Origin of the sequence: Alcanivorax sp. 97CO-5, assembly GCF_000524665.1 — a bacterium.
Taxonomy (GTDB): Bacteria; Pseudomonadota; Gammaproteobacteria; order Pseudomonadales; family Alcanivoracaceae; genus Alcanivorax; species Alcanivorax borkumensis.
In genome coordinates this window covers 57,672-113,911 of the sequence record NZ_KI965879.1, presented here as the reverse complement: position 1 = coordinate 113,911, position 56,240 = coordinate 57,672, and the positions used below count along the sequence as shown (strand labels likewise).

Sequence of the window (56,240 nt, the reverse complement as noted above, 5' to 3'; positions counted from 1 at the left end):
AGGAAGTACGGTTCCCCTTATTAATTTGGGCGTCATTAAGTCATTACCAATAAAACTACCAAGCCAAATTTCAGAACAGCGCTCTATTGCAAGATTATTTTCAATAATCGACAAAAAAATCGAACTCAACAACCGCATCAACGCCGAGCTGGAAGCCATGGCCAAAACCCTGTACGACTACTGGTTTGTACAGTTCGACTTCCCCGACGACTCACCACAAGGCCAAGGCAAACCCTACAAAACCTCCGGCGGCAAAATGGTCTACAACCCAACCCTAAAGCGCGAAATACCGGAGGGGTGGAGCGACAAAACGCTATCTGAAATAGCGAACATCACGATGGGTCAATCCCCAGAGGGGAGTTCGTATAATGATGAAGGCGTTGGAACCATTTTTTATCAAGGTTCTACAGACTTTGGTTGGTTGTTCCCTACCACACGACAGTACACGACAGCGCCTAGCCGCATGGCAAAGAAAGGCGACATCCTGTTAAGTGTTCGAGCACCAGTAGGTGATATGAATATTGCTAATACCGACTGCTGTATTGGTCGAGGTTTAGCAGCATTAAATAGCAAAACTGGCTCTGACGGTTTTCTGTTTTATGTGATGAAGTATTTCAAACAGATTTTTGACCGTCGAAACTCCGAAGGTACAACCTTTGGCTCTATCACAAAAAACGATTTGCATTCGCTGACACTTGCTTATCCAACTTCGGATTTGCTCAAAAAGTATGATGAGATCGTTACGAATTACAACAAAATGATATTTGAGCGAAGCCTCGAAAATAGAGAGCTAATAGCTCTCCGCGACTGGCTCCTTCCTATGCTAATGAACGGCCAAGTCACTGTGAAATAATTTAAGGATGGCGATATGGACATTGAAATTAAAAACTGTAACAACATCACGATAGCCAAAGTGGCTATCGTGCCGAGTAAGTTGAATATTAAGTTTGCTCCGAATGGAACCGGTAAAAGTACAATTTCTAAAGCCATCCAATATGCTGTAACAGATGACGAAAAAGCGCTTGCTGATCTTTTACCCTTTAAGTTTCGCGGCGAAAATGTAGATGATATCCAACCCGATGTGCTTGGTATTGAAAATATCAAAAGTGTTCTCTGTTTTAACGAAGAGTACGTGAATAAGTTTACTTTTAAGCCTGAAGAGCTCGTTAGCAATAGTTTTGATATTTTTATACGTACAGATGCTTATCAAGAAAAAGAGCGAGATATAGAAACCTTTACCAGTTTAGTTAAGCAACAATTTGCTAATAACACAGAACTGGAAGCGCTTTTATCAAATTTAAATGAATTGTCACGGGCATTTAAAGTTACCGCCAGTGGTGGTTTGGCCAAAACATCAACCGGTGCAAAGGCGCTCTCTAGTTCAAATAAAATTGACCATATTCCTGATGGATTACAACCTTACCAACCCTTTATTCAAAGTTCAAATTGTGTAAATTGGATTGATTGGCAAGCTAAAGGGCATAAGGAATTTTCTGGCTTATCAGATTCTTGTCCTTTTTGTACAAGTGATGCGGCAAGCAAGAAAGATCAAATAGCAAATGTAAGCAAAGAATACGATAAAAATTTAATTAAAAATCTTGTGAGTGTTATTGATGTTATCAATAAGCTTGGTGAATATTTTTCAGATGCAGCAAGGAAAAATCTAGATGTTATTAAATCGTTAAAAAACGGGCTCGAAAAAGAGCATGAAACCTTTATAGTAACTGTTAAATCACAGATTGACGACTTGGTAGCCAAACTGGAAAAACTCAAAGGCTTAACAGGATTTGATTTTAATGAAGGAGAAAATGTTAAACAAAAATTGCAGGGTTATATAATCGACCTTCAGTTCTTCGATACTTTAAATTCGGTTAAAACCAATGAAACAATATCCACAATAAATTTATCAATTGAACAGCTACTTAAGCAAGCAGGCCCTTTGCAAGGAAAAATTAATCTTCAGCGCAAAGAAATGAAAGAATTAGTTGAAAAGCATCAAACTGATATTAATAATTTTCTTACATTTGCAGGTTATCGCTACCAGGTCGCAATTGTTGGTGAAGGCGAACAGGCGCAGTTAAAATTACGACATATCGATAATTCGACTCATCTTAGCGGTGGAGGTCAGCATTTAAGTTTTGGTGAACGCAATGCCTTTTCAATAGTACTTTTCATGTATGAATGCCTAGCTAAAAAACCTGATTTAGTAATACTTGATGATCCGATATCGTCTTTTGATAAAAATAAAAAATATGCAATTTTAGAGATGTTGTTTCGCCGAGATGCTAGCGATTGTTTAAAAAGCAAGACAGTATTGATGCTTACTCATGATGTTGAGCCTATTATTGATACTCTAAGGTCGGTACGTCGGAAGTTTAGTAACCAAGTTTTTGCGTCGTATTTATGCTTACGAAGCGGAGAAATTAAAGAGCAGTCTATTTCTAATGACGACATCAAAACCTTTGTTCAAATTTGTGAAAATGTATTTTCGTCTGAAAGTGACCCAATTATAAAATTGATATATTTGAGACGAAGATATGAAGTGCTGGGTGAGCTCGATAATGGGTATGAAGTTCTATCGAATGTGTTTAAAAAACGAGATGATCCAGAAGATTTTCGCATTCCTAGAAATGCAGAAGGGCTAAATACGCCGCTATCAAGAATTAATTTAAGTACTGGTATTAGTGATATACAACGCTTTATTTCTGAACTTCCAAGTGATTATCTATCCTTAGTTACTCTATTCAGTAATGACGAGAAAATAAAAGAGCTGTATCTACAAAGCAATAATGGCTATGAAAAACTACAACTGATTAGGATTTTGTTAAATATAGAGGAAGTTGAAAATTCGGTGATTAGAAAATTCATCAACGAAACTTATCATATTGAAAATGAGTTTATATTTCAGCTTGACCCAACACGCTTCGACCTTATTCCCGAGTACGTTGTGGATGAATGTGACAAAATTTTAGAAGAATTCAGCGAGGGGAGCTCGAATGGCTAAAGACCTAACCGCATCATCCCATGACCGCCAAAATATCCTTAACAACCGCTACGCCCTGCAACAAGCCGAGCAGCACTTAGGTTTGGGTGGTGTGATCTTTGAAGGTGAGACGGTATTCACCAAAGCTCAGGTGGTTGCCTTGTATGATGTAAGTGAGAGTACCATTGAGAAGTACCTTGTTAGCCATGCAGACGAGTTGAAAGTCAATGGTTACACCTTGCTTCGAGGGAAAAAGCTTAAAGAATTCAAAGAGTCACTCGATGGTACCGTAATCAATTACGGTACCAAAACTCGCTTTGATCCACACATCATTCTCCGGCCCACAAAGGTGGTGCAGCAGCGCTAGGTTGATCTGATGGCTGATCACGTTGCCGTTTCGTTTTCCGTTGTCTTTTCTCAAACCTCTAAGTAATAACCCTGTGCATGATTTTCCTATTTGCTCCGGCGAACTGGGCAGGCAAAAGGCGCGGTTTTGCTGTTTGGGGTGCAAGGTAGCGCGCTTTCCTGTTTTAGATAAAGGCGAAATGCACCAAAAGATGCAGGCGTTGGCGGGCGTGTTTGCTTGCAATGTTCTGGTTTGAATTGTGCCATCCACATATACAGGTAAAAAATCTGCCGGTAATAAATGCGCTGGTAACACAACCAAGCCGCCTTGCGCGTGGCCATCAACCTCAGGTAAAGGTAGCCAATACAGGTTTGGCCATTGCTCGGGGCTTTGCCATTTTTCTACGATCACTTGTGCGCCAATGCTGTTCAGCCATTGGTGAATCGGGCAGCCTAGGTGCGCTTGTTTAACGCGCGGTAACTGATAGGTTAGCCAGCGGGTTAAGCGTTCGGCCGCATTATCGCACTGGCTTAATGCTGGGTAGAGAGTAAACGCGCCATGCCCAACCAGTAAAGTGACCACCTGCTTTATCCATTCTCTATCCCAATCGTTAGCACTTGCCCATAACACGTCACTTATCACCTTGTTGGTTCGTCATGCCGTCTATTTTCAGTCGTCGGATGCAGACTCGGTGGTGAAATAGATGAAAGAAATGGCCATCAAACTAACCAGTCAAATCGGTTTTTTGTTATGACCTGTGCGCGGCAACTGATTGAAATATATCGTCCAATGCAGCTCTGTTTAGCGGCATTTGGCTAGTGCAAAAAAATCGAGACGCCAAACGATCGTTTGCATTCTGGGTTTAAAAAATCAAACGGTTTGTACTTTGATGCCGAGGTTGGTTTAGGGTGCAAAAAGTGCCAAACCTTGCTTTGTGCCAGTACCGGCAAGGCTTAGCAGCGTTGGATTTCAATCGAGAAGCCAAACAGTAAATGGGCTAATTTCCCTGTTTGGCGTTTCGATCCAAAAGCCAAACGGATAGTGGTTTTGGCGTATGGGGGTAAAGGCATGGGGAAGTGTGTTTGCGAACACGCGAATGATTGCTCTGCAAAACCAATCGACAAAAACGCCAACTTGGTTTATATTTTTAAAGTTATTTTAGTTTTTATAAACCAGAGGTCTGTATGATTGGAGAGCGCATAAAACGAGCCCGTGCAGCCGCTGGCCTGTCGATGCAGGCCTTGGGTGAGCAAGTTGGTATTAGTGCCAACATGGTTAAGAAATACGAGCACGACCAGAGCATGCCTTCGTCGGGAGTTTTACTTAAATTGGCGACGGCTTTGTCGGTTCGTACTGAATACTTCTTTCGCCCAGCACAGGTGACTTTGGGGGAGGTGGAGTATCGTAAAAAAGCCTCAGCTTCAGCTAAGTTGCTAAAGAAGATTGAGTCCGATGTGGTTGACCAAGCTGAGCGCTGGTTATCACTTAAAAATGTATGGCCAAACTTCCCGATAGCGAGTTTTAACTACCACCCCGACGTTCCTGTTGTAAGCACTTTAGACGCAGTAGAGCAGGTTGCTGCTAAAGTCCGTACTGATTGGCAGTTGGGTATGAATCCATTACCAGACTTAATCGACTTGCTTGAGTCTAAAGGTATTCTGGTGATTGTCAGTAACGTACCCCAAGCCGATAAATTTGATGGGTTACAAGCCAAAATATCAGGGCAGCCAATTGTTGTAGTGTCTTCTCATTGGCCTGGTTGCCGTCAGCGGTTTACATTGGCGCATGAACTTGGCCACCTTGTTTTACATGGCTTACTCGATGAATCCATTGACGAAGAGATGGCCTGCAACCGCTTTGCTTCTGCGTTTTTACTGCCCGAAGTAGGCCTTTTTCAGCATCTAGGAGAGCGACGTTCGAACGTAGACCCCAAAGAGCTGTATTTCCTGAAACATGAATATGGCCTAAGCATGGCGGCTTGTTTGTATCGCAGTGCCGACCTTGGTGTGATCACCGAAGAGAAAAAACGCCAAATATTTATACAGTTCTCAAAAAACGGTTGGCGTAAGCAGGAGCCAGGGAATCCTTATCCACAAGAACAGACATTATTGTTTGAGCAGTTGGTTTATCGTGCATTGGCAGAGGGAATTGTTAGTGAATCGAAAGCCGCTGAGCTGTTACAGATGTCAGTGATGGCATTGCATAAGCAGCGCCAAATGTTGGCTGAGGCTGTTTAAATGTATTTGTTGATCAGTGATGCCAATATTCTCATTGATCTCGAAGAAGGCCAATTGTTAGGCATCTTTTTCAATTTGCCTTACCAGTTCAAAGTTCCAGATGTGTTATTCCACGAGGAGTTAAGCGATCAACATGGCTATTTACTCGAGTTAGGCTTGTTATTGGGTGAGTTAAGCCCTGAGTCTATGATGTACTCATTTGAACTGAGGCAGAAGTATGCTGGCCCTAGCATGAACGATTGCTTTGCACTTGCGTTGGCGAAACAAGAACAGTGTCCATTGCTAACTGGGGATATGGCGCTTAGGAAGGCGGCTGAAAAAGAAGCGATATTAGTTCAAGGTACGCTATGGGTTGTCGAGCAGCTCGTCACCCATGGTGTATTGTCAGTTGAAGAAGCTCAAGCTGCCTACGATAAAATGGCAAAAGCTGGTCGTCGCTTACCTTGGGCGCTTGCAAAACAGCGTTTAACCCAATTATAAACTTTGCATAGCCCCGATTGCCCCATTCCTTGGGGCGGTTCACATCCCTCTTATTCACCCTCTAAAGCTCGGCATATCAAGTGTTGCCCCATTGTCCCAACTGCCCACGGTAAGTGAGCAAATGGGGGCTTGTTAGTTTCGCCTGATGGGCCTTTTCGGCATGCGACTGCGTTTGCCATCGAAAAAGGCCAATACTCTGAACCAATAGAGTGATTCTTCATAACCTAGGCTATACGTTGGGCGTGCAGGCGGGATGAGCCCCAGTTTGCGTCCTAGGCCGACAATCACGTAGAACGTGAGTTTTAGCGTCAGCCAAGGAGCGAGTACCACGAATACCATCAGGCAATGCCGAGTAAGTGCGTAGCCTATACCATAAGGCTGTTCGAGTAAGGCAATGCCAATACACCAACCAAGGCCTGCCAGCATGGCTATTGGAAAGGTAATGGGGGCGAGTCGCATCATCAGTTGCATGTTAACGCCCTCCTGTGTTGTGCTGTGAAGCGGGCTCAAAGTTCACCAGCGATTCGATCACATCAGCCACGGTTTGATGGGCAATACGGCGCTCTTCAAAGTAATCGTGGCGGTCGTAGATACCCTCAACGCCTTTTAGCTTATGGTTAAGACAGCGTTCGGCCACATTGCCTGCAATGCCCAAAGAGGCGGCAAGGCTGCGAAAGGTGCGGCGCAAATCGTGTACGGTGAAGTGTTCAAGTTTGCCCATTTTATTGGGAGGCTGCTTTTTGCGCCCAGGCTCGCGACCAAAGAGTTTAGAAATGGCACGGTTCAGTGTATCTGGCCCCATATGTGGACGATGGCTTGCTCGTCTGGCTGGGAAAACATAAGGCGAGCCACAAGCGCGGATTTGCAGCTCGTTAAACCAGGCAATGGCTTGGCGTGGTAAGGGAATGCTGATTGGCACGCCAGTTTTACTGCGTTCTTTGGGTAGATCCCATACGCCCGTGGTTAAGTCCATTTCACGCCACATGGCTTCACATAGTTCGCTTTTACGTACGCCCAACACCAAAAACAGACAGCAAGCGAGGTAGTTGTCGCGGCCAAAGCTATTGATATGGGTATGAAACACGCTAAAGGCGTAGTGAATTTCCTCTTTGCTGAGCATCCTGTCTTTACTGGACTCCACGCCACCGGCATCGTCCACGGTGAAGGCTGCGGCTGGGTTGTTCAGCGTTAAGTCGAGCTTTATCGCATGTCGAAACAGCTGCTTCATGTACATCAAGGTATCGTTGGCAATGGTAGGGCGGTTACTTTCTCGAATGCGCTCTAATACTTCGCGTACGTCACGTGCAGTCACCTCAGCAATACACTTAATGCCAATGACTGGGCTTATGTCTTTGGTGTAAACCCGATACGGAATCTTGGGATGCTTTAGTCGTCTACTCAGATCGGTTCGATACCAGTCATGGAACAGTTGATCCACGGTTTCAATGTCAGGTAACTCGATTTTCTGTTTTTCTAGAAGAGGATCTATGCCGTCACGTACTTCCTTTCGAAAGTATGCGGCGGCAATTCTGGCGTCTGCCAACGACATTAAAGGAAATTGCCCCAAGGTTGCTTCTCGTCTTCCTTTGGCTGTGGTGTAGCGGATCATCCAGTAAGGCGAGCCTTGTTTGCGGACGCAAAAGTATAGACCTTCACCATCTGAATATTTTTTGGGGTCGGCTTTGCTGTATGCAATAACCTGTTTTGCTGTGAGTTTTCCCATGTTTACTCCATAGTTGCTGAAATAATGGAGGGGGCAATAATGGCTGCCCACCACCGATTTGCTTATTGAATCAGCAGCTAACCTGTTGTGGTGGCGAGTTAAATGCGAAAATTGGGTAACTTACTGCCCACCAATTTGCTCACCGCAAAACGCTTATTGAGCCAAAATGAGGGGGCTGCCCACCATTCTGCTCACCACTAAACAGGTAGTTGGTAACGGACATCTGCAAACCGATTTGGACGGGAAAAATAAAAAAGCCCTGTATTTACAAGCAAATAACAGGGCTTCTAAGACATTCTTGGACGGGTAACTTTCTACCCAGGAACCTATTCGATGTTTTGGATCTGCTCCCTCATCTGCTCAATCAGCACCTTTAGCTCCACCGCTGCCGCTGTGGTTTCGCTGTCTACGGATTTGCTGCCCAGGGTGTTAGCTTCGCGGTTGAGTTCCTGCATGAGGAAGTCGAGCCGACGGCCGATATGGCCGCCTTTTTTGAGGATGCGGCGCACTTCGGTAACGTGGGTTAGCAGGCGATCGAGTTCTTCATCAACGTCCATCTTTTGCGCTAGAAGAACCAGCTCCTGTTCCAGGCGATCCGGGTCCGGGGAGTCAATGACGTCCTGGATGCGGCTGCGTAGGCGTTCACGTTGGGCTTCCTTGATGCGCGGGATGGCGGCTTTGACGATTTCTACTTGGACAATGATGCCGTCGAGCCGTTCTTCAATCAGTTTGCCTAGCTGTTCGCCTTCTCGGCTGCGGGTGTCGATCAGGGATTGCAGGGCTTCATCAAGCAAGGTTAGGGATTCGCGCTGCAGTAGCGCCACATCCAGCTGCCGGGTGCTGAGAACGCCGGGGTGACGGAGAATTTCCATGGGGTTGACCTGGCCGGAATGTTGGACCAAGTCTCCGACTCGGCGAGAGATGTCCGACAGCTGCTTCACTAGAGGCTCATTGAGTTCTAGGGCGGCATCGCTCTCATCTTGTTGGTAGCGTAGAGTAATTTCTACTTTGCCCCGGCCGAGCCTTTTACGGCAGCGTTCACGTACTGCGTTTTCCAGTGAGCGAAGGGCGTCGGGCAGGCGGGGGCTGACTTCAAGGTAACGATGGTTCACGGCTTTGATTTCCCAGACAAGGCCGTAGCCCTCAAGCGGGCGGTCGGCGCGAGCAAAAGCAGTCATGCTGCAAATCATGGTGAACCTCGTTGTTGTCAGTGGGGTGGAGCTCTGCGGTGTTTGCCTGCACGCTCCTGCAGTAATGGTCCCCTAGTCTAATGGAGACGGGTTTGGGTGCAAGGAAGGCATTGGCGTCGGTGTTTGCTACAATGGCGGCCCTTTCGTTTTTACTATTTCAGGAGATTCCATGCGCCCATCCGGCCGAGCCCCCGATCAATTGCGTGAGCTGAGCTTTACCCGCAACTACACCGTTCATGCCGAGGGCAGCGTATTGGTGGCGTTTGGGAACACTAAGGTGCTGTGCACAGCGTCCGTGGAAGATGGTGTGCCACGTTTCCTCAAGGGCAAGGGCCAAGGCTGGCTCACCGCCGAGTACAGTATGTTGCCGCGTTCTACCCACACCCGCTCTGGCCGCGAGGCGACCCGCGGGAAACAGGGAGGGCGTACCCTGGAAATCCAACGACTGATCGGCCGTTCCTTGCGTGCTGCGGTGGACATGAAGGCGCTGGGTGAGCGCACGATTTACCTAGATTGCGACGTACTGCAGGCCGATGGTGGCACGCGCACGGCATCCATTTCCGGGGCCTGTGTGGCGCTGGTTGATGCGTTTACTTACCTGCTGGAAACCAAGAAGATCAAAAACGACCCGCTGACCGGGTTAGTGGGTGCGGTGTCTGTGGGTATGTACAAGGATACCCCTGTGCTAGATCTAGATTACGCGGAAGACTCTAATGCAGGCACTGACATGAACGTGGTGATGACTCAGCAAGGCGGTTTTATCGAGATCCAGGGTTCAGCAGAAGGCGCGCCATTTACCCGCGAGCAATCTGACAATTTGTTGGAGCTGGCTGAAAATGGTATCGGTGAGATCATTAAAGCGCAGCAGGTCGCACTCGGCTGGTAAAAGCAAAACAAAGGTGCGTTTTGCACCGTGCGCGGCACGGTGCTTCACCGTTGAGAGCAAGTTACGTAGCACACAGGCTTGATTATGAAGAACTATAAAAAGCACTTTTTGCGCTTCGCGGAAGAGCGTAAGGCTTTGAAATTCGGTGAGTTTACGTTGAAATCCGGCCGTAATAGCCCGTATTTCTTTAATGCGGGAACCTTCAATAGCGGTGAAGCGCTTGCCCGGTTGGGACGTTATTATGCGGATGCGATCATGGCATCCGGGCTGGAATTCGATATGTTATTCGGGCCGGCCTATAAAGGTATTCCTCTAGTAGCGGCGGTATCCGTGGCGCTGGCCGAACACCATGGGCGGGATTACCCTTGGGCGTTTAACCGCAAGGAAGCCAAGGACCATGGCGAAGGCGGCTGGCTGGTGGGTGCGCCATTGCAGGGCCGAGTACTGGTGATAGATGATGTGATCACGGCCGGGACTGCGATTCGTGAAGTGGCGACGATGTTCGAGAAGACCGACGCGAGCATGGCGGGGGTGATGGTCGCACTGGATCGGCAGGAGTGCGGTAAAGAGCCCTCTGAGGCGGGCAAGGGCCTGTCTGCGATTCAGGAAGTTGAGCAAGCATTGGGAGTGCCAGTGGGGTCTATCGTTACCATGAGTGATATTGTCGCCTGGCTGGAACAGCAACCGGATAGCGAAGCCGTGGTGGAGCCTATGCGTGAATACCGGGAGCGCTATGGAGTGCAATAATAATGAGAATCGTCGTCCTGTTGATGGCGTTCATTTTGGTTTCGCCATTACTGCCTTCGTCAGTTTGGGCGCGTTCCGGGCAGCGCGCGAATGAGCGGATGCCGGATGGCGCCTACTTTCGACATGAAACCACGGATGGTGTGGTGCACTTGAACCGAACCCTGACGATGGATGCTATCCGCAACGGTTATCAGTTGTTGGATCAATATGGTCGGGTGCTGGAGGACGTGGAGGGCGTGGAGCTCAATGACGCCCAAGCCAAGGCCCAGCGGATGAAGCAGGCTCGCCAGGCACGGGAAGATCGCGATATGTTGCGATTATATGCCGGCCCGGAAGATGCGGAGCGGGCGCGGGACCGTAGGGTCGAAGCGCTGGAGCTCAGTATTAGTTACGAAGAGAATAATCTGGCTCAGTTACAGGCGAAGCTGGATGATGAGATTGCCACGGCGGCACGCAATGAGCGGGCGGGTAGAGAGGTGCCGGAGGTGGTTAAAGAAGCGATTGATCGGTTGCAACGGCAGATCATCACCGCGGAAAAAAAACTACGTGAGTTCGATCAAGAAATAGATCAAGCCAATCAACAATACGCGCCAATTATTGAGCGTCTTGAGGTTATTGAGAAAGGCCAGAATTAGGGCGGATAATGGTCGCCCTGATTCTGGTTTAGTGCGGAATGAAGCGGAGAAAGCTTGAAGAAAATAGCCACCACGGTGGCGAACGCCTTTAATTCCTTTTACCGAAACAAGGTGGGTTGCAATAGCGCCCATTGGGCCGGCCAGTCCTGGCCTGGCTTAATTTTGAAGCCAGAACGAACGAATTGCGCAATGCGTCCTTCGGCCACGGCCAGCAGTAGGTTGGCTGTGACGGTTGGGGTGGCTTGGGTGCGTAAACCTTCCTTCAGCTCTGCATCACGCAGTACTTTTTTTACTTGGCTTTCCACTCGGTCGTAGAATTGTTGGATGCGCAGGTGCAGGCGTGCGTTTTCACCAGTCAGGGCGTCGCCGGTGAGTAGCCGAGTAATACCGGGGTTGCGCTCGGTGAACGCCAGCAGCAAGGTGAGTATTTGTTCCACCTGATCGCTGGCCTGACCGTCTTCCACGATACGGTTAATACGCGAAAAAATGGCTTCTTCGATAAAGCTGATCAGCCCCTCGAACATCTTTGCCTTGCTGGGAAAATGTCGGTATAGCGCCGCCTCGGAGACACCTACTTCCCGCGCCAGCCCGGCGGTGGTAATGCGTCCTCCTGGTGCGGCTTCAAGCATGTGGGCGAGCGACTGCAGGATCTGCTCTTTCCGAGACGGTTTTTTATCGGTCATGAAATGTCGTTCCCGTTTTTAGCTGCAAGCGGCAAGCTGCAGCGCGAGTGTGGCAAGAGATATATCATATGCTATGCCCGCGCCCAACATTCCCGGGTTTATTGCTGCAATATTCTTATAAATTGGTTATAGCAAAGTCACCGGCAATCCCTCTTGCCGGCGACTTAAGTTGAAGCTGAAAACTTTAAAATTTTATTGTTCAACTAGTCTTTGCTAATTAGGGTGCCGATGCCCTTGTCTGTGAGAATTTCTAGCAGAACGGCGTGAGACACCCGGCCATCGATGATGTGGGCAGTGTGCACGCCGTTTTGCACTGCTTCTAGGGCGCAGCCTATCTTGGGCAGCATGCCGCCGTAGATGGTGCCGTCCTTGATCAGGCTGTTGACCCTTTCGGTGGTGAGCCCGGTGAGGATCTGGCCTTGTTTGTCTTTCAGGCCGGGGACGTTGGTGAGCAGAATGAGTTTTTCTGCACGCAGCACTTCAGCTACTTTGCCGGCCACAAGGTCGGCGTTGATATTGTAACTGGCGCCGTTGTCGTCTACGCCGATGGGTGCGATTACAGGGATAAAATCGCTGCCGGCGAGCAGGTCGATGATGCGAGTGTCGATACCCTGCACTTCGCCAACGTGGCCGATGTCGATGATCTCTGAGGCCTGTAATGCAGGGCTATCCGCATCGCTTGCCTTGAGAACCATCTTGCGAGCTTTAATCAGCCGACCGTCTTTGCCAGTGAGGCCGATGGCCTGACCGCCGTTATGCTGGATCAGGTTAACGATGTCTTTGTTGACCAGCCCTCCGAGCACCATCTGTACCACGTCCATGGTTTCCCGGTCGGTGACACGCATACCCTGAACAAATTTGGATTCTTTGCCAAGACGTTCCAGTAACTCGCCTATCTGGGGGCCCCCGCCGTGCACAATCACCGGGTGGATGCCCACTTGTTTCATCATTACTACGTCACGGGCGAAGCTGTTTTTTAGCTCCTCGTTTTCCATGGCATTGCCGCCATATTTGATGACTACCGTGGTGCCGGCAAAACGCTGAATGTAGGGTAGCGCCTCAATCAGAATTCGGGCGGTGTCATGGGCACTATTGGCGTCCATTGGGTCTCCTTGGGTATTCGCTTTAGCGGAGGTATTTAACGTTCAAAATGCAGGGCCAACGCTTTGCATTGCAGGGGCTTTGTCCGCGTTCCCTCTTAGGATAAAGCGTGGAGCAAAAGAGTATCCGATTTGCGCGGTGCCATCTCCACGTTTGACCTTTCAGTTCGGTGATTCTAACTCAAAACGGCAATTTTAGGCTTTTATCGATTGCATGCAGTTGTTTGCGGAACTGTTCTTTTACTCGTTCCAGTGCCTCTTCGTCGCGCCCTTCGAAGCGGGCCACCAGTGACGGGGTGGTGTTGGACGCGCGCACCAGCCCCCAGCCATCAGGAAAGTCCACCCGTAGCCCGTCGATGGTGGTGGGGCGGCCGCCGGTGAATTGGTCGGCATGGGCCTCGAGGGCGTCGATCAGTGCAAATTTGTTGTCGTCGGTGGCATCGATATACAACGCTGGGGTGGTGGCGCCGGTTTGAAATTGGTCGAATACTTGGCCGGCGGTGTCATCTTGCAATGAAAGGATTTCCAGCAGGCGAGCTCCCGCATAGGCGCCGTCATCGCAGCCGAACCAGCGGTCGGCGAAGAAGATGTGGCCGCTGATTTCACCCGCCAAGGCGGTACCACTTTCTTTCATTTTGGCCTTGATTAGCGAGTGCCCTGTTTTGTGCATCAATGGACGGCCTCCGTTCTTGCGGATAATGGCAGGCAGGGCGCGGCTGCATTTTACGTCGAAAAGGATGTCGGCGCCGGGGCTGCGGGCGAGCAGGTCTTTGGCGAACAGCATTAGCAGGCGATCGGGCCAGATGATTTCGCCGGTGTTGGTAACCACTGCGACGCGGTCGCCGTCGCCATCGAAGGCTAGGCCCAGGTCCAGTTCCTGTTCCTGTACTACGCGGATCAGGTCGGTGAGGTTATCCGGGTTACCGGTGTCTGGGGCGTGGTTGGGGAAGTTTCCGTCGATCTCTGTATACAGTGGCGCAACTTCACATCCTAACTGGCTGAACAGGCGTGGCGCCAGTTCGCCAGTGGCACCGTTGCCGCAGTCGATGGCAATTTTTAGGGGGCGGGCCAGCACGATGTCGCTGGCAATGTCGTTGAGATAGCGATCGGTGATGTCGCGTTCTTCTTCGTGGCCGCGGCCTTCGCTAAAGGCATTGTTTTTGATGCGCTGGCTAAGGGCTAGGATGCGTTCGCCGTAAAGAGTGTCGCCGTTCATGACGATTTTTAGGCCGTTATGCTGGGGCGGGTTGTGGCTGCCGGTGAGCATGATGCCGGTCTGAGTTTCTAGTACTTCGGTGGCATAGTAGAGAACCGGAGTGGGGACTAGGCCCAGGTTAACCACGTCGCGGCCGGATTCTAGCAGGCCTTTGATTAATGAGCGGCTGAGTTCCGGGCTGGAAAGGCGGCCATCGCGGGCCACCAGCACTGTTTGCTGGCCCAGTTCGCCGGCTTCGCTGCCGATGGCGCGTCCTAGCAGGTAGGTGCCTTGAGCGGTTAGGGTGTCGCCGGCTATGCCGCGGATGTCGTAAGCGCGAAAAATGCTGTCGGGTACAGCTTGGTCATCGTCATCTATTAGTAGAATGCTATCGTCGTCATTTTCCTCCACTAGCAAGGCGTCGGTTTTGGCTGCGGCATGGGGACGAGTGGCGCCTGCGCGCTCGCGTAATTTTTGGGCCAGCCGGGCGGAGGCTTCGTTAGCGCCTTTTAAAACTGGAAAATGGAAATGGTCGCGGGCGGTGACACCCGGTTGGTGTATGAGTTCGTCGCTGTAGCGGATTAGCTCGGCGACGTCTTGTCGCAGGGCTCGGTTCAGCAGGCGGTTGACCAGCAGGGTGGTTAGGAGGATGGCAGCTGCACCCAGGGAGACGCCAAGGATGGCGACAATCAGGCTATTATCGCTGGGCGCGCGTAGCGCTAGGCTGACTTCAACCGGGCCTTGCGTGACCTGAGCGGTGCCGCCGCTGGCGCGTTGCTTGTTGTTGAGCAGAGGGGTGCCAGCGTATTTCACGGCGAGTGCACCACCGTTTGGGATAGACGCGCGCAGGGCGGTAGCCAGCGGAACTAAGGACTGGGTGAGCAGTAGGCTGCCAGATTCGTTGTGGGTGGCGCGAGCGATCACTAGCCGGGGTATGTCGCCGGCAATGACGACGGGCTCGGGCTTTTGGCCCAAGCTGGCCTTCTTGAGTAGCTCTTGGGCCGTGTAGCTGAGCCGGGACATATCTGAATCACGGTGGGAAATTAACTGGACTGAGGCTTCGGGGAACCATTGCTGCTGATGCATGTTGAAGCTGGACAGGTCATTGTCTGCCAGAGCGCGGTTTGCGTCGCGGCGGTTACTGAGAATGTCCAGTTGCTTACGTGATATCTCGATCGTGCTATGGACTTGATTGGCCAAAGAGCGAGCCAACAATTGAGCCTGAGTATGCTGTTGTTCGGGTTGTAATTGCTTTATTTGATAGACGTAAAGGCAGCCGGTGGCCGCAATTACCCCGATAATGCCCGCTGTAACCAAGGGCAGCAGTTGCTTCATGACGTTGGTGGATTCATCTTGCTTGTTGTTCTTTTTTGTCCCCATATCCCCTCCGCTTACCCGGCGCTACCACTGTGTTATTGCGGTTTAGGTTGTGGTGCGAGCGATGCTGCGTTGTTGTGCCGCATGGTTTGTTGCTTTTGTGTTGTATTAATGGCGGCCGCTATGGCCGAAGCCGCCGTCGCCGCGTTTGCTGGCGCTGAAGCTTTCTACTTGTTTTAGTTCTACCTGCATTACCGGCACAATCACTAGCTGAGCGACGCGCTCACCGGGCTCCAGCGTGAAGGGCTGCTGCCCACGGTTCCAGCAGGACACCATCAGTTCGCCCTGATAATCAGAATCGATGAGTCCTACCAAGTTGCCTAGCACGATGCCGTGTTTATGGCCGAGACCTGAGCGCGGCAAGATCATGCCCGCATAGCCCGGATCATCGATAAAAATGGACATGCCGGTAGGCAGCAGCTCGGTGTCTCCTGGTTGCAGGGTTAGCGGCTCCTTGACCATGGCGCGCAGGTCTAGCCCGGCGGAGCCGTCGGTCGCGTAATGAGGCAGAGGAATGCTGTCGCCAAGGCGGGTATCGAGTACCCGATATTGCAGTCTCATGGTGTTTCCTTCGGTCAGGCTACATGCTCACGGGATAAAATCGGGCGTGTTACATGCTGCGTGGAGCGTGTCAGCGTTAGTCTTTGTAGCGTATCGCAATCAGTTCGATCAGTTGCTTGGCAATTTGGGCTTTGGAGGCCAGCGGCAATACCTTGTGGCCGCTGGGCCAAATTACCGTGAGGGCGTTGTTGTCGCTGTTGAAGCCCACATTGGTACCGGAGACATCATTGGTGGCGATCATGTCGAGCTTCTTGTTCACCAGTTTGCCTTGGGCGTAGGCCATCACGTCTTGGGTTTCTGCTGCGAAGCCTACGGTAAAGGGGCGTTTGGCGTGTTCAGCTACGGAGGCCACGATGTCTGGGTTTTTTACCAATGTAAGGTGAATTTCTTCGGTGGACTTCTTGATCTTGTGGTCGGCGGTCACGGTCGGGCGGTAGTCCGCTACGGCGGCGGTGGCGATAAAGACATCGCAGCCATTTTCCACCACGTCCATGCAGGTTTCATACATATCCACTGCGCGGATCACATCCACGCGCTCCACCCGTGAAGGGGTGGGCAGATACACCGGCCCGGCAATCAGGGTGACCTTGGCCCCAGCTTCGGCCGCGGCTTCGGCCAGCGCAAAGCCCATTTTCCCGGAGCTTTTGTTGGTGATGTAGCGCACCGGATCGATGGACTCCCGGGTGGGACCGGCGGTGATCACCACATGCTTGCCGGTGAGTAGCTGGTTATCAAACACTTCCGCCGCCTGCTGAATGATTTCCAGCGGCTCGAGCATGCGCCCGGCGCCGACTTCGCCACAGGCCTGGCTGCCGCTGCCGGGCCCGAAAATGGTGATGCCCTTTTCCTGCAGGATCAGCTGGTTCTTTTGGGTGCCGATGTCCGCCCACATTTGCTGGTTCATGGCCGGGGCAATGGCGATAGGGGCGCCGGTGGCCAGGCACAGGGTGGTTAATAGATCGTTGCCATGGCCATGGGCCAAACGGGCCATGAAGTTGGCGGACGCGGGCGCAATCAGTACCAGATCTGCCCAGCGAGCCAGTTCTATGTGGCCCATGGCGGCTTCGGCCGTTGGATCCAGCAGTGTGGTGTGTACGGGATGCCCTGATAGCGCCTGCATGGTCAGTGGAGTAATGAATTCACAGGCTCCCTGGGTCATGACCACCCGCACTTGTGCGCCGACATCCTGCAGTCGGCGTACCAAATCGGCGGCTTTATAGGCCGCGATGCCACCGGTGACGCCCAGCAGGACGCGTTTGTTCATCAGACGTTGCATGCAAAAACCCTTGTTTGGATGACGGCAGATATGGCGAATCTCCACTGCCGCTGCAGCCGCTAAACTGCTATCAAGTCAGGCTACATAGAGTAGCACTCTATAAGAGGCGCGGCACGCGGGGCGCAACAGGCTACACATAAAACAAAGATGGTTTTGGGGGAGGTGAGCTTTGAGACGAATATATAAGTCATTCAGCGTGTGGCAGGCGGGGATGAAGAGGGTGATGGCTGCGTACAGGTTGCCGCGTGGAGCATTGTTATGGCTATAACAGATTGGCCGGAGGATGAGCGGCCGCGGGAAAAGTTATTGGCGAGAGGGGCGCAGGCGCTTAGTGATGCGGAGTTGTTGGCGATCTTTTTGCGTACTGGGCAGCAGGGGCTAACGGCGGTGGATTTGGCCCGTCGGCAGTTAGTGAGTAGTGGCGGTTTGCGGGCTATGTTGGATCTGAGCCCGGAACGAATGGCGCACTTGCCTGGGATGGGGGTAGCCCGACGGGCATTGTTGCTGGCGGCACTGGAATTAGGTCGCCGCTATTTGGCAGAGCCTCTAGAGCGGGGGTTGCCTTTGGATAATCCGGACAAAGCGGGACAGTTGCTCACTGCCCAGTTGCGCGGGTTGCCGTTTGAGGTTTTCGCGTGCTTGTTTCTTGATAACAAGCATCGGCTGATTGCTTTCGAGAAACTGTTTCAGGGCACTATTGATGCCGCTGCGGTCTACCCTCGGGAAGTGGTGCGCCGAGCCATGGAGCACAATGCTGCGGCGGTGATCCTGGCGCATAATCATCCTTCCGGTGTGGCGGAGCCTAGCCAGTCGGACCACGCTATTACTCGCCGCTTGGTGGAGGCGCTGGGGCTGGTGGAAGTGCGAGTACTGGATCATTTGGTGATTGGTGATGGCGGTTGGGTGTCGTTGGCGTCTCGCGGAGCAGTGTAAGCACGTGTGTGCCGGCATGGTATGCCTGACGAAACATGCGGAACTAAGCAAATGAGCGTGTTAGCCTCTCACAATGTCGCCTGTTGAGCATGTTTTAGCCGTACAAGAAGAGATCTTGGTGGCGCTTAGCTTGCGCCGTTTGGCCTCCAATGGTCGTTTAAATTCAAATTTAGCTTGAAACTTGAGCGGTGGGTTGGTATAAAACGCGCCTTTTCCGGGGCTCTACCGTCCCCCGCAAGAAGTTTTACGGAGCAAGACAATGTCCAAAGTTTGCCAGGTGACCGGTAAGCGCCCTGTAACGGGCAATCGCGTTTCTCACTCGAACATCAAGACCAAGCGTCGTTTCGAGCCGAATCTGCACCACCATCGTTTCTGGGTTGAATCCGAGAAGCGTTTTGTGCGTCTGCGGGTAAGCTCTAAAGGTATGCGCATCATCGACAAGAAAGGTATCGATTCAGTACTCGCCGATATCCGTTCTCGCGGCGATCGCGTTTAAGGCTAACAGAAGGAGTTAACCCATGGCCGGTCCTATTCGTGAAAAAATCCGCCTGGTGTCCTCTGCTGGCACTGGTCATTTTTATACCACCACCAAGAACAAGCGTCTTCATCCTGAAAAGATGGAAACCAAGAAGTATGATCCGGTCGTGCGTAAGCATGTGGCCTACAAGGAAGCTAAAATCAAATAATCGATTTTAGCTTGCCTGCCTGGTAGCGGACATAAAAAAACCCGGGATTCTCTCCCGGGTTTTTTTATGCTTGGAGAAAAGTGCGCGCTTTATCTTCACGTTAAATATAAAAAAATATGCGTTAGGGTGCCCGTCTATCGTCTTTCCTGCCCGAACAGTGGTTTGCGCCGCGTCACAAAATAGGGCTGGTGCTAGCTTTACATGAGCGGGATGTTTTGCAACAAAAGGCTACATGCTCGCGGTTGTGGGGTGCATCACAGTTGCATAGAGTCGGCAGCATACGTCTATATTGATGCATAAAAGTTCACGTTAATTTCACACAACAATAGTCTACGTAGTTAGATGTATGGAGAACACTATGGATATGTTGAAAACCCTTTCTCAGGCTTTGTTTGTTCGCCTTTTCACTCAGCTCCCCGGCCGGGCACGCAATCAGCGTGGGGCCAGTGCGTTGGAATATATTATGCTCGCCGCTGTACTGGTGATTGCATTGGCCGCGATCTTTGTCGCATTCTCGGGTGAGGTTGATGGTGTGTTCGACGGCATTGTCAAGTGCCTCAACGATTCTAGCTTATGCGCCCCCGAGTAGATTTGAAAGAAGCCATTAAAGGGGTTGTGGCGCTGGAGTTTCTGCTAGTGTCTCCGCTTGTGATCGGTCTGGTTTACGCTGCGGCGACCTACGGCGTTCTGTTTTCTTGGCAAATGAGAATGCAGGTGTCTGTCGACAGAGCCGCGGCGGCAGCCACCACGCTGGACCGTAACACCACTAGTGTTCCTGGGGTTATGGCCGCCAGTTTGGCCAATGGCGCGTTGGCTAATAATGTGCCTACCTTTATGGGCTCGGTGCCCGCTGACGCTTGTGTGACAGTGGGTGCTGAGGTCGTGTGTGATTTGAGTATTGCTCTAACGGATGTGGGCTGCAGTGAGGCGTCAGGTGTCGCGACTGGGCCTGATCAGCTGGGCATCTTCGGTGGTTTTCCGCCTTTGCCAGACTGTTTGAGCGTAACATCTAGGGTAACTATTTGATTGCACTGCCGTTTGGTGGGGCGAGACTATTGGCGTCAGCGCTTGTGTTCAGGTGGTTGCTGGCAAGTAAAACCTAAGGAGGGGACATGGGGGCTCGTTGGCTTTATATGCTACCTGCGTTAATGCTGAGTGTGGTGGCAGTGATTTTAGCCCTAGTGGGTCTGGCTCGAGATCCTTCGCCGGCAAAACCGGAAAGGGCAGGAGCGGATGAGGCGCTTGCGCAACAGCGTGCCGCGGATAAACCTAAATATACTTACTGGGTTGCAACACGAGAGCTAAACATAGGTTCGATTGTTGCGGATGATGATTTTCAAAAAATTGATGTTTCTGCGCCATTGTCGTCTGCTCTGCAAGCTGACGCTCAAGTGGTGGGGCAGCGTTTATTTCAGCATGTTCGCAACGGCGAAATTCTCACTCAGGTTCACCTAGAAGCCGGTAATCGTCTGGCGCAGTCTGTTCCTGCTCAGTTCCGAGCATTTGCCATCGATATTGATAATGCCTCGGCTGTTGGCGGGCTGTTGGAGCCTGGTGATTTGGTGGATGTGTTGGTGCATTTTCGCAAGGGGCAAGATGAACAACCCACGAGCATGATTTTGCTTAAGGCTATTGAAGTATTGGCGGTAAAAGGCCAGCTTCAGGATGCCGATAAGACGGATGAAGAGAAGGAAAAGAGTCGTTCAAGAAACGCGACTGCTGTCTTGGCGATACCCCGCGAAGCCTTGCCTAAATTGTTGTTAGCTGACAGCAATGGCGAGCTGCGCTTGGCTATGGCTGGAGAGGATATAGGAAGCGAACAAAATGAGAGTGCTGGCGGTGGAGCTGTCGGTCTCAGTGGAAAAGAGCAGAAGGAATTGATGCTTACTACTAAGCTGGATTCTTTGTTCCCTGAGAAAAAACCGGTAAGACGGAGTGTGGCCCCCCCTCGCGGAAATAAAGTGGAAGTCTATGAAGGATCGACTTCAAGGAGTACTTATGTACGTTGAGGTGATACAGAAAAAGGTGTCGGAACGATGCAATGGAAAGTCTCGAGTTGCCGGTACGGTTCTGTCTAGACGCTCTTTGTTTGCAATGCTGTTGTCGCATCTATCAGTTGTTGGGATCGCCCTGTCTGCGCTTTTTTCCGTGCCAGTGGGTGCGGACTCCTTTGAAAAGGTGATGCGCATGGGGGCGGGGGATCAGCATGTGGTTGCTTTTGCTGATCGTGTAACAAAGGTTGCCACCTCCAGCCCTGATGCTGTCGCTGTGGCTGTCAGTGCTCCTGCTGAGCTATTGCTGACTGCTCAGCAGGAAGGATCGTCGGTGCTTACTGTTTGGTTAGACGGTATGGATGAGCCATTAAGGAGTACGGTGGTTGTTGCCGCGACGGCAGGAAAAAGATTGCCGTTTGGAACCCAAGTGCAAACGGATATTCGGATTATGGAAGTTAGCCGGAGCAAGCTTAATAGCTTTGGTTTTGAATATTCTAATATTTTTGATGGGGGCAATACTCAAGTGGGCGTTGCCTCACCGGGAGGCGGAGGCGCCTCCGATAGTTTCAACTTATTTCGTCTTGGCAAGAATTCAACAACGATTATTAATGCGCTAGAAAGTGGAGGGTTTGCTTATACCCTGGCGAAGCCTTCTCTGACCGCGCTCAGTGGTCAAACGGCTACTTTTCTTTCTGGTGGCGAGTTTCCTGTTCCTACTCGCAGTGATAATAACGGCGTGCAGGTTGAGTTTAAGAGTTTTGGTATTGGTTTGGCATTGACGCCAACTGTTATCAGTGGCGACCAAATTATTCTCAAAGTAGCGCCAGAGGTGAGTGAGCTAGATTTCTCCGCCGGGGTGGAAAGTGCTGGGACGTCTATTCCTGGGCTTAGGGTTCGCCGCTCCGAAACAACCGTTTCGTTGGCGCCGGGGGAGACCTTCATTATTAGTGGTCTGGTAAGTCAAAACACGGTGAATAATAGCAATAGAATTCCTGGTTTGGGCAATTTGCCTGTGCTAGGTGCCTTTTTTCGCTCGGGTCAACTGTCACGAGAAGACAAGGAAATGGTGATGGTGGTGACGCCTCATCTTGTGTCACCGGGATCGTCGACTGAGGCCGGTCCATTGCCCGGTGCTGGCTACCACAATAGCAGTACAGGTTGGTTGGACATGATGACTGAAACTCGCAATGGATCTCGGCCAGTTCGTCATGGCTTGAGCTGGTAGGGGGCGACTACGATGACTGAAGAAAGCCTGTTAGCAGTAGTTGAGGACGAGGGTGCTTACGCTTGGTTGGATGATGCTCTTCAAGGAAGCGGACGTATCGAGCGTGTAAGTCGCTCTGATCTGAGTCGTGTTCTGCGTTTACTTGAGGCCACGAATTCTACAGTGGCCTTGGTGGAAGTTTCTGATGTAGATAGCAGTCAATCTATGGCTGTGATTACCGCGCTCAGTAATGCTCGACCATGGATTACGGTGATGGCGTTGTGCCGTTATGCAGATCAAGAAACGCTGCTGCAATGTATGCGAGCAGGGGCCCGTGATTGTGTGATTGTTGGTTGTGAAGCGGTGGAATTACGTGACCGCTTGCGGCGTCATCAGCTTGTGCGACCGGGGCACGTAGGAGATGAGCTGACATCTCGTACCAAAAATTTAATTCTGGTGGCCGGTGTTTCTCCACGAGTTGACACTACGTTTCTGACACAGAATATAGCGGCCACGATGGCTAGCTGTAGCTCACAGCAGACGACGCTCGCGATAGATGTGGTCAGTAATAGTGAGCAAATCTTTCATCTTGAAAATCGCGGCACCTATGATTTGACGCAATTACTGGCAAGTCCAGACACTGTGGATCACACCCTTATAGAAACCGCGCTGGAGGAATACCGCCCTGGGTTGCGGTTGTTGGCCGGTGGGACGGGTGTTGATTTTCTTGGAGATCAGGGTGTTGATTTATTTATTGCCTTGTCCCGATTAATGGGGATGTTTGATCGAATCATCCTTAATGTTGGCTGTGAACAACACTCCTCATGGATCAAAACGATAGGTGTCCATGTCAGTGATTTGATTGTCGCTGCGCATCCTGAAGTGGGGCAGCTAAAGGCGGTACGTGAGCATATAGCTAACTGGAGGCCTCATCTGCCTAAAGATAGCGAGGTTCACTTTGTTATAGATGGGTACGAATCTGCTATACCTCCAAGTTTGGATGACGTGAATGGAAGTACGGGCGTAGAAGTCGCAGCCGCCTTTCCTATGGACTGGAAGCATCGTCTGGAATCAATCAATTTAGGTGTGCCTATTCGCGAGAGTGCTCCACGCAGTGCTTATAATCGAAAAATGAATGGATTAGTTAGTGATCTGATGGGTGGGCGGAATCCAAATATTAAAAGTGTTCAAGGCGGTTGGGTCGCGAAATTGATGCATGGAAATAAGGCGTAATTTGCCGTCGGCGTTTGTTGCGGTGAGCCTTTTTTCAGCGGCAAGGCTGCAGGGAATAAAAGCAATAAACCAGGAAGGCAATCGTGGCAGGAAGAATTGACGAGGAATACCAACAACTAAAAGCCAGCGTGCACCAACGTGTGGTAGAGAGGTTGGACGAGGATGGCATTGAGGTCGCCCGAAATAATAAAAAGCGGGTGGAAGAGGCGATCAATCGTGCCGTTCAGCAACACATCGTTGAGCGTCGTATACCTTTGTCAAATCAAGATGTGGCGCAGCTGATCCGAGACATGATTGATGAAGTCACAGGCTTTGGTCCTTTAGAGCCTCTGCTCCGTGATAATCGAATCAATGATATTCTGGTGAATGGCCCGAAAAATGTTTTTATTGAGGTTGCGGGTGTATTGCAAAGAGCGCAGGCCCGCTTTGTTGATGACGATCATGTAGTGCGTGTGATTCGTCGTATTTTGGCACCATTGGGACGTCGGCTTGATGAAGCTAGTCCCATGGTTGATGCGCGGCTACCCGATGGCTCGCGAGTTAATGCCATCATTCCCCCTTTGGCTCTTGATGGGTCTTCCATTTCCATTCGGAAATTCAACAAACACCATCTTACAGCTGAGGAGCTCATCCGCAGCGGGTCCATGACGCAAGAGTGTCTAAATACTCTAATTACTGCAGTGCAGAACAGAAGAAATATTTTAGTGAGTGGGGGGACGGGGACAGGTAAAACCACAATTTTGAATTTGATTAGCCATTATATTCCTCAAAATGAGCGGATATTGACGATTGAGGACTCTGCAGAACTTATGCTTGGGCACCCGCATGTGGTGCGCTTGGAGACTCGCCCGGCCAATACCGAAGGAAAAGGTAAAGTGACTGCGCGTGAGCTGGTAGTGAATGCGCTGCGCATGCGTCCTGATCGAATTGTTCTTGGTGAGGTGCGGTCTGGGGAAATTATTGAACTGCTACAAGCCATGAACACTGGCCATGAAGGGTCGATGAGTACCATTCACGCAAATGGTTCCAGGGAAGCCTTGGTGCGGGTAGAAACTCTATTGGCGGTAAGCGGCTATGATGCAAGTGAGAAGGCTATTGCGCGACTTATTGGTTCCGCTTTAGACATGATTATCCAGTTAAAAAGGTTGCCTGATGGACGCAGGGAGATTAGTGAAATTGTCTCTCTTCAGCCAACTGAAGAAGATCCCTATCAGATGGAGTGTTTATATCGCTCTCCAAGTAGTAAGGAGTCTTGATTATGGATGGCGAGCATCTGCTATCGGCAGCAAAGATCTTGGCAATATTCGCTGTTTTTTTGTTGTTTATTCAGTGGGTATGGATTGTCATCCGAAACCGACAGAAAGAAAAAAGAGCGGTGCAGGCACGAATTTATAGCCAGTCTTTGGATGTCAGTAGTGCTGCAATCGAGTCCCGCTTGGGGTCTGGAAGCTTTGACCGCCTGCAGTTAAAAGCGGGTTTGCGATTGAGCAACTCGGCAATAGTTGTTGGGTTGTTATTATTTTTAGCACTGCTAGCAATAATTCAAGCGTTTATCGGGCTAATGTTTGTGATCCTCTTGTTGGTGAGTGCAATATTGTTTGCCGTTTTTTATTGGAATTATCGGTATCAAAAAAGACGACGTTTGATCTTTGAATCTACTCCTGAAGTTATTGATGATGTTATTCGTGGCATTGATGCGGGGCGCTCTTTGGAGCAGGCGTTAGTTAACGCGTTAAACGATGCGCCCAAAGTTTTCTTTCCGTTGCTTTTCCGTTTGCGAAGTGCTGTTGAGTCCGGGCGTGACTATACTGGACTTATCGATGATTTCTCAAAATTATACAGCATCCCTCCTTTAACTTTTGTGGCTGTGGCGTTGAGAACGTCAAGTCACTACGGTAGTGCGGTGCGTCCTGTTCTAAAAAAAGTGTCTCGCTCACTAAGATCGCAACAGGAAATGCGTAGAGAGTTTCTCGCGGCCACCGCAGAAACTCGTTTTACCGCAATGGCGTTTGCTGTGTTGCCTCTAGTGATCGGCGCTTCGTTGATCGGCCTAAATGAAAGTTTCCGCGATGTGTTGCTTGATACTGAGTCTGGGCAAAAAATGCTAATGACGTCGATTGGGCTGATTGTGGTCGGTACGATTATTGTATTTCGTATGGTGCAGGGAGTTGGCCGTGGTTAATTTCATGTTAGCACTGCTGTGCGCTCTGCTGGCCCTTTGGTTAGTGTTTAAGGCTGGGCGCTGGGAACGCCGCAGGAAGGTGATGGGGCGACTCCACAATCATGGAGGGGATGAAACTGAAAGCCAAGATCTGGTGGCCCTGGGCCTGTCTTCACGGCTGATTTCGTCGGCGTTGATGCGTGAGGATTATAACGAAGTTTACGAGGCGTTGAAGCTAACAGGTAAGGAGCCGGAAAAGATACCGACTCTATACCTTGCTTTTTGTTGGGTCTTGCCCATCGCGCTTGCCCTTTTGGGAATTCTTTTAAAGGGGCCGTTTATAGCGCTTTTTCTAGGTGTTGTCGGATTTATTGGTAGTCGTCGTTATTTTCGATCTGTCGCTAAAGTAGCGTGCCATCGCCAGAACCAGGAGGCGATTGAGTTTGCTCAGCTATTGTCGATGTTGCTGGAGGCGGGTTTGTCGATTGAGCGAGCCTTTCGTGTGGCGGCTGTTCAGTCTCGGCCCATGATTCCCGGCTTGGTCCACCGGTTAGACCGTTTTAATAGGTTGATGGAGAGTGGGGCGGAGCGTGGAGTTGCTCTTGATGAGATTGGAGAGGGAAAGCAGATTCCTGTTCTGCATAGCCTTACCCGGCTATTAAAACAAGGGGGAGCATTGGGTGGAGCTATTAGTGAAAGTATTGAGCAGTTGATACTCGAGGCTCAAGATGTTGAGAAGAGCCGTATTAAAGAAGAGGTGAATCGTGTTGGCGCTAAAATGACAGTGGCAATGATGATTTTCATGATGCCGGCGTTATTTATCATTGTTGGTGGTCCGGCAGGCGTGAACATTGTACAAGCGATAACCCGCTAAGTGGTCAAGCAGGAGCATTTAATGAAAAGGATGAACCCGGGTATGGCAATGGTGCTAGCCTTAATTTTGGGCGGATGTGCAAGCCAAGACCAGCAGCTCGTGATATCAGATTTTGAAAGTTTTAGTCCGAATGTCCATTGCGATAAGGCAAGTGATCCGGAAGGAATGGTCGACTTGGAAATGGTTGACTCTCTGATGAGTAAAAGTCGCCCTTACGCTGCTTTGGCTCAGCTACAAAAAGCGCCACAGGAAAACCAGGAATATTGGAGTCGTTACGGTCGGTTGTTGGCGGAAACCGGTGATCTTTCTCGTGCGAAAACGGTCTTTACTGTATTGCGAGATGAGTGCAAGAGTGGTGAGGCATATCACGGGCTGGGTATTGTCGCCATGAAACAGGGGGACTTATCTGAAGCAATGGATCTGTTCCGTTATTCGGTGAATGCGCTGCCCGCTTCTGGAAAAGTACGCAATGATTATGGCTATGCGCTATTGGTATCCGGTGATTATGAGAAAGCTCAGTATCATCTGCGCACGGCTTTGGAGTTGCAGAATGGGCAAGGCGTGGCGCGCCAAAACTTAGCTATCGCTTACATTCTTGGTGGAAATGAGCGCGGTATAGCGATGCTTAAAGAGCAGTACGGGTTTAAGCGAAGTGAGTTAGAGCGTGCGGAACGTTTAGCGAGTGGTTTCGGAGTGGAGTTATGAACAAAACACTTTTATTTTTCGTTACGGTATTTATGAGCGCCTTTTCTTATGCTGACGCTGAGCAATACGATTACGGTTTATCTTCGCCGGGATTGCTTTCTCAGCATGAGACAACAACAGAGAGGCTGTTGAAGCAGCAAAGATTAGCGCCAGTTACACCTGAAAGTGAGTTGTCAGCGCAATTATATGTAGATAGTCAGATAAGGATTGGTGAAACGTTTAAAACAGCTATCCCGGATAGTTTGCAAGAAAGAGCGGACTCTCTTAGTGAAGGTGATTAGAAAGTAATTGGCTGGTCTGTTCGTCTTTCATAGATTAAGCCATAACCTGTATAACCGATGGCGGTATACGTTGTCATAGTATGAGGTGTGCCATGCATAATTATATGCGTAATAAAAAACAGCATGGATCCGCATTGGTTTGGTTTGTGAGCCTGACTTTTATATTTTTAATGGTCGCGTTGGTTGTTGATGGCAGTAACCTTTATAACGAAAAGCGTCGGTTGCAAGCCGCAGCTAATGCCGTTGCGTCTGAACTTGCAGCTAGTGGTCAAACTTGTTTTGGTTCGGAGCTAGCTTCGGATGCGACAGATCTTTCCAATAATGCAGAAACGATTTTAGCTAGGGACTATTCTGGTAGGGACTTTGTTGTTACCAGTGCTCAGGTTGTAACAGTAGATGGAGTTGATGGGCGCTATCAGGTTAGCCCCGTTGTTTTTGATGCCAGGGAAAGTAATGGTGTGGCGGTTTCTCTTTCTTCTCCTGTGCGTGGGCTCTTGGCTATTTTTCTGGAGGGTGATCTTTCAGCACATAGCGTTGCACGCAAAGAAGTGATAGCGACGATCAGCACAGTCAATCAGACTGCTGTATTGGCGCAGGATAATACTGTTTTAGGTGCGGTTTTGGGGGGCGTGCTGGGTATTGGTCCAATTGATCCTACAGATTTAACCAGCCTGGCAGGGACTACGGCATCGATTGGTGAGCTGCTTCAGGCATTGGGCGTTGATGACGTGGCTGATTTGGTTTCACCGGTGTTGAGTGCAGAAGATTTAGCGCAAGCTTTACAGGTTGTAGGAGCGGTAACAGAGCCAACCATTGATATACTTGATGCAGCAATCCAAGCAGGTGGGTTGGACGGTATTCCATTAAGTGATGTGTTGGGGATTGTTAAAGGTACAACCGTTCCGGAAGATAGCGAATTCCCACTTTATGACACGGTGACGTCGCTTGTACTTAAAGTGGCTGAGCTTGCCTTCTCGCTCCCCCCAATCACTCTCGATATACCAGGCCTTCCAGGCGAAGAGGTGACTCTTGAGTTGGTAGTCAATCAGGCACCAACGGTACTTATCGGTGCTGCCCGATGGGATCCAGTTGAAGGCGACTGGCTTTCCAAGGCGTATGGTGCCGATATTGAACTAACATTGACGGTGAATCTAGATTTGGGTTCTTTGCTTGGATTATCGCTAGGCTCGCTTACTGTGCCCTTGGCAATATCAACAGGGCAAGGTGAGGTGGATTTGATTGCTGCACAATGTGCTTCAGGAAATAGCCAGCAGGTAACGTTTACCACAAATGCCTCAGTGAGTGGGGTGGGCCTTGATGGTGAGATCGATGCCTCGCTTGTGGGAGGCTTGATAGGAGTAAATGCTCAAGTAGCTGCCAGCCTGTTTTCGTCAGATAATGGACAGCTTCGTTTCGATGTTACTCTTCTTGAGAGCGATGAGCCGCGAACCGTGGTTCATGGTTATAATAGTGGGCAGTCGGTTACTAATGTTGGGCGTATTCGGTTAACCCTCGAGAACCTTGAGGTAAGTATTGATGAGTTGGAGCTATTAGAGCTTTTAGGTTTGAATGGCCTTGTTGAAGGTTTGATTAATAGTGTTGTCTCCCCCATTCTGAGTAGTCTGTCTGTCAGCATATTAACGCCGCTTTTATCATCGTTGGGTGTTCAGCTTGGTACGCTGACAGTGAGTGTTGATGATGCACGGCAAGGTGCGATGTCACTGATTGAATGCAGCCAGGCATTATGTGCTTCGGGCCAGTAGTGTAGTGGCCTATTAAATCTGGGCACCTCCGAAGGTGGTAAAGTTACCACCTTCGGAGGTGTCAGATGACTAGAAAGCGACGCTCCTTTACTCCTGAATTCAAGCAAGAAGTGGCCAGCTTGGTGCTGGATCAAGGCTATACTGTTTCCCAAACCAGTACATCGCTTGGTGTAGTCAAGAGCGTGTTGCGGCGCGGGGTCAAACCGCTTGAGGCTGAGCGTCAGGGCGTTACCCCCCAAAAAAAGCCGTGCTGTTACCGGGAGCAGCGCCGGATGCAAGAGCTTGACGCTCGGTGTGAGCGTCTGTAACGGGAGAAGTGTCTCCTAAAAAAGGCTAGTGCGCTCTTGATGTCGGACGGCTGGAATCGTACTGCCTGATAGGGCCAGCTGGGTGAGCAAGGCCCTGTGAATTGGTTCGTTCAACATTTAATGTGCATCGTTCCTGTTGCTTCTGATCACCTTAAGCAGATCTGTCTCATTGATGCAGAGCGCGTGGACCTACAAGTCAAAGTGAACCGCTTGTTCAACCAGAGCCGCAGTTCGGCGCGAAGCCATACGGTACAAGGACTCCTCAATGAGCAGGGGGGAGAAGTTGACCGCAGTCTTATCGTGCACTCGGGGTAGTCTGTAGCAGCTCTGCCAATGCTTAAAAGCAGGCGACAGCTGCGCGACTCGATATACCAAATTATCAGGATCGAGAATTTGCGGTGCAGGAGCCGAACCAGTTGTGGTGCGGAGACATCGCCCACATCTGGACGGGGAAGGCCGGAGTTACCTGGCCGTCGTCCTGGATTTTTAATCCCGGCGGGTTGTGGGCTGGGCCATCTCCAGCCACCCGATGCAGACATGCTTGTGAAGGCTCTGGATCATGCTTGGGAGCAGCGAGGGCAACCTGATAAAGTCATGTTCCTCTCGGATTAGGGCGGCCAGTATCCAGTACGCCAGCCGTCTGTTCCGGCAACGTCTATGGCGCAATCGAATGTGGCAAAGCATGAGCAGGCAGGGTAACTACTGGGATAATGTTCCTATGGAAAGGCTGTTCCGTAGCCTGAAGTCAGAGTGGCGGCCGACGATGGGTTATCAGTAATTTTATGAGGCAAAGAAAGATATCGGCGATTGCCTGATGGGTTGCTACAGTCCCCGTAAGCCTCAGCGTTACAATGGTGGGGTCGCGCCTGTGCTGGCCGAGGGAAAGCCTAAATCACTGTCCGGTATTTGTTGACCACTGCATTAGCAGCACAAAGTCACAATGGATCTTCCGCAAGTTATAAGCTCTACCGGTCGACTCTTTCGCTCCATAATGGAGTTTTTAGACGACCGTGCTGAATTAGATATCGAAGGCAATATTCCAATACAAACGAAATAGACCTTTAAATTTCTATCAGAGGAGTATGAATTTTCTATTCGTACTGCTATTAAAGAGGCCGATGAAGTCGAGGAAGCAAATTTAATCGATTGCTCCTCTGATTCTGATGCAGACCCAGTGCGCCTAGATTGGTCGGACTGTGGTTGCTTTACGTTAGTCGTCACCGATGATTCTAGCACGGGATATCGTTGCACATTCTGTTAAAACGAGGAAAGCAACGAATTGCCGGGTACCTGTGATATCTGTGGAGTTCATAGAGCGCAGGAAGAGCTGGTGGATTATTGGCCGCTCGATGATGGTGGCGTTGAAGCTCGCTGTTATTACTGCTCAAGCAGTTATCATGCCGACAAAGATGATTGAAAATGCCGAGCAAATCAATCATCTTCGCGCCTACGGCGCCTGGCGCAGCAAGGCTGCACCGGTTATTACGGCGTTAGCCAAAATTGGAGATAGTTTAAGTGAATGTGGAACTGAGCGTTGTCGGCTCCATAGCGTCAGTTATTGCGCTAATAGCCATGGGGATCGGTGGAGTTATACAACTATTTCGTAAGTACCGTATTTATCGGTCGGAAAGGGATAAAAGAGCTGATAAATTCCGTGATTTTCTGGTCAGAGTTGTCGATGAATCCACTACTGCTAACGAAAGGTCTGATGTATCTGCTCTTATTCAGCATACACTTTCAATTTGTCGTAATAAGATCATCCAGCAGTATTGCGAACTCATAACTTCTCTGGTTATTGGCGGGTTTGGGTTCCTCATAGCGTCTAGCATGCATGCTGGCATTATCGCTTGGGTGTTTTTGTTGCTACGTATACTCTTCAGTACGGTTGATCTTTGGTTCATTTCAACGATGAGAAAAGATGTTGAGCATTCAGAGTGGCAAATAGGTGAGGCATGGGCTGGCTATTTTGAGAAAGCGCATTCTCGTAAGAGCTCCCTGAGCAATGGCTAACAAATGGGAAGTGGTGATCCGACGTTATCATTTATGTGCCTCTCTAATTCGACAAAGAGAGCGCCATACCGATTTTGAGGGAAGCCCGCTCACAATCAGTGGCCTGCGGGTGCTCTTTGCGCGCCGGCCTCATTGTTACTGATAAATTCACATGCCGATGAAAGGAGTCGTAGGTGTTTGAAGTTAAAGCAACTCAGCATGTTTTGGCGGTCAATAATGTTGATGAAAGTGAACGATATTTTTTAGATAAGCTTGGTTTTTCTGTTCGCTTTCGAGTAGACGGCTGGTCGTTCCTGAGCCTTGGCAGTTTTCATATTATGTTGGGGCATTGCCCGGATGAGATTTCTGCTGAAGCGACCAATGAACATTCTTACTTTGCGTATGTGAATTGCGTGGGCATTGATGATCTTTATGGTGATTATCGGAAGCGCGGTGTTGATATTTTTCAGACTATTTCTAATAAACCTTGGGGGTTGCGTGAGTTTGGCGTAGTTACTCCAGACGGGCACAGAATTATGTTTGGCGAAGACATCGGACAATCGTTCGCTAGGGGCCTTTGAAAGCCCCTTTGCGTGCTCAGCCTAATCGGGAGCGTGCAGTTTTTACTCATAACAGGCGGCTCTGGTTCCGGCGATATCGAAAGCGATAAGGCTGAATCGTTTTCTCACTTCCGATTGATAGACTACCGTGTCGAAACCGGGGCCTCGTGGGTTTGTTTCAGCTAGGGCGTTAATACGATTATGGTTCTATGTATTTCTTCTACTTAACTTACTTCATTCAACAATAAATAAACTCCATGACCTCCTCATTTCACTGCTTGTATTCTTTCCGTCGCTGCCCTTACGCCATGCGCGCTCGTCTAGGACTCTTGTTTGCTGAGATGCGGGTGGAGTTGCGTGAGGTGGAACTAAAGAATAAGCCAGCCCAGATGTTAACAATTAGCCCTAAAGGAACGGTGCCAGTCTTGCAGCTTTTCGACGGGACTGTAATTGAAGAGAGCCGAGATATAATGATATGGGCACTTGAGAAAAATGATCCGCAAGGGTTGCTGTATACAAAGGGAGCGGGTCAGATTGATGCTCTCATTGAGCAAAATGATAGCGAATTCAAATATTGGCTTGATCGCTATAAATACGCGGATCGTTACCCAGAGAAGACCCAGACAGAGTATCGACAATGCGGTGAAGCCTTTTTGCAGGTCTTGGAAGGGTTGTTGATTAAACACCCGTTCTTGCTGGGGGATAATGTGACCCTTGCGGATGTCGGTATTATGCCGTTTGTCCGCCAATTCGCGCATGTAGATCGCGATGTTTTTTACAGCCTGCCTTACCCTAACCTGCAGGTGTGGCTGAAGCACTGGTTGCAGCATCCATTTTTCTTGCAAGCCATGGTCAAATATAAGCCATGGTGCGAGGGGGATGAATTGGTGCTTTTTCCTTCTTACGGTTAGGTTTTCCAACGGCAAGAACATTCGCATTAGTCTGCTAGGGGCACAGGGAGTCAGCGTGATTCTTTGTGCGTATATTCCAGTGTGGCCTCACCTAATACTTCGCACGCTTGAAGAATTTTAGCTTCAATGCTGACTTTATCTCCTTCCTGCATCTCTATCGTAATGCCTCCGCTGGTTTGGTCGTTGCCACGAATGTAGAGCTGTCCTGTTTCGCTGTCGAGGCGTGAGACACCGTTTTTGTTTTGTTTTGCCCGTAGCAGATAGGTCAGTGTGTTGTAGTAGCCGCTGCAGGTCACCTTGAGATTGAAACTATGGTTGGCGCCGATGGCGCTGTGAAGAATGTCGAGTTTGCAGTCCTGCTCATAGGCCTGAGCCGTTGAGATTAGTGCGAAAAAGGTGAATAGGATCAGAAGTGGTTGGCGCATGGTTGCAAGTGTCATAGGGCGTGGTAGTGGATTCGGAAAATCGAAAGCCTACCGCAAAATGGTGCGTACATATAGTAAGCGCGTGTAACCACATCTGCTGGAAGCAGGGTAAAGATGTCTATAGGGTAGAAGTCACCATGCCTCTCCACACAAGCAACAGGGCTGAAATATGGTAAACAAAGGAATGATGCGCAACTCGACGATTTTGGTGCCAGTGTTTTTGCCGGCGGTGATCGTTTCCTTATTGCTGATTATCGGCACCATCAGTGATCCGGAGCTGGCTGGGGAGGTGTTTTCTTCTGCCCAGGCATGGATCACTGAAACGTTCGGCTGGTTTTATATGCTGGTGGTGGCGCTATTCTTTCTTTTTATTGTCGGTATCAGCATGACATCGTGGGGCAATATTAAGCTGGGGCCGGATCATTGCGAGGCGGAATATTCGTTTCCAGAATGGTTCGCCATGCTGTTCTCGGCGGGGTACGGCATCGCTCTATTGTTCTTTGGGGTCGCTGAACCAGTATTACATTATTCTGAGCCGCCTGTAGCCGACCCGCAGACGGTGGAAGCTGCTAAGCAGGCCATGCAGATTGCATTTTTCCACTGGGGCTTCCATATCTGGGCCATTTACGGCTTGGTTGGCCTAGTGATGGCCTACTTTGCGTTTCGTCATGGGTTGCCCTTATCCATGCGTTCGGCGTTCTATCCTCTTATAGGCGAAAAAATCTATGGGCCTATTGGCCATGCTATCGATGTGTTCGCTATTTTGGGCACCATGTTTGGCATCGCGACTACGCTGGGTTTATCTGCCGCGCAGATAAACGCAGGCCTGAATTATCTGTGGGACGTGCCGGTGGGCAATATGGTGCAGATCAGTGCTATCGCCATTGTCACCGCGATGGCCACGGTATCGGTGGTGGCGGGGATGGACAAGGGGGTGAAGCGCCTGTCGATTCTGAACATGATGCTGGCGGTGCTGCTGATGCTGTTTGTGTTTGTGGTCGGCCCCACGGTGCATATTTTGGAAAGCTTTGTGCAGAACACGGGTAGCTACCTGAGCAATATTGTGGAGCGCACCTTTAATCTACAGGCTTACACCCACAGTGACTGGATCGGTAACTGGACCCTGTTTATCTTCAGCTGGACTATTGCTTGGGCTCCGTTTGTGGGGCTGTTTATTGCCAAGATCAGCCGAGGTCGTACCATCCGCCAATTTGTGGTTGGGGTGATGCTGGTGCCGAGTATTTTTACCTTTCTGTGGTTTTCAGTGTTTGGTGATACCGCGCTTAACCTGATTATGGAGCAGGGTTATACCGAGCTGGTAACCCAGGTGCAGGCAGACAAGGCGGTGGCTTTGTTCCAGCTGTTTGATCACCTTCCCTTGTCTAGCGTGGTGTCGTTCCTGGCGGTATTGTTGATTGTTACCTTCTTTGTGACCTCGTCGGATTCCGGCTCCCTGGTGGTGGATTCCCTCGCGTCTGGTGGGGTGCTGGAAACCCCTGCTTGGCAGCGGATTTTCTGGGCTGTTCTGGAAGGAGTCATCGCATCGGTGTTGTTATTGGCAGGAGGCTTAAGCGCACTGCAAACCATGACTATGGTGAGCGCCTTGCCGTTTGCGATCATTATCCTGCTGGCGGCAGTGGGCATGTGGCGGGCGCTGGTGATTGAAGGGCACCGGGAAACCAGCTTGCAGGCGCATATGGCTCATAGCCGCCACATGACTGGCAGCCAATGGCGCCATCGCCTCACGGCGATGATTCGTTACCCTACTCGGCAAGAGGTGGAAACCTTCATCCGTGATACTGCCATGGGCAGTATGACAAAGGTCGTTGATGAGCTGCGTAAGGTTGGCTGGGATGCGTCGGTGGATTTCGATGAGCAATTTATCCGCGCCGAGTTGGTGGTCAATCGCGATGAGCACGTGGGTTTTATCTATGACATCCGTTTGATCACCACACCGGTGCCGGAATATGCCTACAGCAGCCGTGAGGCCAGGGTAAACGATGCCCATGAGTATTGCCGCGCTGAGGTGTTCTTGCGTCGAGGTGGCCGTTCTTATGATGTATTCGGCTACGATGAGGTGGATATCATTCGCGATATGCTCGACCAGTTCGAAAACTATTTGCACTTCTTGAATGTGGCGCCGGGTAAGCTGCCCTGGGAAATGGCGGAGCATGATGACCTGCTGCGCGATCAGTCTGGCGGCGACAGCGAAGGCAAAAAAGGGGAAGACGGGGGGAGTGTGAAGCCAGCGTAATGGCTCGCTAACGGGAGTAGAACTACCGCTTGGGCGCCCCACATTTTGGGGCGTCTTTCGTTTTGGCGGTGGAACTTAGATTTAGCCGTAACCCATTTCCTGGGGGTCGCCTTGAACAGGAGAGCCGGAGGCATCAGCGTTTCGGTGCGATTTTCTCCAAGCTCATTAGGGTATCCAGATAGTTCACAAAGTGCTCTAGATACGCGGGCGACAGCTCGCGCAGCGTTTCAATGGCGCGGGTGACCATCCGGTGAGAGTTAAGTGGGCCTGCGTCGCTGGGCGTTTGGGTAATGGCATCGTCGATGCGTTGGCGAGCCTGCTGGGCCTGACGCTGGCTGCGCAGTTGACGCAGGGCGTTCAGCTCCCGTTGTTTGGGTGGTAGCGGTGGAGCACTGGCGCCATTATCCGCCAGTACCTGTTTTTCCTGTTGTTTTAATAGACCCGCCAGAGTGTTGTTTTCCTCCGGGCTGTCATCTGTGGTCATCAGGCTGTAAGCCCGATGCAGCGGAGCAAACGGTGAGGGCCCAGCGGGTTGCGACGCTCGGCGCAAGCGGGGGCGGAACTGAGCGGGGTCGTCGCCGGCTTCGCCAGCAGCGTCCAGCGTTGCTTTGGCTTGGCTGAACGCGCTTTGGTATTCGCTGAGTTGGTTGTCCAGCTTGCTCAGTGTGCCAGCGGGAGGGGCCGGCAATGTGGCCAGCCGTTGGGTAAGGCTGGCCAGAAAACGGAACCGTACCGGGTCAAAGTGTTCTCCTCCTTGCTCTTGCAGGGCCTCCAGGCGCTCTGTCAGAGCCTCCAGAGTTGCTGAGGGGGAGGGCGAGGGAGAGTCCGCGTCAGGGCGCATCGGATTTCTCACTTTGTCGGGGCACGGTGGTCAGCTCCACCCGGCGGTTACGGGCACGGCTGTCCGCATCGTCATTGGGGGCCACCGGTTGGTTATCGCCAAAGGCGGCGGCAAACACCTGATCGGCGGGCATGCCCTGCTCAATCAAGGTACGGGTGACGGTGAGTGCTCGCTGGGCTGACAACCCCCAGTTATCCGCATAGCGGCCGTTGCCCCGGTTGATGGGTAGGGCGTCGGTGAAGCCGCTAACCATGAGCATATCGTCGTGTTGGCTGAGGAACACCTGTAGCGGTTTTACCAGATCCCTGAGCAGGGCTTTGCCTTCCGGTTGCAGCCGGTCGGAGTTGAGCTGGAACAGCACGCTGCCGCTGATGCCGATACGGCCATTGTTGAACGTCACCCGGCCGCTGGCCAACGGGTCGGCCAGCGCTTCTTCCAATGCCATGCGCCGTTGTTCTTCGGCGAGGCGTTTGGCTTTTTCCTGCTCTAGGGATTGGCTCAGCTCCAGCTGGATGCCGATCACCCACACCAGCAGCAACACCAGAATGCCCACCAGGGCGGCCATGAGATCCGAGAAGATGGCCCAGACCGGCGAGGCCTGGGCATCGCTGTCGTGTAATTCGTCCATCAATTAACCCCGGAAACCGAGCGCTGGCCATTGTGCGCAGGGGCATCGCCATGGCGTAGGTTGGCCAGGGCATCAATGACTTCTTTCTGTGAGGCCATGCTGAGCTCAATCACCTCGCGGGCTTGCTCCACGTAGTAGCCCAGTTGCTCGTCGGCCCGGGCAGAGGATTTCTCCAGTGAGCTTTCCACCTGCTGAAGATTGTCCAGTAGGGTGTCGTTGGCGCGGCTGAACACTTGCACGGCCGTGGCAAAGGCGTCGCTGAGGCTGGCCACTTCGGCGGCGCTACCGGCGACGTCGCCGGCGACCTGATTAAGTTGGCTGGCCTGGTCGCTGACCTGTTGCGAGAAGGTGTCGCTCACCTGACTCAGCGTCTCGCTGGAGGTGCGAATCAAGGTGTCGATAGCGTCACGCTGGGCGCCGGCGGCATCCTGCTGGGCACTGAGCAAGGTATCCAGCTCGGCCATGATGCGGCGACGTTCTTCCAACAGTTCGTTGTCCCGCTCGCTGCTGTGGGTCATTTCTTCGCGCAGGCGGGAAATCACTTCCGCGGCCGCTTTCGGTGTTTCCGAGGCGGTTTCGATCAAGCGCATCATTGGTTCTTCTAGAGCAGTGCCCAGGCGACCTAGATGCTCGCTGACGGTGGCCTCAAGCTTGGCTAGGCGCTCGCTGGCGGCGTCACCGCGAGCGGCTTCTTGATCGCGCAACACACTGAGTTGCTCACCCAGCTGGTTGATCAGGCTGTCCATGCCCGTTTGCTGGCCGCTGAGCAGGCCGGCAGCGCTGTCACGGAATTCGCTGTTGTGCTCGTGCAGAGCGTTACGAATATCGTTAACCAAGGTGGCCACGGTGCGTTGCTGCTCGCTGAGGCCGGTTTGCCACTGTTGAGCGGCCTGTTCGGTGCTGGCCTGGAACTGGCCGGCGATGGCTGAAAACTGCTTTTCACTGTGTTCGGCCACGGCCTGTTGAGTGTCGCGTACTTGTTGGAGAAGTTCTGCGCCGCTGGCCCGGTGAGCCTCCAGCCCGGCGTTCCAGTCTTGCAGTGCCTGACGGGTGGCAGTCTGGAATTCTCCGGTGATGGTGGCGAGTTGTTGCTCACTGGCATTGCCCAATTGTTGTTGGGTGTCACGGACCTGCTGCAGTAGGGAATTGCTGTTGTGTTGGAACTGATCGTGGTGAGCCGCCAGCGAGGTGCTGATGTCACTCACCAGCCGGGCACTGGTTTGCTGATGCTCGGCCAGCCCGGCGCGCCAGTGTTCGGCAGCTTGCTCGGTGGTGTCACGGAAACGTTCGGTAAGGGCGCCGAGCTGTTGTTCGGTGATTGCGTTGAGCTTTTCGTGGGTGCCTTGAGCCTGCTTGCTGAGGCTGGCGAGGGATTGCGCCATGATTGATTGAGCGCTCTCGGCGGCCAGGCGGCTGCTGTCGGTTAGGGTGTCACGTAAAGAATCAGCAACGGAACGCGCCAACCCTTGGTATTGCTCTTGGAGTCCATTGTGGAAGGCCTGCTGGTTGCCGGTGAGCTGTTCGCCCATTTGTTCCATGCGCCCGGTGAGGGTGTGCAGGGCGGTGACCAGTTCCGGGAACACCTGGGACTGGCTTTGCAGGGCCGCGTAGGCCGTTTCGCGTTGGTGGTTTAGAGAAAAGCGATACAGCTGGCCGTCCACTGCATCGTCTAGCTGACGGGAGGCGTCCATGCGGTCGCGGCGACACAGGGTCGCGGTGAGGCCAAGCATGGCGGAGGCAGCAACCCCGGCGATGGAGGTACCAAAGGCCAGACTTAGGCCGGCAATAGGTGCGGACAACGCGCTGCGAATGGCGCTCAGCTCACTGCTGCCATCCAAGGCGGTGGCGGCGCCTTTGAGGGTGACGATCATGCCCACGAAGGTGCCCAGCAAGCCGAGCATTACCAGTAAACCGGTGAGGTATGGGGTCAGTACCGGCCCGGGCAGGGTGGCCGGATGGCCGTCAACACGGCGTTGCACGGCGTGGCGCAGGGTGTTGGGTAGTTCGCTGAGCCAGCGAGTCAGCGTTTCGCGGTCGTCGTTAGGGTGGGGTAATTGTTGTAGTCGCAGGTTTAACTTGGTGGTATCGCGGCGGTAGCGCAGTAATTCGACAAACCCGAGCCCGTAGACGGCGGCGATCAGCAGGGTAACGGTGAAGGCCACCGGGTTACCCAGGAAGGTGGTGCCGATCCAGATAACGGCCACGGCGCCGAGGACAAACGGGAGAGCAAATAGAAAACGTCTCATGGGGTGGTGCTTTCCTTATCATCAATGTCGGTGAGCCGGGTGTCGGCGTCGGTGGTGGCACCTGCCGCCGCGTCCAGTAACCCCAGAATGGGCTCCTGGCGGGCGTCCAGCTCAGCGAGTAACAGCATTTGAATTTCTTGGCAAAACTGGGATAGCCAGCCGTTGGCGGCCATCCACTCTTGTGGGTGTGTGTGTTGACCTTGTTGCCACAGGACGCGGTAGCGCTTTTCCAGAAACGCGGGCATGGCACTGAAACAGCGGCGCACATATGTAGAGAGGCCGTGTTCGAACACCGCATCCAGCTCCGCCAGTCGGGCCAGCTCTGCACTATGGGCACAGAGGTGGCGCCGGGCGCGCAAGCGCAGGTTGGTTAGTGCGGCAATCATCTGCCGCTGGTGAGCTTGGTGGAAACGCTCATAGGGGCCAAAGGTGGGCCGCTTGCCCGCCGGTATGTCTTTGTTCAACGGTGGCAGGCTGATCACCGAGGCGGCCTGTTTGCCGGCGAAACTGTGGCTCAGGTTCTCCAGCAGGGTGTTGCGGGTTTTTAGTAGATCAGCCTGCAGAGTCTCTGAAATATCGGACTGAGCTGTAAACGGTCCTTTTGGACGGTGCTGGGTGGCGGTATCCAGGGCAATCGTGTCGGACAGGTCAAACAGCCGGCCTAGCCGCTCAGCGAAACACGCATGGGAGGACGAGGCTGCTTTTGGGTCCAGGCTAGCAAGCAGCTGTACCAGCCGGCTGCCGGCGGGGCCGGTATGCGCGGGTGTTTGCGTCCTGTACATACTGTTGTCCATGGCGGCGGTGAACGAAACGGGCCTACCCGGCGACCGCAGCCATAGGCTGTGAGTGCCGCCCAGTGTCGTGCGGATAGGCCAGCCGTCCATTCTAATAGGGAAAGGCCGGCGATGATAATGCGCTGGTCGGTTGAGCGTTGGGTAACGGCGACCATAACCATTTAGTGGCGGAGGAGGCGTGCATTGTTGGCCAGATTTTCTGGCGGTAAGAACCGTGGCTGGTGGCAGCCTTGACCCTGCTCGGCAAATGGGCTCACTCTGAAACGGGCTTTGCTTGGAGCCCCCGATTGAAAAGGAGTTTTGATTATGGAAACCGGTAAACAAATGATTGCTGATATTAAAAGTAAGCTGGACGAGTTGGAGAGCGAGCTGGATCAATTGGAGAAGCAAGGTGAAGCAGATCGTAGCACGGAGGCGGAGCGACACCAGCTGGCACTAGAGGATGTGTTGACTGAATTGCAACAGCGTATTGATGAATACCGTGAGTTGACCGGGGCAGGTAGCGTAGATGGCAAGGCTAATTGGCAACAGCTCGATAATGATTTGAAAGAATTGGATGATGATCTTTACGGCGCGAACTGATTTGTTGCGGTAATCGCCCTCGCTATGCTCGGCGAGGACGATAGCCGGCATGCCGGCGGTGGCTAAACCAGCTGCCCCAACCCCAGCACCGCGACAAAGCCGATACTGTAGGCCACCAACAGGTAGCCGAAGTAACGCAGGTAGCTGCCGAAGGTGAGCACTTCGATCTTGCTCATGGCGATCACCCCGGCGGCGGAGCCAATGACCAGTAGCGACCCGCCCACACCGACCGAATAGGTTAGTGACAGCCATTGGGATAAGTTCATTTCTATCCCGGAATTGAGCAGCGCGGCGGTCAGCGGCACGTTATCGAATAGTGCCGAGGCCAAGCCCACCAGGAAATTAGCGGCCACGGGTGGCATAACATCATAAAGCGCGGGGAAGTAGGCCAGCATACCCAGCTCCTTGAGCATACCTACCAACAGCAATACGCCCAGGAAAAACAGCAGGGTGTCGAATTCAATCTTGCGGATATATTCCAGAATTGGCTCGTCCTTGTTTAGGAACTGCACCACCATGAACATCAACGATAGACCGAACAGGAAGCACAGCACCGGCGGAATTCCGAATGCTACGTTGGCGGCGATGGTGCCGACAATGGTGCCGAAGAACAGCAGCGCGATAACCTTGTCTCCGCGTTCGATGACGTTGTTTTGTTTCTTGATGTGCACTTCTTCACTGAGCCCTAATGAGAGCATTAATGCTAGTGCAGCAACTGCTCCGGCGGCGGGCAGGCTAAGCAATAGAAGGTCCGGAATTTCCACTTTGCCTGCCAGGAAAATCATCAGTGTAGTGACATCGCCGGTAATCAGCGCGGTGCCCCCAGCGTTAACCGAAAATATCACCAGCACCACGTAGCGCATTAGTTTTTTGACCGGCAGGTTCAGGTTCATCAACACGGCGATACACACCAGGGTGGCGGTGATGTTGTCGGCCATGGAAGAGAACAGGAAGGCAAACACGCCGGTGAGCAACATGAGTTTGCGCTCGCTAATGCGCTCGGGTAGCAGTTTGTTGACCAGGCTGTCGATAATGCCCTTGCCGGATAGATAAGCCACGAAGGTCATGGCGGCCATCAGAAACAACCACAGGGTGGCAATATCCAGCAGGTTGTCATTAAGGCTTTTCATCAGCGCGTCGTGGCTGAGATGAGCCGGGGGGGCAATAAAAAACAGTAGCCAGGCGAAGGACCCGAAAAACAGCGTGGTTTTTGCCTTATCAATATGGACGATATCTTCGACGACGATGGACAAAAAGCCCAGCGCCACCAGGATTAGTAGAACGGTGGTCATGGCGGGCGACTCGCACTGTAGCTAAAAAAGAGAGCGGAGAGCGGCGCTATTTTAGACTTTTTGTGAACTGGGTTCACCGTAAACAATTTGTTTATTGGGGGGCATTCGACGAATTGTGGCGGAAAAATGCTGGATATGTGCAGATTTTGGACGCAGCCCTTTTAAAAGATGCGAATAATTCGCATTATGTATGCCTAGACTGTTTCCGCGTCGATCTGCTCGGCGCGTTTGCTTGTGATATTCGATCTGCTCGGGGAATTTTCATGCTGACTCGCCTGTCCACCGGCGGCCTTTTACTGGCCACCCTGTTTTTTTCTGCCTGTAGCGATGAACCGCAGTCCAGCGGGGCCGTTGTTGCGCAGGCCTATGATCAGACGCAGGGCAAGAAGGTGGTCAGCCACTATGCTGACGTGGCGTTGGCGACCTATACCGATGCGCTTGCCGAAGCTCGCAAGTTGAAAACTCAAATTGATGCGTTACTGGCAGCACCTACGGAAGATAGCCTAACTGCGGCCCGGGATGCTTGGCGTGCGGCCCGGGTGCCCTACATGCAGAGTGAAGTATTTCGGTTCGGCAATGTGGTGGTGGACGAATGGGAAGGACAGGTGAATGCCTGGCCGCTGGATGAGGGCCTGATTGATTACGTGGATGAGGATTATCACGCGGTGATGGGCAACCCCGGCGCCCGCGCCAATATTATTGCCAGCGAATCCTTGAAGATTGGTGAGCAGGCTCTGGATTTGACGGACCTGAGCGCAGAGTTGTTAGCCAGTTTGAATGAGCTAGGGGGCTCCGAGGTGAATGTGGCCACCGGCTATCATGCTATTGAATTTTTGTTGTGGGGGCAGGACTTGAATGGAACCGACGCTGGTGCCGGTGAGCGCCCGGCAACGGATTTTGCCACCGGCCCGCAAGCCACTGGGGGGCATAATGCCCGCCGCCGCGAGTACCTGTCGGTGGTTACCGATCTGCTGATTAACGATCTGGAAGTGATGGTAGACGAATGGCGTCCGGGTGAAGAGAACTACCGGGCTGAGCTGGAAGCCGACTCAGTGGAGAACGGCCTTCGCAAGATGTTGTTTGGCATGGGAAGCCTGTCATTGGGCGAGTTGGCTGGAGAGCGGATGAAGGTGGCACTTGCGGCCCATTCCCCAGAAGACGAGCACGACTGTTTTAGTGACAATACGCATGCGTCGCATTTTTATAATGGTAAGGGCATTCGCAATGTGTATCTGGGCGAGTATCGGCGAGTGAACGGTGAAACCTTGACCGGCCCTTCCTTGAGTGACTTGGTGGCCGCCAATAAGCCGGCCATCGACAACCAATTGAAAGCCGACTTGGAGGCTAGCCGCGCGGCGCTGCAGGGGCTGGTGGACAGTGCCAACAAAGGCATTCATTTTGATCAGTTGATTGCGCCAGGGAATAGCGAGGGGGCGGCCACGGTGAATGCGGCCATCGATACCTTGGTCGCGCAGACTACCAGTATTGAGGCGGCCGCAGCGGTGCTAAATATTCAGGCACTGAATCCGGATACCGCCAACCACAGCTTCTGACATGAGGCCCGCGGTGGGTTGAAAGCACCGGCCGCCGGCCCGTTATCTCGGGCGCTGTGCTGGAGCCGTACATTCCAGCGAAAAGCGGAAAGCTTGCTCATTGTCTTCGTGACTCAAGTATTGAGTCTGCACAGCTAGGCTCTCAAGAGAGAAGGATACCCACCCTTGCGATATTTCTTGCTGTCTTTGGCGGCCCTGTTGGCGGCTTGTGATCAAGGCCCCACTTTTACCGAAGCCGAGCCCGGTGAGCAGCTTTCTGCGGGTAAGGCCACAGTGACTAAAACAGACCAGAATGCGTTTTCGCTGCCGCTAGCGAATCTGCCACCGTCTCGGCGGCTGGATTTCAGTGTGGGCAACAGCTTTTTCCGGAACCCTTGGGTTATTGCTCCGGCCTCCACGGATGCTCGTGACGGCCTTGGCCCATTATTCAATACCAACGCTTGTCAGAACTGTCATATCAAGGATGGCCGAGGTCACCCGCCTGGCCCTGATGCCAAACAAGCGGTTTCCATGTTGGTGCGGTTGTCGGTGCCTGCTAAAGCAGAAGATGATTTGACCCAAGGTGGGTTAATGCCCGAGCCAACCTATGGCGGGCAATTTCAGGATGCGGCCATTCCCGGGGTTGAGCCGGAAGGCCGGGTGCGGGTGGATTACCGCACCCGGATTGTCACTTTTAAAGATGGCTACCAAGTTGCTCTGCGTGTGCCTCGACTGAGTTTCAGTAACTTGGCGTACGGAGACATGCATCCTGCCACGCTGTTTTCCGCGCGTATTGCCCCGCCGGTGATTGGTTTGGGGTTACTGGAAGCCATTCCGGAAGCAGACCTGTTAGCCCATGCTGACCCGGAGGATGCGGACGGTGACGGTATCAGTGGCCGGGCAAATCGCGTTTGGGATCGCCGTAATGACACCACGGCCATGGGACGTTTTGGCTGGAAGGCAGGGCAGCCCAGCTTGCGCCAGCAAAATGCGGAAGCCTTCGCTAATGACATGGGCCTTACCAGCCATTTGGTGCCCACCGATTCCTGCTCCCCGGCCCAGCACGATTGCCTGGCCATGCCCAACGGCGGCGACGCGGAGGTGAGTGATTCCATCCTCGATAACGTCACGTTTTATACCCGCAACCTGGCCGTGCCGGCCCGCCGTAATGTAGACGATAAACAGGTGCTGGCGGGTAAAAGCCTGTTCTTCCAAGCGAATTGCCAAGGCTGCCATGTGGCCGTGTTCACCACCGGAGCCGAAGCCGCGGAGCCGGAGCTGGCCAACCAGACGATTCGTCCCTACACCGATTTGTTGCTCCATGACATGGGGCCGGGTTTAGCGGACGGTCGCCCGGAGTTTTTGGCTAATGGCCAGGAGTGGCGTACCCCGCCGCTGTGGGGTATCGGCCTCACGGAGGCAGTGAATGGCCATACTCAGTTTCTCCACGATGGCCGCGCCCGCAATCTAATGGAAGCGATTCTCTGGCACGAAGGTGAGGCGGCTCAGTCTCGGGATGCGGTGTTGGCGTTTGATGCTAGTCAGCGCGCGGCGTTGTTGGCTTTCTTGAACTCTTTATAACGACGATTAAGGTCGAGGATTCACCATGCGTGCTTTGATTATGCAGGGGGCGGTCGCGTTGTCCGTGTTGATGCTGGCAGCGTGTAGCAACCCACGGCAGGAGGTCACTGTTCAGCTGGCCACTGAGGTGTTATTGCCGGCTCACCAACAATGGCACGACAGCAATGCCGCGCTGATGGACAGTGTGGAGGCGTACTGCGCGGACCCGCAGGCCTCGGTGGAAAAGATGAAGGCCGCATTTTTTCACGCCCAGTCACAGTGGTCTTACTTGCAGCCGTTGATGATCGGCCCGTTGTCGGAAGGCAATCGTAGCTGGCAGGTTCAGTTCTGGCCGGACAAACGCAACCTGGTGGTTCGCCAGACTGAAGCGTTGTTAGACGAGGCCGGCCCACTCACCGGTGAGCAGCTGGAGAAGGCCAGTGTGGTAGTGCAGGGGCTAACCGCTTTTGAATTTGTGCTGTTTGATGAATCGATAGCACTGGCTTCCAGCCGTGATCGCTATTGTCCGTTACTGAAGGGTATTGCGAACCACCAATGGGCGTTGTCTGAAGAGGTGTTGAAACTGTGGCGTGGGCCTGAGGGAATGTTGTTGCAGTTAAGCGATTTTCCCAACGAGCGCTATGCCACTGCGGATGATGGTCTGGCGGCGATTCTGCGGGTGCAGATTACCGGTGTGGACGTGCTGAAGAAAAAATTGGGTGTGCCCATGGGCCGGCTGAATAAAGGCGTGGCGCAGCCCTATCAAGCGGAAGCTTGGCGTAGCCAGCAATCTATTGAAAACCTGCAAGCGTCACTAAAAGGCGCGTGGGCGGTATGGCAGCGGGTACGTTCTCTGGTGAGCGATGAAGGCTTGGTGAGTGATATTGATCAGGCCTATGCGGATGTGAATAGCCGGATGGAGGCGTTGCCTGGGCCGCTGGTGGAATTGGTGCAGGCCCCCTCCCACAGGGATACGTTGGCGGCGCTTTATACCGCGCTGGATCAATTGGAAAATCGGCAGCAGATAGAGCTGGCTCGGGCACTGAATATCCAGATTGGTTTTAACGCCAACGACGGAGACTAGAGTCCGTTGCGCGTTAATAGTTAAAAGTTTGGTCGCAGTGGGCGGTGCAAGCTTGCGGGGAGCGTTATGCCACTAACACGACGTAAGTTGCTGGGTGCTGGTGCGGCGATGGCCGGTGTGGCCGCTCTGGGTGGCGGGTCACTGTGGACCCGTACGGCGGGCAAATCGCCCCTGCTGCTTTCCGCGCGCAACGATGATGCCGGCCAGCACTATGCCATGGGCTATTATTTGAATGGCCAGCGGGCCTTCGCGACGCCGGTGCGCGAACGCTGCCATGCGGTGGCTCGCCATCCTTTCCTGCCTGTTGCTTTGTTTGTGGGGCGCCGGCCAGCAAGGGAAAGTTATCTGTTGGATCTGCGCGATGGCTCTTTGCTGCAAACCCTGCATAGCCAGCCGTATCGCCACTTCTATGGGCATGCCGTTTTCCATGCGCAGGGCCAATGGTTGTACACCACCGAAAACGATCTCAATGAGCCCGGCCGTGGCGTGTTGGGGCGCTACCGGTTGGATCACGCTGCTTTGCAGCTAGTCCATGACGGCGAAGCGTCCACCCATGGTGTTGGCCCCCACGAACTGGCCTGGATGCCAGATGGCGAATCCCTAGCGATTGGTAACGGCGGTATCCGCACTGACGGGCTCAGCCGCCAACAAATGAACCTGGAGACCATGACCTCCAGCCTAGTAATCATGGATCGTCACGGTGCGCTAATCAGCAAGGAAATTCTCACGGATACGCAAAGCAGTATTCGTCACCTGGATGTGGCTGGCGACGGCACGGTGGTGACCGGGCAGCAATATCATGGCCCCGCCTATAACCGTGTGCCGTTGCTGGCCATCAAGCGCCCCGGTGAGGCCTATCAACCGTTTCCTGTCAGCCAGACACAGCTGGCAATGATGGATCAGTACACCGCCAGCATCGCCATTCATCGCCAGCAACGGCAAGTGGCCATGACGGCGCCACGGGGCAACCGGTTCTTTATCTGGGACCTGGATAGCGGGGAGACCTTGCTAGATACGCCGATGTCAGATTGTGCCGGTGTGGGGGCAGTGCCGGGCGGGTTTGCGGTGACCTCGGGGCAGGGCAAATGCCGTTACTTCGATAGCCGTACTGCGGATGTGCAGGGGCAGTGGCTGGCATTGCCGGGGGGCGGCTGGGATAACCATCTCTGGTTAGGTTAGGCGCCCGTGATAGCGGGCGCCAAAAACAAGCCACTGAATGTTAATCGTGCCAGCCGGATACCTTGCCGCTGCACACCCAGTCCTTGGAGCCCCGTTCGACCCCAATGGATCTGTAACTGTAGCGGCCATTGGCGTTGGATGTAGACCAACTCTTGGTTTTACCGGCCCCGATGCCGGAGGCGCCGCAATCTTCAGAGCCGTCTTTGCGTTCATTGCAGAAACGGGCGTAGATACGATTGTTGCAGGAATTGCGGTAGGTAACGATAAAATTCCCTTTGCTGTACTGGCTCCATTTGGTGTTGTGCACCACCATGCAGGGGGCGCCACCACTGTTGCGAGCATCCCAGCAGGTGTCATCGTCCAGGCTGGAGTAATAGTCTGCGGCAGCAAACTGTGAAGCCAGTAATATGGCAATGCCAATGGTCCATTTCATTATCTTCCCCTTGTTCCCTTCTTTGTTGACCTAGTTGGCTCCCCAAAAGAGCCGGCTATGTTTATTGTAGAAAGCTGCCGGGAATATGCCTCACCCATATGGGGTAAACGGGTGCATAACGTGTTGTATAAATGTCAGCCAAGGCGCTTGTAACGGGAAGAGACAGGAAGGGCCAGGAGGTGGCCACTGGGTCTAGTGGCCATGCTCGGTGGTGCATTTGCGGTGATCGCTTAACACTTCTATAACCCGGCATTCGCCAGGCCTCCCTTGTTCGCACTCGTTAATCATTCGGCCCAGTTCATCGCGCAAGGCGCTGAGTGATCGAATTCGTTGCTCGACGGTCTCAAGGTGGCGGCGGGCAATATCATCGGCACAGCCATGCTGTTCACTCATGGTGAGCAGCTCGCGAATATCTTCCAGGGTGAAGCCCAATTCGCGGCTGTGACGAATAAAGGCCAATCGTTCCCGGTGGCGCTGATGGTAGCGTCGCTGTCCCCCTTCACTGCGTGCCGGTTCCGGCATCAATCCGATTTTTTCGTAGTAGCGAATCGTCTCCACTTTGCAGCCGGTGGCGTTACTGAGCGCGCCGATAGAGAACAGGGTTGGCATGATTATTACCTCATGGGCCGATAACTGGGCTTGAACCTGTAGTTACTATAGCTTTTTAAATGGAACCTGAATCAGTGAAATCAAGGAGCCCAAGCAGGCGCTACCGGCAGCAATAGACGTTTGCCACTGCCATGTCGGGCCCAAAGAGAGTGGAGAAACAATATGGGTTGTTGTGATCACGAGATAGTGGGAAACCCGGCACCAGATTACCAACGAGTGCTATGGATCGTGTTGGCGATTAATGCGGTGATGTTTGTGGTGGAAGCGGCCTCTGGAGTGCTGGCGGATTCGCGGGCATTGCAGGCCGATGCGCTGGACTTTCTGGGCGATACCGCTACCTACGGTTTAACCTTGTGGGCGTTGGGACAGTCGGTGGCCTGGCGGGTACGCGCAGCCCGTATCAAGGGGGTGTCGTTATTGTTGATGGGCGTGATCGTGCTGGCGAACAGCATTTGGGCGCTGGTGAAGGGCAGTGCGCCGCAGGGCGAGCTGATGATGGGTGTAGCCAGTTTGGCGCTGTCGGCCAATGTGATTAGTGCGCTGTTATTGCTGCGCCACCGGCAGGGGGACGCCAATATTCGATCCGCCTGGCTGTGCTCGCGCAATGATGCGTTGGCCAACCTGACAGTGCTGATCTCCGGCACCCTAGTGGTATGGCTAGACAGCCGCTGGCCAGACCTGCTGGTGGCAGTGGCCATTGCGGGCCTGTTTACCCACAGCGCCGTGTCGATTTTGCGTCAGGCGCAGAACGAGTCCGCCGCAGAGCACGGGTGCGGTACGTCGTGAGCAAATGGTTATTATTGTTGGCGATGAGAAGGTGGGGCGGTAGGCTGCACCGAGTTGGGCAGCTTATGTTTTCTGCCTCTCCACTGTGATCAAGATGAGCTCTATGGAATTTAAACAGGAAGATCTGACTGCCCTGATTGAACGTACCATGCCCTTCGGGAAATATGCCGGCCGGGTATTGATCGATCTGCCCGAGCCATACCTGTTGTGGTTTACCAAGAAGGGTTTCCCGAAAGGTGAGCTAGGCCGGCTGATGGCACTGGCGCTGATGCTGAAAATGGACGGCACGGAAGGTTTGCTGGAACCGTTACGCAAATAGGCTGTATCACCGGGGTCAAGCAGGTATCCTGAGTGCATATCCCGTTCAGGAGTCAGCTGTGCCGTTACTTGAAGTGGTTGCCAATAATGTCTGGGCCTATGCCATTCCCCATCACTTTATGGGGCTGCATGTGGGCGCTCGGATGACTGTGGTCAAATTGTCTTCGGGTGGTTTGTTGCTGCACTCCCCGGTTCCGGTGGACGATGCGTTGGCCGGGGAACTGGCGGCGTTAGGTGAAGTGGCGCATATCGTTTGCCCGAACCTTTTTCACCATGTGTTTGCCGGCGAAGTGAAACAGCGTTACCCCCAGGCCGTGCTGCACGGCCCGGCAAAACTGGCGAGCAAGCGCAAGGATCTGGCACTGGATGCGGTGCTCTCGCAAACCCCGCATCCAGACTGGGGGGATGATTTCGAGTTGGTGTTTATCGAAGGATCCATGTTGCACGAGACGGTGTTCTATCATTGTTCCAGTAAAACGCTAATTGCCGCCGATCTGATTGAAAACTTCCATCAATGCGACCATGGCTTCACTCGCTGGTATTTGAAACTGGGAGGCCTGTGGAAATCACCGGGCTGGCATCCGGTTTTACGGCTGGTGTATCTGAACCGGCGCAAAGCCCGCGCCAGCGTGACCCGAATCCTCGAGTGGCCCTTTGAAAAACTCAGCCTGGCTCACGGCGAGGTCATCACTGAAAACGCCCGTAACCAGGTCCGCCATGGGATGGAGTGGTTGCTCTAGTTCAACGTTCAACGTTCAACGTTGAAACTTGAAAAGCGTGGCTCGGTGGCAGAGCCACATTAGAAACGGTAGTGCCGCGATTCTTTTTCCCGGGGCCACGGGGTTGTTTTGGCTGCGTGGCACAGCGCTGTTCGCGCTTTTAACTTTGAACTCGCAATTTCCTCCCTCCACATTTCTTGCAACATTTCCCGTTATATTCCTCACCATCATTACTGGTCTGTGGAATTGCCCATGCCTCGCTGGATTCGTCGTTTCCCGAAAACGGTTCTTTTCGTTGTTGTTTTAATCGTATGCCTGTTGTTCGCCGGTTGGCGCTGGGGCTTTTCGTCGGCGCCGGCCACGCAGTGGGAAACAGCCACGGTGGAGCGTGGTGATGTGGAGGAACTGGTCACCGCGCTGGGCACCCTGGAGCCGGGAGATTATGTGGATGTGGGTGCGCAGGTCTCAGGGCAGTTGACGCATTTGTATGTGGATGTAGGGGACTCGGTGGAGGAGGGGCAGCTGCTGGCTGAAATTGACGCCTCCGTGCAGCAAACGCAAGTAGATGCGGGCCTTGCTGAGCTGGAAGCGTTACGTGCTCAGTTAGAGCAGCGGCAGGCCGAGTTGAATCTGGCTGAGCTTCAATATCAGCGTCAGCAGCGTTTGCGTGACGCGAATGCTACCAGTGAAGATGCTTTTCAAAGTGCCGAGTCAAACTTGGCGATTACCGGTGCCCAGATCAAAGTATTGCAAGCACAGATTCGTCAAAAACAAGCCAGTGTGGAGGGCGATCAGGCGACCCTTGGCTATGCGAAAATTTATGCTCCACGCAGCGGCACGGTTGTGAGCTTGGATGCCCGTGAAGGCCAGACGCTTAACGCTAACCAGACTACCCCGACACTGATGCGCATTGCTGACCTGTCCGTGATGACGATTTCCACGGAAGTGTCCGAGGCAGACGTTCATCGACTAAGCGCAGGCATGCCGGTTTATTTCAACACCCTTGGCAATGAGACGGTGCGCTACGACAGTGAGCTACGGCAAGTGCTGCCTACGCCGGAAGTGGTGAATAATGTGGTCCTGTACACCGCTGAGTTCGATGTGGCTAACGATAATGGTCAGTTAATGTCGGGGATGACCGCGCAGGTTTTCTTCGTGGTTAATTCCGCCCGCGATGTGCTGAGCTTGCCGATGGCTGCCGTAAAGCGAGCGGGGCGAGGGGCGTGGAAAGTTCAGGTGCTGGATAGCAAGGGGGAACCACAGGATCAACCAGTGAAAATAGGTATCGACAATCGCGTTCGTATCGTGATTGATGAGGGGCTTGAAGAGGGCGATGTTGTGACGCTGAGCCAAGCGAGCAGCAATGTTGCGTTGAAAAAAAACAAGGATAGTCTGCCACGTCAAGGACGGTTCTAATGCCGTTGATTGAACTGTGTAACATTCGCAAGCGTTATCCTGCCGGGGATCAAGATGTAGAAGTCTTGCACGGCATTGATTTGTCCATTGAGGCGGGGGAGTTTCTTGCCATTATGGGCAGTTCCGGCTCGGGGAAGTCTACCCTGATGCATATTCTTGGCTGCCTGGATCAACCCAGTGACGGAGAATATCGCTTTTCCGGCCAACCGGTGACGGCCATGGATCATGACCAGCTGGCCTGGTTGCGTCGGGAAATGTTTGGGTTCGTATTCCAGAGTTATCACTTGATTGGCACCGCCAGTGCTTGGGAAAACGTAGCGTTACCGGCTATTTATGCAGGCGTGCCCCGAGAAGAGCGCAAACAGCGAGCGCAGCAGTTACTGACAGATCTTGGTCTTGAAGATCGCCTGGAAAATCGTCCGAGCCAACTTTCCGGGGGGCAGCAGCAGCGGGTATCTATTGCTCGGGCCTTGATGAATGGCGGCAAGGTGATTCTTGCCGACGAGCCCACCGGTGCGCTGGACAGCGCCAGTGGTGAAGCGGTAATGGATCAGCTGCGCAGCCTGGCGGAGCAAGGCCACACCGTTATTGTGATTACCCATGACGCCAAGGTGGCCGCCCATGCGGACCGGGTAGTGGAGATTCATGATGGCAACCTGATTAGCGATACGCGACATCATGATCATCTCCATGAGCGTGCCAAACCAGTGTCAGCGCCGCCAAAAGAATCCGTGATGCCGGATCCTGGTGAGGTGATGGAAGCTGTGGTGATGGCTTTGCGTTCTTTGCGTGCTAATTGGATGCGCACCCTGCTGACATTACTTGGCATTGTTATTGGCGTTGGTGCGGTAGTGGTGATGTTAGCGATTGGTGAGGGCGCAAAACAGGATGTGGTGGCACAGATCAATGAGCGTGGCACCAATCTTCTAGTCGTTCGCCCGGACCGGGGCATGCAACGAGTGGCGGATGGCGTGATTGCCACCTTGGTGCCAGCGGATGCGCAAGCGTTAGAGTCCCTTCCTAATATAAGCATCGCGGTACCGGAAATTTCTGGGAATGTGACTGCCCGGGCCAATGGTATGGATATCTCGACCAGTGTGCAGGCGGTGAGCGAAGATTTTCCATCGCTACGTGATTGGCAGCCTGTGCAGGGAATATTTTTCGGGGAGGAGGATCTCAAGAGCTATTCTCCGGTGGCTGTGATTGGCCAGACAGTAAAAGAGAATCTATTTCCGGAGGGTGATCCATTGGGGCAGTTCCTGTTACTCGACAGTATTCCTTTTCAAGTAATTGGTGTGATGAGCGCTCAGGGCGCCAGTGATCGGGGGGAGGATCAGGATGATGTGGTCATTGTTCCACTGTCCACCGGAACCCTGCGTTTATTCGGACAAAACTATCTTAACTCTATTACGGTGGCGGTGGATGATGTGACGCAAATCGATGCCACGGAAGCCGCTGCGGTGGCGCTGTTAACCCAGCGTCATGGCAAGCAGGATGTGCGCGTTTTCAACATGGCCTCGCTGCTGGAAATGGTGTCGGAAACCCAAAACACCTTAACGGCTCTGCTCGGTTCCATTGCCGCCATTTCCTTGTTAGTCGGCGGAATCGGAGTGATGAATATCATGTTGGTGAGTGTGACCGAACGTATCCATGAAATTGGTATCCGTATGGCTACCGGGGCAAGACAGCGCAATATTCTTCAGCAATTTCTTACCGAGTCGGTGGTGGTATCGGCCTTGGGCGGCATTGTTGGCGTAGTGATAGGGGTATTGGTGGGTTGGTTATTGATGCTGTTTGGCATGGCGATTGTGTTCTCCGTGCCGGTCATGGTGGTGTCTTTTGTCTGCGCTGCGGGAATCGGTTTGTTATTTGGTTTTGCACCTGCGTTGAAGGCCGCGCGCCTAAACCCAGTGGAGGCGCTCAGTAATGATTAAGGCAATCAATAAACAGTTGTGGGTGATGGTATTTGTTTTGCTTTCCGGCTGTGCCATGCAGTCCGGCCTGCAAGCTCCGGAACAGGGAATGCTAACGCAATGGCTCAACCAGCAGCAGGCCAGTGAGGCCATGGTGAACCACCCGCAATGGTGGCAACAATTTAACAGCGCGGAGCTGGATCAGCTGGTGGAAAAGGCGCTGGCGGCCAATACGGATTTGCTGGTGGCGGCGGCGCGAGTTGAGCAGGCCGATGCGCAATTGAGTCAGATCGGTTCAGCACTGTTTCCCACCATAGGGCTGGGAGCAGGAGGCAGTCGTAGTGGTGTATTTGGCGAAGGCGGAAGCACCGATAGCTACAATGCCTCACTGAGTGCCAGTTACGAGCTGGACCTGTGGGGGCAGCTTCGCAATAGCCGTGATGTGGCGCGGGCTTCCCTGCTGGCGAGTCAGTTCAGCCGTGATACCGTGCAGCTCACGGTCATTGCCAGTGTGGTGAATATGTATCTGCAGGTGTTGTATCTGCAGGATAATCTGGCGCTGTCAGAAGAAAATCTGGCGCTGGCCCAGCAAGTATTGGATGTGGTGCAAGCCAAGGTAGAGAACGGTGCCGTTTCTCCCCAGGATCTGGCTCAGCAGAAAACGGTGGTCGCCAATGTGGAGGCGCAGCTGCCCTCCCTGCGTCATCAACTTCGCCAGAGCCGCTATGCCCTGGCGGTATTAGTGGGCGAAATGCCGCAGGCATTCCAGGTGGGCGGTGGCGCCCTGAGTAGCCTGCAATTACCGGAAATTCAGGCCGGGCTACCGGATCAGGTGCTGGCCCAGCGCCCGGATGTTGCTCAGGCTCAGGCCAGCTTGATGGCGGCGGACTATTCCGTGGCCGCCGCCCGGGCGGACTACTGGCCCTCTATTTCGCTCACCGGCAATGGTGGTTATGCCAGCAGTGCATTGTCTTCATTATTCAATGGCGACGCGGTGTACAGCCTCGGAGTGTCACTGGCGCAAACGCTGTTTGATGGTGGTGCACGTGATGCTCGGATTGAGCAAAGCAAGGCCGCCTGGGAAGAACAGGTGGCTAGCTATACCGGTACTCTGTTGGTGGCCTTGCAGGAAGTGGAGCAATCATTGAGTAATGTGCAGGGCTTGGCTGAGCAACAACAGTATCGTGAAGAGGCATATCGGCAAGCCGAGGAAGCCTACCGGGTGGCGCAGGTGCGTTATCGGGAAGGAGAAACTGAACTTACTGATGTGCTCAGTGCACAAAGCAGCTTTAACAGTGCCCGCCAGAACAGTCTCGACCTGATTTATAATCAGTATCAGTCTCGCGTCACTCTGTACCGGGTGTTGGGTGAAGGGGGCAAGGCCTCCGCTGAATCCTGAGTTATTTGCCGGTTTATCTTTCAAACGACACAATACGGCGACCTACCACTGCCTGCCAGGTCGCCCGTGCTGCCGCTTGTGTATCACCCCGAATACAGTTTTCCTTTTCCTGGGAAGCACCGCTTCCCCATGGAGAAATTCTCTCTATTACATACTCATTTGCGGCGCCGCAGAATTGCGTGTGTCGACAACGAATTCCGTCCTGGCCGGGCTAAGGCTGCACTATTAAGTCAGGCTCACTGCCCGCAGTACGTATCGGCCATGGTGAACGGTACGCTGGATGCCAAGGCGTTGCGGCGCATGGGGTTGCCCTGGAGTGAAGCCTTATTGAAGCGATCCTGTATTGCGCCTATGGGAACGCTAATGACAACTCAGTTGGCACTAGAACATGGTATTGCCTGCCATCTAGCCGGTGGCACCCATCATGCCCATTACGATTTCGGTTCCGGTTTCTGTATTTTCAATGATCAGGTGTTTGCGGTCCGCCAATTGTTGGATCGGGGCGTGGTCAATAAGGTGTTGATGTTTGACTGCGATGTGCATCAGGGCGATGGCACGGCTGCCATGCTGGCAGATGAGCCTCGGGCTTTCACGTGTTCCATTCACTGCGAGAAAAACTTTCCTGTTCGCAAAATGCGTAGTGATCTGGATGTGGAGTTGCCGCTGGGGATGACGGATCAGGATTATCTGGATACGGTATTTTCCACGTTGGAATCATTGCTGAAATCAGAGCAGCCGGATCTGGTGCTTTACGATGCCGGGGTGGATATTTTCCAGCATGATCCGTTAGGACGGCTGCATATTTCTGAGCAAGGCATCGCCGATCGAGACCGGGGTGTCATCGTCCGTTGCCGAAGTCGGAATATTCCTATAGCAACGGTGATTGGTGGCGGCTACGATGACGATCGTGAGGCGCTGGCCCGCCGCCATGCAATCGTTATAGAGCAAGCCTTTGCGTTGCAAGTTGAAAGATCAAGCGCGGGTAATACCCGAGGTCAGTGAAATTCTTGCAATGTGGAGCTTCCAATTTCCCGCTGCTCCGAAGGAGCGATCATGTCCAAAGCTTTATTGATCATGGCCCATGGCAGCCGCAGTGAAACGGCGAATGATGAGTTTCGTGTGTTGGTGAATACGGTGGCAGAGTCTGGCCCCGGTGCCGGGCAGGAATATGTGGCCGTGTTGCCCTGTTTTCTTGAGCTCGCCAACCCC

General features: G+C 52.6%; 56 protein-coding genes and 1 pseudogene (2 of these 57 cut by a window edge). 40 read left to right on the top strand and 17 right to left on the bottom strand.

The features are described 5' to 3' along the window. The 3 genes in view from Y017_RS03875 to Y017_RS15170 are tightly spaced (at most 15 nt apart) and all read left to right on the top strand, a layout consistent with a single transcriptional unit that may run on beyond the window. Window positions 1-853, top strand: the 3' portion of a protein-coding gene (locus Y017_RS03875; RefSeq protein ID WP_081737572.1) for a restriction endonuclease subunit S. Its footprint begins 419 nt before the window's first position; 853 of the gene's 1,272 nt are visible here — the last part of the coding sequence; the start codon falls outside the window, past its left edge; the stop codon is at window positions 851-853. Between the two features lie 15 nt (window positions 854-868). Next, on the top strand, window positions 869-3,004 hold the full coding sequence (locus Y017_RS15395) for an AAA family ATPase (protein WP_035459052.1): 2,136 nt from the start codon (window positions 869-871) through the stop codon (window positions 3,002-3,004). Beyond that, complete coding sequence (locus tag Y017_RS15170) at window positions 2,997-3,350, top strand: hypothetical protein (protein ID WP_035459086.1); 354 nt, start codon at window positions 2,997-2,999, stop codon at window positions 3,348-3,350. The genes Y017_RS15395 and Y017_RS15170 overlap by 8 nt, the downstream gene beginning before the upstream one ends. On the opposite strand, the gene Y017_RS14995 is transcribed toward Y017_RS15170, so the two are convergent. Continuing rightward, window positions 3,258-3,911 (bottom strand): hypothetical protein, encoded by a 654-nt coding sequence (locus tag Y017_RS14995; protein WP_231483381.1) that lies wholly within the window; start codon window positions 3,909-3,911, stop codon window positions 3,258-3,260. The two genes, Y017_RS15170 and Y017_RS14995, sit on opposite strands and share 93 nt — an antisense overlap. A 602-nt stretch (window positions 3,912-4,513) precedes the next feature. Between Y017_RS14995 and Y017_RS03855 the strand changes: the two genes are divergently transcribed. After that, window positions 4,514-5,566 carry an ImmA/IrrE family metallo-endopeptidase gene (locus Y017_RS03855; protein ID WP_035459046.1) on the top strand — a complete coding sequence of 351 codons (1,053 nt, stop codon included), beginning with the start codon at window positions 4,514-4,516 and terminating at the stop codon, window positions 5,564-5,566. Further along, window positions 5,567-6,046 (top strand): PIN domain-containing protein, encoded by a 480-nt coding sequence (locus Y017_RS03850; RefSeq protein WP_025515180.1) that lies wholly within the window; start codon window positions 5,567-5,569, stop codon window positions 6,044-6,046. 132 nt (window positions 6,047-6,178) lie between these two features. On the opposite strand, the gene Y017_RS03845 is transcribed toward Y017_RS03850, so the two are convergent. From Y017_RS03845 to Y017_RS03835, 3 genes are all read right to left on the bottom strand, one after another. After that, window positions 6,179-6,517, bottom strand: a complete 339-nt coding sequence (locus Y017_RS03845) for a hypothetical protein (RefSeq protein ID WP_035459040.1) — start codon at window positions 6,515-6,517, stop codon at window positions 6,179-6,181. 1 nt (window position 6,518) lies between these two features. Then, window positions 6,519-7,769, bottom strand: a complete 1,251-nt coding sequence (locus tag Y017_RS03840; RefSeq protein ID WP_035459038.1) for a site-specific integrase — start codon at window positions 7,767-7,769, stop codon at window positions 6,519-6,521. A gap of 326 nt (window positions 7,770-8,095) precedes the next feature. Beyond that, entirely contained in the window at window positions 8,096-8,947 is an 852-nt protein-coding gene (locus Y017_RS03835; RefSeq protein ID WP_231483379.1) for a YicC/YloC family endoribonuclease, read from the bottom strand. Between the two features lie 181 nt (window positions 8,948-9,128). Between Y017_RS03835 and rph the strand changes: the two genes are divergently transcribed. From rph to Y017_RS03820, 3 genes are all read left to right on the top strand, one after another. Continuing rightward, a complete protein-coding gene (gene rph, locus Y017_RS03830) occupies window positions 9,129-9,845 on the top strand; it encodes a ribonuclease PH (RefSeq protein ID WP_011587503.1) in 717 nt (238 codons plus the stop codon). 84 nt (window positions 9,846-9,929) lie between these two features. Continuing rightward, a complete protein-coding gene (pyrE, locus tag Y017_RS03825) occupies window positions 9,930-10,592 on the top strand; it encodes an orotate phosphoribosyltransferase (RefSeq protein WP_035459033.1) in 663 nt (220 codons plus the stop codon). 2 nt (window positions 10,593-10,594) lie between these two features. Next, a complete protein-coding gene (locus Y017_RS03820; RefSeq protein WP_035459030.1) occupies window positions 10,595-11,227 on the top strand; it encodes a hypothetical protein in 633 nt (210 codons plus the stop codon). 98 nt (window positions 11,228-11,325) lie between these two features. On the opposite strand, the gene slmA is transcribed toward Y017_RS03820, so the two are convergent. The 5 genes from slmA to coaBC form a co-directional block, all read right to left on the bottom strand. Further along, a complete protein-coding gene (gene slmA, locus Y017_RS03815) occupies window positions 11,326-11,910 on the bottom strand; it encodes a nucleoid occlusion factor SlmA (protein ID WP_011587506.1) in 585 nt (194 codons plus the stop codon). Window positions 11,911-12,113: 203 nt separating this feature from the next. Continuing rightward, a complete protein-coding gene (argB, locus tag Y017_RS03810; protein ID WP_011587507.1) occupies window positions 12,114-13,013 on the bottom strand; it encodes an acetylglutamate kinase in 900 nt (299 codons plus the stop codon). Between the two features lie 178 nt (window positions 13,014-13,191). Beyond that, window positions 13,192-15,585: a phosphomannomutase/phosphoglucomutase gene (locus Y017_RS15530; RefSeq protein WP_051428693.1), complete on the bottom strand. Its 2,394-nt coding sequence runs from the start codon at window positions 15,583-15,585 to the stop codon at window positions 13,192-13,194. 105 nt (window positions 15,586-15,690) lie between these two features. Then, window positions 15,691-16,143, bottom strand: a complete 453-nt coding sequence (dut, locus tag Y017_RS03800; RefSeq protein WP_035459028.1) for a dUTP diphosphatase — start codon at window positions 16,141-16,143, stop codon at window positions 15,691-15,693. A gap of 76 nt (window positions 16,144-16,219) precedes the next feature. Then, window positions 16,220-17,419: a bifunctional phosphopantothenoylcysteine decarboxylase/phosphopantothenate--cysteine ligase CoaBC gene (coaBC, locus tag Y017_RS03795; protein WP_035459025.1), complete on the bottom strand. Its 1,200-nt coding sequence runs from the start codon at window positions 17,417-17,419 to the stop codon at window positions 16,220-16,222. 258 nt (window positions 17,420-17,677) lie between these two features. On the opposite strand from coaBC, the gene radC reads away from it, so the two are divergent. The 18 genes and pseudogenes from radC (at window position 17,678) to Y017_RS03700 (ending at window position 33,021) form a co-directional block, all read left to right on the top strand. Beyond that, window positions 17,678-18,352, top strand: a complete 675-nt coding sequence (gene radC / locus Y017_RS03790; RefSeq protein WP_011587511.1) for a DNA repair protein RadC — start codon at window positions 17,678-17,680, stop codon at window positions 18,350-18,352. Between the two features lie 259 nt (window positions 18,353-18,611). After that, window positions 18,612-18,848 (top strand): 50S ribosomal protein L28, encoded by a 237-nt coding sequence (rpmB, locus tag Y017_RS03785; protein WP_035459023.1) that lies wholly within the window; start codon window positions 18,612-18,614, stop codon window positions 18,846-18,848. Window positions 18,849-18,870: 22 nt separating this feature from the next. Continuing rightward, window positions 18,871-19,038: a 50S ribosomal protein L33 gene (gene rpmG / locus Y017_RS03780; protein WP_007151127.1), complete on the top strand. Its 168-nt coding sequence runs from the start codon at window positions 18,871-18,873 to the stop codon at window positions 19,036-19,038. 358 nt (window positions 19,039-19,396) lie between these two features. Further along, the gene (locus Y017_RS03775; protein ID WP_035459021.1) at window positions 19,397-19,627 is read left to right on the top strand and encodes a hypothetical protein; all 231 of its coding nucleotides are present in this window, start codon (window positions 19,397-19,399) and stop codon (window positions 19,625-19,627) included. Next, window positions 19,612-20,064 (top strand): TadE/TadG family type IV pilus assembly protein, encoded by a 453-nt coding sequence (locus tag Y017_RS03770; protein WP_035459019.1) that lies wholly within the window; start codon window positions 19,612-19,614, stop codon window positions 20,062-20,064. Before Y017_RS03775 ends, Y017_RS03770 begins: the two co-directional genes overlap by 16 nt. 134 nt (window positions 20,065-20,198) lie before the next feature. Beyond that, window positions 20,199-21,047 (top strand): Flp pilus assembly protein CpaB, encoded by an 849-nt coding sequence (gene cpaB / locus Y017_RS03765; protein WP_231483376.1) that lies wholly within the window; start codon window positions 20,199-20,201, stop codon window positions 21,045-21,047. Then, window positions 21,037-22,257, top strand: a complete 1,221-nt coding sequence (locus Y017_RS03760) for a type II and III secretion system protein family protein (RefSeq protein WP_035459016.1) — start codon at window positions 21,037-21,039, stop codon at window positions 22,255-22,257. The genes cpaB and Y017_RS03760 overlap by 11 nt, the downstream gene beginning before the upstream one ends. A gap of 12 nt (window positions 22,258-22,269) precedes the next feature. After that, complete coding sequence (locus tag Y017_RS03755) at window positions 22,270-23,469, top strand: hypothetical protein (protein ID WP_035459014.1); 1,200 nt, start codon at window positions 22,270-22,272, stop codon at window positions 23,467-23,469. Between the two features lie 83 nt (window positions 23,470-23,552). Further along, window positions 23,553-24,725 (top strand): CpaF family protein, encoded by a 1,173-nt coding sequence (locus Y017_RS03750; RefSeq protein ID WP_035459012.1) that lies wholly within the window; start codon window positions 23,553-23,555, stop codon window positions 24,723-24,725. 2 nt (window positions 24,726-24,727) lie between these two features. Then, the gene (locus Y017_RS03745) at window positions 24,728-25,651 is read left to right on the top strand and encodes a type II secretion system F family protein (RefSeq protein WP_035459010.1); all 924 of its coding nucleotides are present in this window, start codon (window positions 24,728-24,730) and stop codon (window positions 25,649-25,651) included. Next, on the top strand, window positions 25,644-26,504 hold the full coding sequence (locus Y017_RS03740; RefSeq protein ID WP_011587519.1) for a type II secretion system F family protein: 861 nt from the start codon (window positions 25,644-25,646) through the stop codon (window positions 26,502-26,504). The genes Y017_RS03745 and Y017_RS03740 overlap by 8 nt, the downstream gene beginning before the upstream one ends. Window positions 26,505-26,525: 21 nt before the next feature. Beyond that, complete coding sequence (locus Y017_RS03735) at window positions 26,526-27,209, top strand: hypothetical protein (protein ID WP_011587520.1); 684 nt, start codon at window positions 26,526-26,528, stop codon at window positions 27,207-27,209. Then, a complete protein-coding gene (locus tag Y017_RS03730; RefSeq protein ID WP_011587521.1) occupies window positions 27,206-27,490 on the top strand; it encodes a hypothetical protein in 285 nt (94 codons plus the stop codon). The genes Y017_RS03735 and Y017_RS03730 overlap by 4 nt, the downstream gene beginning before the upstream one ends. A gap of 92 nt (window positions 27,491-27,582) precedes the next feature. Then, window positions 27,583-29,253 carry a TadE/TadG family type IV pilus assembly protein gene (locus Y017_RS03725; RefSeq protein WP_035459008.1) on the top strand — a complete coding sequence of 557 codons (1,671 nt, stop codon included), beginning with the start codon at window positions 27,583-27,585 and terminating at the stop codon, window positions 29,251-29,253. Window positions 29,254-29,318: 65 nt separating this feature from the next. Continuing rightward, window positions 29,319-30,474, top strand: a pseudogene (locus Y017_RS14990) (IS3 family transposase). Between the two features lie 602 nt (window positions 30,475-31,076). Next, window positions 31,077-31,571: a hypothetical protein gene (locus Y017_RS03710; protein ID WP_035459006.1), complete on the top strand. Its 495-nt coding sequence runs from the start codon at window positions 31,077-31,079 to the stop codon at window positions 31,569-31,571. A gap of 173 nt (window positions 31,572-31,744) precedes the next feature. Then, complete coding sequence (locus Y017_RS03705; RefSeq protein WP_035459004.1) at window positions 31,745-32,131, top strand: VOC family protein; 387 nt, start codon at window positions 31,745-31,747, stop codon at window positions 32,129-32,131. 236 nt (window positions 32,132-32,367) lie between these two features. After that, complete coding sequence (locus tag Y017_RS03700) at window positions 32,368-33,021, top strand: glutathione S-transferase (RefSeq protein WP_035459002.1); 654 nt, start codon at window positions 32,368-32,370, stop codon at window positions 33,019-33,021. 50 nt (window positions 33,022-33,071) lie between these two features. Here Y017_RS03700 and Y017_RS03695 read toward each other — a convergent pair whose 3' ends face one another. After that, window positions 33,072-33,461: a hypothetical protein gene (locus Y017_RS03695; RefSeq protein WP_011587527.1), complete on the bottom strand. Its 390-nt coding sequence runs from the start codon at window positions 33,459-33,461 to the stop codon at window positions 33,072-33,074. A gap of 154 nt (window positions 33,462-33,615) precedes the next feature. On the opposite strand from Y017_RS03695, the gene Y017_RS03690 reads away from it, so the two are divergent. Next, window positions 33,616-35,700 (top strand): BCCT family transporter, encoded by a 2,085-nt coding sequence (locus tag Y017_RS03690; RefSeq protein ID WP_011587528.1) that lies wholly within the window; start codon window positions 33,616-33,618, stop codon window positions 35,698-35,700. A gap of 133 nt (window positions 35,701-35,833) precedes the next feature. Here Y017_RS03690 and Y017_RS03685 read toward each other — a convergent pair whose 3' ends face one another. Genes Y017_RS03685 through Y017_RS03670 form a run of 4 tightly spaced genes read right to left on the bottom strand, consistent with a single transcriptional unit; the run spans window position 35,834 to window position 40,197 of the window. Further along, window positions 35,834-36,541 (bottom strand): DUF2894 domain-containing protein, encoded by a 708-nt coding sequence (locus Y017_RS03685; protein ID WP_035459000.1) that lies wholly within the window; start codon window positions 36,539-36,541, stop codon window positions 35,834-35,836. Further along, window positions 36,531-37,169, bottom strand: a complete 639-nt coding sequence (locus Y017_RS03680) for an OmpA family protein (RefSeq protein ID WP_035458999.1) — start codon at window positions 37,167-37,169, stop codon at window positions 36,531-36,533. Before Y017_RS03680 ends, Y017_RS03685 begins: the two co-directional genes overlap by 11 nt. Then, window positions 37,169-39,415 (bottom strand): DUF802 domain-containing protein, encoded by a 2,247-nt coding sequence (locus Y017_RS03675; protein WP_035458997.1) that lies wholly within the window; start codon window positions 39,413-39,415, stop codon window positions 37,169-37,171. The genes Y017_RS03680 and Y017_RS03675 overlap by 1 nt, the downstream gene beginning before the upstream one ends. Next, window positions 39,412-40,197: a DUF3348 domain-containing protein gene (locus tag Y017_RS03670; protein WP_231483375.1), complete on the bottom strand. Its 786-nt coding sequence runs from the start codon at window positions 40,195-40,197 to the stop codon at window positions 39,412-39,414. Before Y017_RS03670 ends, Y017_RS03675 begins: the two co-directional genes overlap by 4 nt. Window positions 40,198-40,515: 318 nt before the next feature. Between Y017_RS03670 and Y017_RS03665 the strand changes: the two genes are divergently transcribed. Continuing rightward, the gene (locus Y017_RS03665; RefSeq protein ID WP_231483374.1) at window positions 40,516-40,791 is read left to right on the top strand and encodes a hypothetical protein; all 276 of its coding nucleotides are present in this window, start codon (window positions 40,516-40,518) and stop codon (window positions 40,789-40,791) included. A gap of 62 nt (window positions 40,792-40,853) precedes the next feature. On the opposite strand, the gene nhaD is transcribed toward Y017_RS03665, so the two are convergent. Then, window positions 40,854-42,083, bottom strand: a complete 1,230-nt coding sequence (gene nhaD, locus Y017_RS03660; protein ID WP_035458991.1) for a sodium:proton antiporter NhaD — start codon at window positions 42,081-42,083, stop codon at window positions 40,854-40,856. A 263-nt stretch (window positions 42,084-42,346) separates the two neighbouring features. Between nhaD and Y017_RS03655 the strand changes: the two genes are divergently transcribed. The 4 genes from Y017_RS03655 to Y017_RS03640 all read left to right on the top strand — a co-directional run bounded on the left by Y017_RS03655 (window position 42,347) and on the right by Y017_RS03640 (window position 47,438). Further along, the gene (locus tag Y017_RS03655) at window positions 42,347-43,636 is read left to right on the top strand and encodes an imelysin family protein (protein ID WP_011587535.1); all 1,290 of its coding nucleotides are present in this window, start codon (window positions 42,347-42,349) and stop codon (window positions 43,634-43,636) included. 165 nt (window positions 43,637-43,801) lie between these two features. Next, window positions 43,802-45,196: a di-heme oxidoredictase family protein gene (locus Y017_RS03650; protein WP_011587536.1), complete on the top strand. Its 1,395-nt coding sequence runs from the start codon at window positions 43,802-43,804 to the stop codon at window positions 45,194-45,196. 25 nt (window positions 45,197-45,221) lie between these two features. Continuing rightward, on the top strand, window positions 45,222-46,259 hold the full coding sequence (locus Y017_RS03645; protein WP_011587537.1) for an imelysin family protein: 1,038 nt from the start codon (window positions 45,222-45,224) through the stop codon (window positions 46,257-46,259). Between the two features lie 66 nt (window positions 46,260-46,325). Then, window positions 46,326-47,438 (top strand): DUF1513 domain-containing protein, encoded by a 1,113-nt coding sequence (locus tag Y017_RS03640; protein ID WP_011587538.1) that lies wholly within the window; start codon window positions 46,326-46,328, stop codon window positions 47,436-47,438. Window positions 47,439-47,478: 40 nt separating this feature from the next. Here the strand turns inward: Y017_RS03640 and Y017_RS03635 are convergent, their stop codons facing one another. Both Y017_RS03635 and Y017_RS03630 read right to left on the bottom strand, forming a co-directional pair. Further along, window positions 47,479-47,871, bottom strand: coding sequence for a hypothetical protein (locus Y017_RS03635; RefSeq protein ID WP_011587539.1), 393 nt, complete (start codon window positions 47,869-47,871; stop codon window positions 47,479-47,481). A 192-nt stretch (window positions 47,872-48,063) separates the two neighbouring features. Beyond that, complete coding sequence (locus Y017_RS03630) at window positions 48,064-48,471, bottom strand: helix-turn-helix domain-containing protein (RefSeq protein ID WP_035459082.1); 408 nt, start codon at window positions 48,469-48,471, stop codon at window positions 48,064-48,066. Window positions 48,472-48,642: 171 nt separating this feature from the next. Here Y017_RS03630 and Y017_RS03625 point away from each other — a divergent pair, with 171 nt between their 5' ends. From Y017_RS03625 to Y017_RS03590, 8 genes are all read left to right on the top strand, one after another. Then, window positions 48,643-49,266, top strand: coding sequence for a cation transporter (locus tag Y017_RS03625; RefSeq protein WP_011587541.1), 624 nt, complete (start codon window positions 48,643-48,645; stop codon window positions 49,264-49,266). Between the two features lie 103 nt (window positions 49,267-49,369). Beyond that, the gene (locus Y017_RS03620) at window positions 49,370-49,585 is read left to right on the top strand and encodes a DUF3820 family protein (protein ID WP_035458987.1); all 216 of its coding nucleotides are present in this window, start codon (window positions 49,370-49,372) and stop codon (window positions 49,583-49,585) included. Window positions 49,586-49,643: 58 nt separating this feature from the next. Continuing rightward, the gene (locus Y017_RS03615) at window positions 49,644-50,324 is read left to right on the top strand and encodes a DUF4336 domain-containing protein (protein WP_035458984.1); all 681 of its coding nucleotides are present in this window, start codon (window positions 49,644-49,646) and stop codon (window positions 50,322-50,324) included. 231 nt (window positions 50,325-50,555) lie between these two features. Beyond that, window positions 50,556-51,719, top strand: a complete 1,164-nt coding sequence (locus Y017_RS03610) for an efflux RND transporter periplasmic adaptor subunit (protein ID WP_035458982.1) — start codon at window positions 50,556-50,558, stop codon at window positions 51,717-51,719. Continuing rightward, window positions 51,719-53,653: a MacB family efflux pump subunit gene (locus Y017_RS03605; RefSeq protein ID WP_011587545.1), complete on the top strand. Its 1,935-nt coding sequence runs from the start codon at window positions 51,719-51,721 to the stop codon at window positions 53,651-53,653. Before Y017_RS03610 ends, Y017_RS03605 begins: the two co-directional genes overlap by 1 nt. Further along, the gene (locus Y017_RS03600) at window positions 53,646-55,031 is read left to right on the top strand and encodes an efflux transporter outer membrane subunit (protein WP_035458979.1); all 1,386 of its coding nucleotides are present in this window, start codon (window positions 53,646-53,648) and stop codon (window positions 55,029-55,031) included. Before Y017_RS03605 ends, Y017_RS03600 begins: the two co-directional genes overlap by 8 nt. Window positions 55,032-55,160: 129 nt before the next feature. Continuing rightward, entirely contained in the window at window positions 55,161-56,033 is an 873-nt protein-coding gene (locus Y017_RS03595; protein ID WP_231483373.1) for a histone deacetylase, read from the top strand. A 51-nt stretch (window positions 56,034-56,084) separates the two neighbouring features. Continuing rightward, window positions 56,085-56,240 carry the 5' end (the start) of a sirohydrochlorin chelatase gene (locus Y017_RS03590; protein ID WP_011587548.1) on the top strand. The gene runs 225 nt beyond the window's last position, so 156 of the gene's 381 nt are visible here — the first part of the coding sequence; its start codon is at window positions 56,085-56,087; the stop codon falls past the right edge of the window.

What these genes read in the sequence shown, in the direction of transcription:
- Y017_RS15395 (WP_035459052.1), top strand. Translation starts at nt 869, where the DNA reads ATGGACATTGAAATTAAAAACTGTAACAACATCACGATAGCCAAAGTG.
- Y017_RS15170 (WP_035459086.1), top strand. Translation starts at nt 2,997, where the DNA reads ATGGCTAAAGACCTAACCGCATCATCCCATGACCGCCAAAATATCCTT.
- Y017_RS03855 (WP_035459046.1), top strand. Translation starts at nt 4,514, where the DNA reads ATGATTGGAGAGCGCATAAAACGAGCCCGTGCAGCCGCTGGCCTGTCG.
- Y017_RS03850 (WP_025515180.1), top strand. Translation starts at nt 5,567, where the DNA reads ATGTATTTGTTGATCAGTGATGCCAATATTCTCATTGATCTCGAAGAA.
- Y017_RS03845 (WP_035459040.1), bottom strand. Translation starts at nt 6,517, where the DNA reads ATGCAACTGATGATGCGACTCGCCCCCATTACCTTTCCAATAGCCATG.
- Y017_RS03840 (WP_035459038.1), bottom strand. Translation starts at nt 7,769, where the DNA reads ATGGGAAAACTCACAGCAAAACAGGTTATTGCATACAGCAAAGCCGAC.
- Y017_RS03835 (WP_231483379.1), bottom strand. Translation starts at nt 8,947, where the DNA reads ATGACTGCTTTTGCTCGCGCCGACCGCCCGCTTGAGGGCTACGGCCTT.
- rph (WP_011587503.1), top strand. Translation starts at nt 9,129, where the DNA reads ATGCGCCCATCCGGCCGAGCCCCCGATCAATTGCGTGAGCTGAGCTTT.
- pyrE (WP_035459033.1), top strand. Translation starts at nt 9,930, where the DNA reads ATGAAGAACTATAAAAAGCACTTTTTGCGCTTCGCGGAAGAGCGTAAG.
- Y017_RS03820 (WP_035459030.1), top strand. Translation starts at nt 10,595, where the DNA reads ATGAGAATCGTCGTCCTGTTGATGGCGTTCATTTTGGTTTCGCCATTA.
- slmA (WP_011587506.1), bottom strand. Translation starts at nt 11,910, where the DNA reads ATGACCGATAAAAAACCGTCTCGGAAAGAGCAGATCCTGCAGTCGCTC.
- argB (WP_011587507.1), bottom strand. Translation starts at nt 13,013, where the DNA reads ATGGACGCCAATAGTGCCCATGACACCGCCCGAATTCTGATTGAGGCG.
- Y017_RS15530 (WP_051428693.1), bottom strand. Translation starts at nt 15,585, where the DNA reads ATGGGGACAAAAAAGAACAACAAGCAAGATGAATCCACCAACGTCATG.
- dut (WP_035459028.1), bottom strand. Translation starts at nt 16,143, where the DNA reads ATGAGACTGCAATATCGGGTACTCGATACCCGCCTTGGCGACAGCATT.
- coaBC (WP_035459025.1), bottom strand. Translation starts at nt 17,419, where the DNA reads ATGCAACGTCTGATGAACAAACGCGTCCTGCTGGGCGTCACCGGTGGC.
- radC (WP_011587511.1), top strand. Translation starts at nt 17,678, where the DNA reads ATGGCTATAACAGATTGGCCGGAGGATGAGCGGCCGCGGGAAAAGTTA.
- rpmB (WP_035459023.1), top strand. Translation starts at nt 18,612, where the DNA reads ATGTCCAAAGTTTGCCAGGTGACCGGTAAGCGCCCTGTAACGGGCAAT.
- rpmG (WP_007151127.1), top strand. Translation starts at nt 18,871, where the DNA reads ATGGCCGGTCCTATTCGTGAAAAAATCCGCCTGGTGTCCTCTGCTGGC.
- Y017_RS03775 (WP_035459021.1), top strand. Translation starts at nt 19,397, where the DNA reads ATGGATATGTTGAAAACCCTTTCTCAGGCTTTGTTTGTTCGCCTTTTC.
- Y017_RS03770 (WP_035459019.1), top strand. Translation starts at nt 19,612, where the DNA reads ATGCGCCCCCGAGTAGATTTGAAAGAAGCCATTAAAGGGGTTGTGGCG.
- Y017_RS03760 (WP_035459016.1), top strand. Translation starts at nt 21,037, where the DNA reads ATGTACGTTGAGGTGATACAGAAAAAGGTGTCGGAACGATGCAATGGA.
- Y017_RS03755 (WP_035459014.1), top strand. Translation starts at nt 22,270, where the DNA reads ATGACTGAAGAAAGCCTGTTAGCAGTAGTTGAGGACGAGGGTGCTTAC.
- Y017_RS03745 (WP_035459010.1), top strand. Translation starts at nt 24,728, where the DNA reads ATGGATGGCGAGCATCTGCTATCGGCAGCAAAGATCTTGGCAATATTC.
- Y017_RS03735 (WP_011587520.1), top strand. Translation starts at nt 26,526, where the DNA reads ATGAAAAGGATGAACCCGGGTATGGCAATGGTGCTAGCCTTAATTTTG.
- Y017_RS03730 (WP_011587521.1), top strand. Translation starts at nt 27,206, where the DNA reads ATGAACAAAACACTTTTATTTTTCGTTACGGTATTTATGAGCGCCTTT.
- Y017_RS03725 (WP_035459008.1), top strand. Translation starts at nt 27,583, where the DNA reads ATGCATAATTATATGCGTAATAAAAAACAGCATGGATCCGCATTGGTT.
- Y017_RS03700 (WP_035459002.1), top strand. Translation starts at nt 32,368, where the DNA reads ATGACCTCCTCATTTCACTGCTTGTATTCTTTCCGTCGCTGCCCTTAC.
- Y017_RS03695 (WP_011587527.1), bottom strand. Translation starts at nt 33,461, where the DNA reads ATGACACTTGCAACCATGCGCCAACCACTTCTGATCCTATTCACCTTT.
- Y017_RS03690 (WP_011587528.1), top strand. Translation starts at nt 33,616, where the DNA reads ATGGTAAACAAAGGAATGATGCGCAACTCGACGATTTTGGTGCCAGTG.
- Y017_RS03685 (WP_035459000.1), bottom strand. Translation starts at nt 36,541, where the DNA reads ATGCGCCCTGACGCGGACTCTCCCTCGCCCTCCCCCTCAGCAACTCTG.
- Y017_RS03680 (WP_035458999.1), bottom strand. Translation starts at nt 37,169, where the DNA reads ATGGACGAATTACACGACAGCGATGCCCAGGCCTCGCCGGTCTGGGCC.
- Y017_RS03675 (WP_035458997.1), bottom strand. Translation starts at nt 39,415, where the DNA reads ATGAGACGTTTTCTATTTGCTCTCCCGTTTGTCCTCGGCGCCGTGGCC.
- Y017_RS03670 (WP_231483375.1), bottom strand. Translation starts at nt 40,197, where the DNA reads ATGTACAGGACGCAAACACCCGCGCATACCGGCCCCGCCGGCAGCCGG.
- Y017_RS03665 (WP_231483374.1), top strand. Translation starts at nt 40,516, where the DNA reads ATGGAAACCGGTAAACAAATGATTGCTGATATTAAAAGTAAGCTGGAC.
- nhaD (WP_035458991.1), bottom strand. Translation starts at nt 42,083, where the DNA reads ATGACCACCGTTCTACTAATCCTGGTGGCGCTGGGCTTTTTGTCCATC.
- Y017_RS03655 (WP_011587535.1), top strand. Translation starts at nt 42,347, where the DNA reads ATGCTGACTCGCCTGTCCACCGGCGGCCTTTTACTGGCCACCCTGTTT.
- Y017_RS03645 (WP_011587537.1), top strand. Translation starts at nt 45,222, where the DNA reads ATGCGTGCTTTGATTATGCAGGGGGCGGTCGCGTTGTCCGTGTTGATG.
- Y017_RS03640 (WP_011587538.1), top strand. Translation starts at nt 46,326, where the DNA reads ATGCCACTAACACGACGTAAGTTGCTGGGTGCTGGTGCGGCGATGGCC.
- Y017_RS03635 (WP_011587539.1), bottom strand. Translation starts at nt 47,871, where the DNA reads ATGAAATGGACCATTGGCATTGCCATATTACTGGCTTCACAGTTTGCT.
- Y017_RS03625 (WP_011587541.1), top strand. Translation starts at nt 48,643, where the DNA reads ATGGGTTGTTGTGATCACGAGATAGTGGGAAACCCGGCACCAGATTAC.
- Y017_RS03620 (WP_035458987.1), top strand. Translation starts at nt 49,370, where the DNA reads ATGGAATTTAAACAGGAAGATCTGACTGCCCTGATTGAACGTACCATG.
- Y017_RS03610 (WP_035458982.1), top strand. Translation starts at nt 50,556, where the DNA reads ATGCCTCGCTGGATTCGTCGTTTCCCGAAAACGGTTCTTTTCGTTGTT.
- Y017_RS03605 (WP_011587545.1), top strand. Translation starts at nt 51,719, where the DNA reads ATGCCGTTGATTGAACTGTGTAACATTCGCAAGCGTTATCCTGCCGGG.
- Y017_RS03600 (WP_035458979.1), top strand. Translation starts at nt 53,646, where the DNA reads ATGATTAAGGCAATCAATAAACAGTTGTGGGTGATGGTATTTGTTTTG.
- Y017_RS03595 (WP_231483373.1), top strand. Translation starts at nt 55,161, where the DNA reads ATGGAGAAATTCTCTCTATTACATACTCATTTGCGGCGCCGCAGAATT.